This is a genomic window from Caulobacter radicis (assembly GCF_003094615.1).
GTDB classification, from domain to species: domain Bacteria; phylum Pseudomonadota; class Alphaproteobacteria; order Caulobacterales; family Caulobacteraceae; genus Caulobacter; species Caulobacter radicis.
Map to the genome: position 1 here is coordinate 1 of NZ_QDKO01000026.1, position 45,201 is coordinate 45,201.

A 45,201-nucleotide genomic window follows, 5' to 3' on the forward strand; every position below is an offset into this window, starting at 1 on the left:
CAACCTGGTCAGCATCGACGCCTGCACCACCCGCCTGCGCCTGATCGTCGCCGACCAGAAGGCCATCGACGAGCCGCGCCTCAAGGCCCTGGGCGCGCGCGGGATCGTCCGGCCGTCCGACAAGGCCCTGCAGGTGGTGCTGGGCCCGATCGCCGACACCGTCGCCGGCGAGATCCGCGCCGCCGTCGGGGCGGGAGGCGTCCAGGCGTCGGCCGCCGTGGTCGCGACGCCGGTGAAGACAGCTGATCCGAAGGCGGCCCCGAAAGCGGCCAAGGCCCTGCTGCCCGGCCTCGGCGGCAAGGCCAACATCCTGTCCGTCAGCGCCTGCTCCAGCCGCCTGCGCCTGGAACTGGCCGACCCCGCCAAGCTCGACGAAGCCGCCCTCAAGGCCGCCGGCGTGCGCGCCCTCGTCCGCCTCGACGGGCCCGTGGTTCACTTGGTGATCGGGCCGGAGGCCGAGGCGGTGGCCCTGGGGTTGTCGGAGATGGCGACCGCATAGGCGCCTCTCTTCCGTAAAATCCCCGCGAAAGCGGGGACCCAGGCTTTTGCTGCTATCCGCCGCGCTCGACGATAAAACACCTGGGCCCCCGCTTTCGCGGGGGTTTTACGGAAATGGAAGGGCGGAAGCCTTAAGCCGCCGCCAGGGCCCGCTCGCGGCGGTCGTCCCAGACGGCGATCGCCCAGATCACGAAGCCGCCCGCCGCCAGGGCGCAGCCGACCCAGCCGGTCGAGCGCCAGCCGAAGCCGGCTGAGACGGCCATGCCGGCCAGCCAGGGGCCCAGCGCGTTGGCGGTGTTGAAGGCCGAATGGTTCAGCGCCGCGGCCAGGGTCTGGGCCTCGCCGGCCACGTCCATCAGGCGGGTCTGCAGGGCCGCGCCCAGGCCGCCGCCGCAGCCGATCAGGAACACCACCGGGACCAGGGTCCACAGGCTGCCCACGGCCATGGGATAGAGCGCCAGCGACGCGACGCTCCACAAGAGGATGGCGCCGACGGCCGGCATCAGGGCGCGGTCGGCGGCCCAGGCGCAGACCAGGGTGCCGGCGGTCATGCCCAGGCCGAACACCATCAGCACCAGCGGGAGGGCGGCGGGCGAGGCGTGGGTGACCTCGACCAGGGTCGAAGCCAGGTAGGTGTAGACCGCGAACATGCCGCCAAAGCCGATGGCGCCGATGCCCAGCGTCAGCCAGACGCGGCGGCTGGCCAGGGCCGACAGCTCGCGCAGGGGGCTGGCGTCCTTGGGCGCGGGCTCGCGCGGGGCCAGCAGGAACACCGAGACGGCCGTCAGGGTCGCCAGCGCCGAGACGATGACGAAGCCCCAGCGCCAGCCGATCCACTGGCCCACGGCGTTGGCCAGGGGCACGCCGACGATGGTGGCCACGGTCAGGCCGATCATCACCCGCGCCACCGCCGAGGCCCGCTTGTCGGGCGCCGCCAGCGAGGCGGCGACCAGGGCCGCGACGCCGAAATAGGCCCCGTGCGGCAGGCCGCTGAGGAAGCGGAAGAGCACCATGGTCTCGAAGGTCGGCGACAGGGCCGACAGGCCGTTACCGATGGCGAACAGCACCATCAGGCCCACCAGCAGGGTGCGGCGGGCGATCTTGGCCGCCAGCACGGCGATCACCGGCGCGCCGACGACGACGCCCAGGGCATAGGCGCTGATGGCGTGGCCGGCCGTCGGCTCGTCCACGCCCAGGGCGCGGGCGAAGTCGGGCAGCAGGCTCATCGAGGCGAACTCGGTAGTGCCGATGGCGAAGCCGCCCAGGGCCAGGGCCAGTTGGACGAGCGCGGCGGAGGGGGCGCTGCGGGCGGGGACGCTCATTGGCGGACCTTGCTGGGGCGGAAAGCGGCGAGGCCGGTCGCGCACGCGCCTATCGCCCGCCCGGACGCGAAAGCCCGGCGGAGACGGCGCGCGGTTAGGAGCCGCGCTGCGGTTGGTCGAATGTGTGCATAGCTATTCACTCGCCATTCCGAAGGCAACCCTTTAAAGAGAGGTACGAGGGGAAAAAGGGTGCGAGGGATCGCCGCATGAGCGGAAACTGGCGGCCGCCGTCGTCGACCGACGTGGCCAGGGCGGCGGGGGTGTCGCAGTCGGCGGTGTCGCGCGCCTTCACGCCCGGCGCCCGGATCGCCGAAGCCACGCGCGCCAGGGTCATGGCCGCGGCCGAGGCTCTGGGCTATCGGCCCAACCTGCTGCCCAAGATCCTGCAGACCAACCGTTCGGGCATCGTCGCCGTCGTGGTCGGCGGCTTCTACAATCCCTATTTCGCGATGACGCTGGAGGCCTTCTCCAGGGCCCTGACGGCGGCCGGCCGGCAGATGATGCTGGTGCGGGTCGACAGCGACCGCATCCTCGACGGGGTGGTCGATCAGCTGGCCGGCTATCGCGTCGACGCCGTGGTCTCGGCCCTGGCCCTGACCTCGCAGGACGCCGCCGGCCAGCTGTCGAAGCTGCGCATCCCGATCGTCACCCTGAACTCGGACCTGGCGGGCGACTGGATCCGCTCGGTGTCGTCCGACAACTTCGCCGCCGGGGTCGCGGCCGCGCGGCTGCTGCGCGAGCGGGGCGGAACGCGCTTCGGCTTCGTTGCCGGTCCCGCCGACAGCCCGGCCCAGGTCGCCCGCGAGGCGGGCTTCGCCCATGGCCTGGCCGAGCTTGGCCTGCCGCCGGCGATGCGGGCCGGCGGCGGCTACGACTACGCCAGCGGCGCCCGGGCGGCGCGGGATCTGTTCTCGTCGTCCGACCGCCCCGACGCCCTCTTCTGCGCCAACGATCTGGCCGCCTTCGGCGTCATCGACGTGCTGCGCGAGGACTTCGGCCTGACCGCGCCGGGCGACGTGCAGGTGGTGGGCTTCGACAATCTCGACATGGCCGTCTGGGCCCCCTACCGCCTGACCTCGTTCGACCAGGATGTCGACGCTCACGTTGCGGTGGCGATGGAGCTGCTCGACCTCGAAGCCGGCGCGACCTGCGTGGCGCGGACCGTGCCGTCGCGGCTGGTGGAGCGCGAGAGCACGCGGAAAGGCCGGCGCTGAAGGCGCCTTGGTCGGTCTAGGTTTTCAGGGGGTAATGGCGGAGAGGGTGGGATTCGAACCCACGGTGCCCTTCCAGGCACGCCGCATTTCGAGTGCGGTACATTCGACCACTCTGCCACCTCTCCAGGGGGTCTTCGTGACCAGCTTTTGGCCGGTCTTGAGTGAGGGCGGGATACCTATCCGCGACGCCGGAAGAGCGCAAGAGGCCATGATGCGCTTTTTCGTCTTTTCTTGCGGCGCGCCGCGACCCTCCGTCGCGGCTCAGGCCTTCGGGTACAAAATCATCTGGGTGCAGCGGAAAAGAGCGATGGTTTTTCCCGTGCCTTCGGCGGTGACGACGGCGTCCCAGACCTGGGTGTTGCGGCCGCCGTGGATGAGCTTGGCCTCGCAGGCCACGCCGCCGTCACGGGCCGTGCCCAGGAAGTTCGACTTCAGCTCGATGGTGGTGAAGCCGGTCGCGCCCTCGGGCAGGGAGACAACGCAGCCATAGCCGCTGGCCGAGTCGGCCAGCGCGATCACGGCGGCGGCGTGCAGGAAGCCGTTGGGGGCCATGTGGTGGCGCGCGACGTCGAAGCGGCCGCGCACGAGACCGGGCTTGGCCTCCTGCCATTGCAGGCCCAGGTGGTCGGGCAGGCTGCCGGCCTGGACAGCGGTGAGGTTGGCGCTCTGGTCGTCGGCCATGGGGACGGCTCCTGATACTTCACGTGCGAAGTATTAGGCGCGTCGGCGACCCTCGTGGCAAGTGCGTTTTTAAAGAGAACGAATGTTCCGCGGCGGAAAGCGCACGCCGTTCTCGTCGACCGGCGGCAGCTTGCCCGACCGCACCGCCACGTCGAGGGCCGCGATGGTCAGGGCCGAGGGCTCGGCGCTCTCGCCGGCGCGGCGGGCCGTGAACTGCGCCGCCGTCACGCCGTCGCCGGCGTCAGGATTGGCGGCTTTCTGGGCGGCGACGGTGGTGTCGGCGGCGGCCGGGTCGGCGCCCGCCCAGCTGGACAGCACCCGCACGTCGTCAGGCAGGGCCAAGAGCTTGCGGGCGTCGGCGAACATGCCGGCGGGGTCGGCGCCGGGCGCGTCGCTGGCCGGCAGGCCGGTCGGCAGCAGGGCGTCGCCGACGAAGACCACGTCGCCGGCCTTGTAGGCCACGGCGCCGGGCAGGCGGCCCGAGAGGGCGATGGGGTGGAACTCGATCCCGCCCATGATCAGCGGCTCGTCGTCCTCGCGGGCCAGCTTGTCGAAGTCCCAGCCTTCGAGGTCGACGCCCTCGGCGCCGAGAACGGGCACGAGACGCTGGAGGCTTTCCAGGACCTGGGCGCCGATGGCGACCGAGGCCCCGGTCTCGTACTTCAGGTGGCCGGCGGCCGACAGGTGGCCGGTGTGGACGGCGGTCTCGAGGATCCAGGTCGGCCCCAGGTCCTTCTCGCGAATGTCGGCGATGATGGCGTCGACGAAGGCGGTCGAGGTCTCGCCGGTGGCCGGATCGAAGTCCAGCACCGGATCGACGATGGCGCAGAGCAGGGTCGCCGGATCAGAGACGAGATAGGTCACGCGCCCGCTGGCGGCGTGGTGGTACGCTGTGATTTCCGGCTGCATGCTTACGCCTGAAGGTCCCCGTTTGCGGGCACCATGACGGCAAGCCGTTAAGCTTCGGCGAACGCCGGAATCGTCTGGTCAGCGACGGTCGTCGATGTCGCAGGGGCGCTGGGAGCCGCGCATCTGGGTGGCCCACAGCGGTTCGACATAGCGGCCGTCGTCGGCGCGCAGGCCGTCGACGCAACGCTCGGCCGACGCGCCGCGGCCCGACATGTCCAGCGATACGGCGACCGACTGGCTCTTGCCGCCGCGGGCGTAGGGGCCGTAGCCATAGCCGCCGTATCCGAGCCCGCCATATCCCAGGCCGCCGTAGCCCGGACCGCCGTAGCCGAAGTCGTCGTAGCCGTAGCCCCAGCGGCCGTTCTTGCCGAACTCGGTCTGCGAGACGGCGACGCCCAGCGTGCCGGTCTCGCCGACCGGGAACAGGGCGGTGGCCGACATGTGGCGATAGCCGCCGGTGCCGACGCCGACCTCGACGCTGCCGTGGACCTTGCGCTTTATGGGGCCGGCGTCGTCGTCGCGCGACAGGTTCAGCGGGCCGTCCTGGGCCGTCGTCTTGACCGGCGAGGCCTTCAGCCAGGCGTCGATCTGTTCCTGGGTGGTCAGGGGGCGGGTGGCCTCGGGCGCGGCCGGCGCGGGGGCGGTCGCGGCCTGGGCCGGGCTCGACGTCGTCTTGGCCGTGGCCACCACCTCGTCGTCGGCGCCGGCGGCGAGGGCCAGCACGGGCGCGGCGAGCAGGGCCAGACCGAGTGAAAGGGGCATAGCGAGACGGGCGGCGAACAGCATGTGACGGATCTCCAGCCCTCAACCGATACGCGGGCGGCGAAGCTGAATTAGGGCGCGAATGTTTCGCGGGCGCAAGTTCACAGCGCCTCCAGCCCCGTCTGGACCGCGGCCATGTCGGGCGGCAGGGGGGTCTCGAAGCGCAGGGTCTCGCCGGTCACCGGGTGGACGAAGCCCAGCAGGGCGGCATGCAGGGCCTGGCGGGAAAAACCGGTCTCGACCAGGATCGCCTTGACCGGGGCGGCGGGGGCGCCGGCGCCGTAGACCGGGTCGCCAAGGCAGGGCGAGCCCTTGCTGGCCATGTGGACGCGGATCTGGTGAGTGCGGCCGGTCTCCAGCCGGCACGACACCCGGGCGGCCAGCGGCTTTGCGCCGTCGCCGCCGAACACGCGCTCGACCTTGTAGTGGGTGACCGCCTCGCGGCCGCCGCTCTTCAGCACCGCCATCTTCTTGCGATCGTGCGGCGAGCGGCCCAGGCGCGTCTCGATCGTGCCCGACGACGGATGCGGCGCACCGCGCACCAGGGCCACGTACATGCGGTCGATGTCGTGGGTGGCGAACAGGGCCGACAGGCCGCGATGGGCCGCGTCGCTCTTGGCCGCGACCATGACGCCGGAGGTTTCCTTGTCGAGCCGGTGGACGATGCCCGGCCGGGCCACGCCGCCGACGCCCGACAGGCTGTCGCCGCAGTGGTGCAGCAGGGCGTTGACCAGGGTGCCGGTCTCGCTGCCGGGGGCGGGGTGCACGGCCATGCCGGCCGGCTTGTCGACCACGATCAGGTGGGCGTCCTCATAGAGCACGCTGAGCGGTATGGCCTCGGGCTCGGGAATGGCCGGTGCCGGCGGCGGTTCGACGACCAGGTAGTCGCCGGCCTGGGCCTTGGCCGAGCCGTTGGTCACCGCTTGCGGCTGGTCGCTCCCGTCGAGGCGGAAGACGCGGCCTTCCGCCATCAGGGCCTGGAGGCGGGCGCGGGAGAGTTCGTCGAACAGCACGGCCAGCGCCTTGTCGAGCCGCTGGCCGACGAGGTCGCCGTCGAGACGGCCTTGCACGCGGCGCTCGCCCGCCGTGCCGGCGGCCCCTGCGTCGTCGGGGGCGTCCAGCAGGTCCTCCATCTCGTCGTCGGCGTCGGCCAAGGGTTTCACGGCTCCTTCACAACCCCGTCGCGTGGGCGACACGGCCGCTCCCTAGGGGCGAGGCCTCGTACAGTTGTTGGAGGGGAATAGTCCATGCGCGCCATCCGCACCACCTCGCTCGCCGGAGCCAGCCTGCTGGCCCTGAGCCTCGCCGGCCAGGCGATCGCCGCCGACGCCCCGCCCTCGACCGAAGTGCAGGAAGTGGTCGTCACCGCCCAGAAGCGCGAGCAGAGCGTGCTGGACGTTCCGATCGCGCTGACCGCCTATTCGGGCGAGACGCTGGAAGCCCTTGGCCTGCAGGAGTTCGAGGAGCTGGGCCAGTTCGTGCCCGGCTTCGACGTGCAGAACCAGTCGCCCAACAACCCCGGCTTCGTGATGCGCGGCATCACGTCGGACAGCGGCGAGGCCACCACCGAGCCGCGCGTGTCGGTCTATCAGGACGGCGTCTCGATCTCGAAGTCGCGCGGCTCCTATGTCGAGCTGTTCGACCTGGAGCGCGTCGAGATCGCCAAGGGCCCGCAGTCGACCCTCTACGGTCGCGGCGCCCTGATCGGCGCGGTCAACATCATCCAGGCCAAGGCCAGGCACGAGGCCGCCGCCAACCTGAAGGTCGAGGGCGGCGACAACGGCTACGCCCTGATCGAGGGCATGGTGAACGTGCCGATCGGCGACTCGCTGGCGGTGCGCGTGGCCGCCCGCTCCAAGAAGCGCGACGGCTATGTCGAGAACCTGCTGGGCGGCGAGGACTTCAACTCCACCGACACCCAGGCCGTGCGCGTGGCCATCGCCTACGACCCGGGCGACCGCTTCAAGCTGGACGTGCTCTACAACTACCAGCAGGACAATCCGTCGGGCACCTCGTTCAAGTCGCTGACCTACGCCCCGACCAACCCGCAGACCGGCGCGGTGCTCGGCGACCGCGGCCGCAACTCCGGCGCGGCCCTGTCCACTGTCGAGGGCTTCGAGAACAACCAGGAACTGGGCCTGAACCGTCGCCTGTGGAGCCTGACGGCCCTGGCCAGCTACAGGCTCAACGACAAGTTCACGCTGAACTCGACCTCGGCCTATCGCTACTTCACCGGCGAGGAAGTGTTCGATCCGGACGGCTTCTCGCTGCCGATGCTGACCTTCGCCGAGGACGCCCAAGGCAAGTCGGCCAGCCAGGAATTCCGCCTCAACTACGACGCCGGCGGCCGCATCACCGCCTTCGGCGGCGCCAGCTGGTTCTGGGAGGACGGCAGCCAGCGCGTGCCGATGCTGATCAACGAGAAGGTCGCCGGCCTCTTCCTGACCGGCCAGCTGCCGATCCCCAACGCCCTGCCGATGTCGGTGATCAACGTCCTGCCGGCGCTGGCGGCCCTGCCGTCGAGCCGCCGCGAGGAATACACCAACTACGGCGAGACCAACTCGTACGACGTGTTCGGCGACGTCACCTTCAAGGCCACCGACCGCCTCGAGCTGACCGCCGGCGCGCGCTACACCTACGACGACAAGACCAGCGGCTACGGCGCCTCGATGAGCGGTCCGTCGATCATCATGCTGGCCCAGACCGGAACCCAGCGCGGCCTGATCGTTCAGCCCACCCTGAACGGCAAGGCGCAGTACCAGGACTTCACCGACAACGGCGTCACCTATCGCCTGGTGGCCCGCTACAAGGCGGCCGACAACACCAGCCTCTACGGCTCGGTCTCGACCGGCCGCCGGCCCAAGGTGCTGGCCGGCAGCAACGGCACGCCGGGCGCGGCGGCGACCTTCCGCGAGGTGGCCGCCGAGGAGGTCACCTCCTACGAGGCCGGCGCCAAGACCGCCCTGCTGGACCGTCGCCTGACCCTGGAAGGCGCGATCTACCGCTACGACTACGAGAACTTCCAGACCAGCCAGCGCAACGCCAACGGCCAGACCATCCCGCTGAACGCCGGCGAGGCCAAGGCCACCGGCTTCGAGGGCCAGGTGAACTTCCAGGCGACGAAGGACTTCCTGGTCTTCGCCACCTACGGCTACAGCCACGCCCGCTTCGGCAACGGCCTGTTCGACGGCAACCACTTCCGCCTGTCGCCCGACCACCAGGCCTCGATCGGCGTGAAGGCCGGCTTCGACACGGGCGTGGGCCGCTTCACCCTGATCCCGACCTACACCTGGCAGTCGGAGATGTTCTTCGACAACAACAACGACATCGCCGCCCTGCAGACCACCACCGGCGTGATCAAGGACACCGTCCAGGACGAGAAGCAGAAGGCCTACGGCCTCTTGAACCTGCGCCTGACCTATCAGCCCAAGGACAGCGCGCTGACCTTCGGCGCCTTCGTCACCAACGTGCTGGAGCAGGACTACATCAAGGACGCCGGCAACACCGGCGACGCCTTCGGCATCCCCACATTCATCGCCGGCGAACCGCGCTTCATGGGCGTGTCGGTGTCGATCAAGCGGTAGGCCGCTTGCGGCGACCCCCTCCGGCCCTCCGGGCCACCTCCCCCGAGGGGGAGGATCTAGCGCCGTGGATGCTCCCCCGCTGGGGGAGCTGTCGCGGGCGACCGGAGGGGCGTCGGCGCGGCCCTCCGGTAGAGGGATTCAAGCAAACAGCCCCGGCGTTGGCGCGACGGCCTTCAGGGCCGCGCCGAAATAGTCCTGAACCTCCTGGAACAGGTCGGGACGGTAGATGGCCCGCGGGTCGTTGGCCTTGTCGTCGTCGAAGGCGTGGGTGGCGTCGGCATAGAGCTTGAGATCCACCTTCACGCCGTCGGCGGCCAGGCGGTCGAGCGCCTTCTTGGGAAAGCGCCAGCCGACCACGCCGTCCTTCTGGCCCAGCACCGACCACACCGGCGGGGCGCCGGGGCCCCAGCCGCGCCGGCTGGTCATCGAGGGATAGGCCGCATACGGATAGACCAGCAGCGCGCCCTTGACCTGCCGGCGCAGGGCGACCGCGTCGGCGTCGGCCAGGCCGGTGGCGCTGGGCGCCGAGGTCCCGGCGGCGTAGGCGTCCATGATCGTCCAGGCGCCGTGGCTCCAGCCGGCCAGGAACACCTGGTCGGCTCGCGCCCAGGATTGGGTCTTCAGCCAGGCCAGGGTTCCGAAGATGTCGGCCGCCCGCTTGGCGCCATGCAGGGTCATCAGGGTGCAGACGAAGAGCTTGCCGTCCAGCGTGCTCATGCCGCGCGGCTTGAAGGAGTCGAGCACGACGGCGGCGTAGCCGGCCTTCACGGCGACTTCCGCATAGGTCTCCAGGAACGGGGTCTTGCCGCCGCAGCCGTGCAGGATCAGCGCTACCGGGAAGGGGCCCAGGCCCGCGGGCTTGAACACCCGCGAGCGCGCGACGACCTTGGCTCCCCAGGCTGTGCTGTCCATGCGCGTCCGTCCTTACTGTTCCGCCCGTCCTCGAAAGGACGGGCGGGAGTAGTCGGATTTGGGGAGCGCCGGAAGCGCCCGCAATCCTTAGTGGCGGAACACTCGCACGCCGGTGAAGGCCATAGTGAGGCCAAGCTTGTCGGCGGCCTCGATGACCTCGGCGTCGCGCATGGAGCCGCCCGGCTGGATGATCGCCGTGGCGCCGGCTTCGGCCGCCTGGATCAGGCCGTCGGCGAACGGGAAGAAGGCTTCCGAGGCGCAGGCGCAGCCCGCCAGGTCCAGGCCGAAGTCGGCGGCGCGCAGGGCGGCGATGCGGGCGCTGTCCTTGCGGTTCATCTGGCCGGCGCCGACGCCCAGGGTCTGGCCGGCGCGGGCGTAGACGATGGCGTTGGACTTGACGTGCTTGCCGATCTGGAAGGCGAACAGCATGTCGCGGATCTCTTCCTCGGTGGGCTGGCGCTTGGTGACGATCTTCAGGTCGCTGGCCTTGATCCGCGCGTCGTCGCGCGACTGCACCAGGAAGCCGCCGGCCACGCTCTTGAAGGTGTCGCCGGTCGACAGCGGGTCGGGCAGGCCGCCCGTCACGAGCAGGCGCAGGTTCTTCTTGGCGGCGAAGACGGCGACGGCGTCGTCGTCGGCTTCGGGGGCGATCACCACCTCGGTGAAGATCTCGACCATGGCCTCGGCGGCCTCGCGGGTCAGGCGGGTGTTGGTGGCGACGATGCCGCCGAAGGCCGAGGTGGGGTCGCAGGCCAGAGCCCGCTCATAGGCCTCGCGCTGGGTGGCGCCCAGGGCCACGCCGCAGGGGTTGGCGTGCTTGATGATGGCGACGGCCGGGCCGGCCGCCGGATCGAACTCGGCGATCAGCTCGAAGGCCGCGTCGGTGTCGTTGATGTTGTTGTAGCTGAGTTCCTTGCCCTGCAGCTGCCTGGCCGTGGCCACGCCGACGCGGGGGTTGGGGAAGGTGTAGAAGGCCGCCTTCTGGTGCGGGTTCTCGCCATAGCGCATGGTTTGGCGCAAGGCCCCGGCGATCGACTTGCGGGCCGGGAAGTCCTGGCCGAGCTGGGCCGCGAACCAGGTCGAGATCGCGGCGTCATAGGCCGCCGTGCGGGCGTAGGCGCGGGCCGCCAGGGTCTTGCGCAGGGCCAGCGACGTGCCGCCGTCGGCCTTCAGGGCTTCGAGCACTTCGGCCAGGTCGGCCGGGTCGGTGCAGACCGACACGTAGCCGTGGTTCTTGGCCGCCGAGCGGATCATGGCCGGGCCGCCGATGTCGATGTTCTCGACACACTCTTCGTACGAGCCGCCCTTCGCGACGGTGGCCTCGAACGGATAGAGGTTCACGTACAGGATATCGATGCCGCCGATGCCGTGGTCGGCCATGGCTTTCGCATGTTCGGGAGCATCCCGAACGCCGAGGAGCCCGCCGTGGACGATGGGGTGCAGGGTCTTGACCCGGCCGTCCATCATCTCGGGGAAGCCCGTCAGGTCCGACACGTCCTTCACCGGCAGGCCGGCCGCGGCGATGGCCGCCTTGGTGCCGCCGGTCGAGACCAGCTCGACGCCCGCCTCGTGCAGGACCTTGGCCGCCTCGACCAGGCCGGTCTTGTCGGAGACCGACAGCAGGGCGCGCGCAGGCGCGACGAGATCGGGGGCGGACGGATAGTCGGGGGCGGCGGGCACGGCGGGACTCCGGGTCTGGTTGCAATCAGAAAGGAGCCCAGGCGCGCGGCATATGCGTCTCGAGCTCCCCGGTGGTCACCCACCTTCAACGCCAGTCACTCGAACGGCGCGGAACATACGGAGGGGGGACGGGGAGTCAATGCGGCGTGGTGGTTGAGGAACCTCCCCCCGTGGGGGAGGCGATCGCGAAGCGATCGGCGGGGGGAGTTGGTGGGCAATCGGCCCTGGTCGGCGGCAGCTGAAAACGTCCCCCCTCCGGCCCTCTGGGCCACCTCCCCCAGAGGGGGAGGATCTCTGAAGCGCGGCCTCAGATGCTCCCCCTCTGGGGGAGCTGTCGCGGAGCGACTGAGGGGGACGCCGTCAGGCGCTCGGCGCCGCCAGCAGTACTTCCACCGCCACGCCCGCCGCCGCCAGCGCCTGGATGTCCGTCGCCTCGACCGGGGCGGCGACCAGCCGCACGACCTGGCGGCCGCTGCGGGCCAGTTCGATCAGGTGTTCGGGCGAGGCTTCGGCCGGTGACAGGCGGCGGGCGTCGCGGCGGGCCATGGTGACCACTTCCGGGTCGGCGGCTTCGTCGATGACCAGCACGTCGGCGGCCGACAGGGCTCGCACGGCGCGCAGGGTCAAAAGATCGGCGGGGCCCTTGCCGGCCACGAAGCGGACCTTGCCTTCCTTCCTGACGCTCCTGGCCAGGGCCTCGCGGAACAGGGCGCCGGCCTTTTCCATGTCGCCGGTCATGGCCGCCTGGGCGGCTTCGCCGGAGAGGGCTTCGCGCAGGAAGGCCCGGCGTTCATGCAGGGTGGGCAAGGCGCCGCGCACCTCGCTCTGGAAATTGCGCATCAGGGCGGCCACGCGGCCGGCGCCCTCGGGCACCTGGGCCTCGATGTCGGAGCGCAGCATCGTCGCCAGGACAGGCGCGGCGCCGCCGGTGCCGACGGCGGCCACCACCTCGCCGCGGTCGATGACGGCGGGGGTGTTGAAGTCGCACATGTCGGGCTTGTCGACGACATTGACCAGCACGCCGGCGGCGCGCGCGGCGCGGGCGGCGGCCTGGGCGAACACCTCGTCGGCGCTGGAGATGAAGGCCAGCACCGCGCCGCTGTAAGAGCCGGGCAGGAAGGCGGCATGGCCGTCCAGCCGCACCAGCGTGGCGGGCGAGCCGTCGAACAGCCGGGCCTTGGCCTCGGCGCCCTCGCCGGTTCCGGCGATCACCACCTTGCGGCCGGCGAGGGGGAAATAGGCGGGGAAGGAGTCCAAGGCGAGGTCCTCTGGCGTGGGGCGCGCGGGTCGAGGCCCCGCAGGTCGAGGTTCAAGGCTAGGGCGCGTCGGCCGCGAACGTGAGCCCTTTCGCGCAACAGGCGTCGAGGATCTGGAGCCGAGGCCATCCTGACGGCGTTAAATTTCACTGGCGGAGCTCTCGGGGAACGGTGTTAGCTCTGGTTTGAAGGGCAGGAGACGACGCATGGCGGCGAGCTTGGACGTCAACGGCAAGACGGTGTCGGTGCAGGCCGAGCCGGACACGCCGCTCTTGTGGGTGCTGCGCGACGAGCTGGGCCTGACGGGCACGAAGTTCGGCTGCGGCCTGGCCCAGTGCGGGGCCTGCACGGTGCATGTGAACGGCGACCCGGTGCGCTCCTGCGTCACCCCGATCGCCGCTCTGTCGGGCGCCAAGATCACCACCATCGAAGGCCTGGGCGGCGCCCATCCGCTGCAACAGGCCTGGGTCAGGCTGGACGTGCCGCAGTGCGGCTACTGCCAGTCGGGCCAGATCATGTCGGCCGCCGCGCTGCTGGCCGCGACCAAGGCGCCCAGCGACGAGGACATCGACGCGGCCATGGGCGGCAACATCTGTCGCTGCGGCGCCTATCAGCGGATCCGGGCGGCGATCAAGGAGGCCGCGACCAGCACGGCCGCCCCGGTGGTGGCCGCGCCGCCGGCGGCGAAACAGGCGCAGGTCGAGGCCGACGTCGACGAGGCCATCTCGGCCGCCTCCGGCGCGACCTCGCGGGTGCAGCGCGGAGAGGTGCGATGAACGCGCCCGTCAAGCCCGAAGGCTTCAGCCGCCGCGAGCTGATGGTCGGCGCGGCGGTGGTCGGCGGCGCGCTGGTTGTGGGCTGCTCGCCGGCCGACCTGATGAGCGCCGGCTCCAAGGTCGAGGTCGGGGCGTTCGGCCCGTTCATCCGCTTCGAGCCCGACGGCTTCGTCACGGTGATCTCCAAGCACATCGAGTTCGGCCAGGGCAACCACGCCGGCCTGGCGGCCATTGTCGCCGAGGAGCTGGACGCCGACTGGACCAAGGTGCGCGTCGAGCAGTCGCCGGCCAACGCCAAGCTCTATGGCAACGGCGCCCTGGGCGCGCAGCTGACCGGCGGCAGCTCGGCGATCTCCAACAGCTGGGAGCAACTGCGCAAGGCGGGCGCCGGCGCGCGGGCGATGTTCGTCGAGGCCGCCGCCAACCGCTGGGGCGTCCCGGCCGGCGAGATCGTGGTCAAGGACGGGGTGCTGACCCACGCCTCGGGCAAGAGCGCCGCCTTCGCCGACCTGATGGCCGACGCCGCCAAGGTGACGCCGCCGGCCAGTCCCGTGCTGAAGGATCCCAAGACCTTCACCCTGATCGGCACGGACCGGGTGCGCCGCAAGGACGCGCAAGGCAAGAGCGACGGGACCGCCCGCTACACCCAGGACGTCCACCTGCCCGAGATGCTGACGGCCATGGTCGCCCATGCGCCCAGGTTCGGGGCCAAGGTCGAGAGCTTCGACGCCGATGCGGCCAGGAAGGTCGCCGGCGTGGTCGACGTGTTCGAGATTCCGACCGGGGTGGCGGTGGTGGCGAAATCCACCTGGGCCGCGCGCCTGGGCCGCGAGGCGCTGGAGGTGCGCTGGGACGAGGCCAAGGCCGAAAAGCGCGGCTCGGTCGAGATCGCCGCGGCCTTCCGCGACCTGGCGACCGGCAAGGGCCCGGCTGACCAGAAATGGGAGTCGTTCGGATCCAAGGGCGACGCGGCCCAGGCGGCGGGAGGTCCCGATGGTGGGAAGGACGCCTTCGAGGGCGTCTACGAATTCCCCTATCTGGCCCATGCGACGATGGAGCCGATGAACTGCGTGGCGGTCGTCGACGGCAATCACGTGCGGCTGGTGCACGGCTCGCAGGGCCAGACCCTGGACCAGCTGAACGCGGCCAAGATCGTCGGGACCCTGCCGGGCTCGGTCGAGATCGAGACCCTGTTCGCCGGCGGCTCGTTCGGGCGGCGGGCGACCTTCACCTCCGACTACGTGGCCGAGTGCGTGCACGTGGCCAAGAAGGTTGGGGACGGCAAGCCGGTGAAGCTGGTCTGGACCCGCGAGGACGACATGCGGGCCGGCCACTACCGGCCGCTGGTGGCCCATGCCGTGCGGGTTACGCTGGACAAGGACGGCCTGCCCGCGACCTGGCGCCATCGCATCGTCAGCCAGTCGATCATGAAGGACTCGCCGATGCCCTCGAAGGGCGTCGACCAGACCGCCGTCGAGGGGGCGTCGGATTCGCCCTACCTGAAGGCCACGCCCGTCGTCGACGCCCAGGTCGCCTTTCCGGAGGTCGGCGTGCCGGTGCTGTGGTGGCGCTCGGTGGGAGCCACCCACACCGCCTTCGTCATGGAGCACACCATCGACCAGCTGGCACGCAAGGCCGGCAAGGATCCGGTCGAGTACCGCCGCGCGCTCTACGCCAAGGCCGGCGCCAACCGGCATCTGGCGGCGCTGGACCTGGCGGTCGAGAAGGCCGGGCCGACCGCTTCCGCCGGCTGGACGCGCGGCGTGGCGGTGCACGAAAGCTTCGGCTCGGTCGTCGCCCAGGTCGCCGAGGTCAAGCTTGTGGACGGCGCGCCCAGGGTCGGCCGGGTGGTCACCGCCATCGACTGCGGCACGGCCGTCTCGCCCGACCAGATCGCCGCCCAGATGGAGGGCGGGACCTGCTATGGCCTGTCGGCGGCGCTCTACGGCGAGATCACCCTCACCGACGGAGCGGTCGACCAGAGCAATTTCGACACCTACCGCGTGCTGCGGATCGGCGAGGCGCCCTTGGTGGAGACCCACATCGTCCCGTCCGTCGCGCCGCCCACCGGCGTGGGCGAACCGGGCACGCCGGTGATCGCGCCTGCGGTCGCCAACGCCCTGCTGGCGCTGTCGGGCCAGGCCACCGCGCGGCTGCCGCTGGTCCGGTCTGTCTGAACGTTAACCTTGGCGCGACCGGAATTGACGTCGGACCGCTGGACGAGAGGCTGTGCTAGGACCATCTTAGCGCCATGGTCGAGCCTGCCGACAGCCTTGGTTTCGAGAAACTCACGCCCCGTGAGCGCGAGATCCTGCGCCTGATCGCCCAGCATCAGCGCTCGAAGGAAATCGCGCGCCTGCTCAGCCTGTCGCCCAAGACCGTCGAGATGCACGTGCTCAGCGCCCGCCGCCGGCTGGCCGGCATGCCGCGCCGCGACGCCGCCCTGGCCTTCGTGGCCTGGGAGCAGGCCCCCGGTAATTGGGACCCCGGTAATGACTACCGTAGGCAATCGCCAGACCTAGCCGTCGAGCCCGAGCCGGTCTCTCCTGACTTCAACAGCGGGAGCGGCCATGGCCATGAACGACAACTCACCCAAGACGAGGCCTTCGGGCGCTCCCGGTTCGGCCTTCTTCATCGCGAGCTGGAAATCGCTGGAAGAGGGCCTGACCCTGATGGCGGGCACCCCCGAGCGGGAGCGCCTGGTGCCGGAAACGGTCTCGGCGCTGCGCAAGGCGCAGGCGGCTGGCGATCCTCCTTCGAAGCTGCTGCTGCGGGTTCTCGCGGCGACGGCCTTCCTGTCGGACGACAGTCCGATCCGGTCCGAACGCGGGGAGGTTGGCGCCATGACCTGACCCCCGCCCAATGGATGGGCCTGATCCTGGTTTCAGCCCTGGCGGCCGGCGTGCTGCTCAGCGTGGTGACCATGGGTGCCCATGAATTCCTCTTCGCCCTTCAGCGGTTCCGCGAGGGCTGGAGCACACCGCCGGCGCACTGACCGGCGACCAGCTTCCAAACAATCCAATTGCCTTGAACGTGCGGGGGGCTCCCGCGCGAGTGGGAGAGTCTTGCATGAAACGCAGCGACGCGGCCCGTGCTGGGGCCGAGAAACTGAAGCGCGCCGAAGCCGCCATCGATGCGGCCCTGCGTGAAACCGCCGAGCTGGTGGGCCTGCTGCCCTCCCTGCGGCTCGATGCGCAGCTGTCGGCCGTGATCGGCCAGGAAGCGATCGAGACCCTCGGCGACACCCTGACCCACATTCTTTCCGCCCGCCGGACGATCGTGAAGGCGCATGGCGATCTCGCCGAGGTCCGCGCCCAGATCGGCTGCGGCGCCCTGGCCATCGGCGACATGGGCAAGTCCGAGGACGGCGATACGCCGCGCACCGTCGGCCTGCGCGCCCTCGATGGCGGCCGCGCCGCGTAGTCCGCGCGGCGCCCCTCTCAATTCCGGAGCCAATCCATGACCGCCGTTCTCGCCGCGCTTCAGCCGGCGATCGATGAAGCCGCCGAATTCGGCCGCTGCCTGCGCGACCTCTGCCCGATCCAGAAGCGGGTGCTGACAGCACTCATGCATCGGCTGATCGCCATGGAGGAGGCCAACGACGCCGAAGGCGCCCTGGTCGTGATCGACGAGGTGCGTCGGATCCTCGGCGAAGGCCGGCTGACGCACCACTAAGGCGCCTCGCCCCTGAAGTGAGCACGGGCTCGGATCGCGCTTGATCCGGGCCCGACTTGCGTCATGTTGCCCCCGCGAGTCGGGGGGCCTCCTTTGATACAAGCCTTGATTTCCTTCGGCGTGGCGATCGTCGTCTGCGGTCTGGCCATACGGTTCGGGGACAAGCCCGCGCGGCGCGTTGGCATGATCACGCTGGGCGGATGGGTCGTCTCGCTGATCGTCTTTCGCAACAGCGCGCGTTTCGCCGACATCGGCCTGATGGCGGTCGACGGGGTGATCGCCGCACTGTTCGTCTGGGTCTCGCTGTCGTCCCGCCGGCTGTGGACGGTGGTGGTTGCGGCGTTCCAGATGCTGGGCGTGGCCTCGCACCTGGCCACGGTCATCGACCATCGCGTGACCATCAACACCTACAAGCTGAGCCTGGCGGTCTGGAGCTACGGCATCCTGGTCATGCTGGCGGTGGCCGTCTGGCGGCATTGGCGCGAGCAGCGCCGGGTCGCGGACGAGCGCGTCTAGCCCGCCAGGTCCTCGCGCCGGTCGACGTCGAACAGCACGCCGGCCGCGTTGGTCGGGACCATGACCTGGGTGTCGCCCGCCGCCGCCATCAGCCCCTGGGCGCCGCGATCGCCCGAAAGGGCGAGGAGGTCGGGGAAGCAGGCCTTCGAAAACAGCACCGGGTGGCCGCGCCTGCCGGCATGGACCGGGGCGACGATCCGGGTCGATCCGTCCAGCCATGTGGCCAGTTCGCCCGCCAGGCCGTGCGGAACGTCCGGCATGTCGCCCAGGAACACGAAGACGCCCTTCGTCGCCGGATCGAGCGCCGCGACCCCGGTTCGCAGCGAAGCGCCCAGGCCCTCGGCGGCGTCGGAGGCGAGCAGGGGGCGCAGGCGCAGGTCGGGACGGGCGGCGACCAGGGCCGCGACCGACGCGTCGCCGGGCCGGATCACCACCGTCACCCGTTCGACCGGGGCCGCCAGGGCCGCGTCCAGGGCGTGGTCCAGCAGCGGCCGACCGCGATAATCGGCGAGCAGCTTGCCGCCGCCGAAGCGCGTTCCCGCGCCAGCCGCCAGGACGATGGCCTCCAGTCGCATGCGATCCCTTTCCGCGACGCCTTCGGAAGCCTATCCTATGGAGGATATGACGTCCCCTGACGACAGCCCCCGACTGATCGACGGCTTCGGCCGCGCGGTGACCTATCTGCGCGTTTCGGTGACCGACCGCTGCGACCTGCGCTGCGTCTACTGCATGGCCGAGCACATGACCTTCCTGCCGAAGGCGCAGGTGCTGACGCTGGAGGAGCTGGACCGCCTGGCCTCGACCTTCGTGGGCCTTGGTGTGCGCAAGCTGCGCCTGACGGGCGGCGAGCCGCTGGTGCGCAAGGGGATCATGGAGCTGGTCGAGGCCCTCTCGCGCCACCTGAAGTCGGGCGCGCTGGACGAGCTGACCTTGACCACCAACGGCACCCAGCTGGCCCAGCACGCCGATCGCCTGGCGAGCCTGGGCGTGAGGCGGATCAACGTTTCGCTCGACACCCTCAAGCCCGACCTCTTCCGGCGGCTGACCCGCGGCGGCGACGTGGCCAAGGTGGTCGGCGGGATCGACGCGGCGCTGGCGGCCGGCATCCAGGTCAAGATCAACGCCGTGGCGCTCAAGCGCGACAACGCCGCCGAGCTGCCGGGCCTGATCCAGTGGGCCCATGCGCGCGGCTGCGACATGACCCTGATCGAGACCATGCCGCTGGGCGAGATCGACGAGGACCGCACCGACCAGTTCCTGTCGCTGCGCGACGTGCGGCGCGAGCTGTCCTCCTACTGGACCCTGACGGATCTCGCCTACGCCACCGGCGGCCCGGCCCGCTACGCCAAGGTCGAGGAGACCGGCGGGCGGCTGGGCTTCATCACGCCGCTCAGCCACAATTTCTGCGAGGCCTGCAACCGCGTGCGGCTGACCTGCACCGGCACCCTGCACACCTGCCTTGGCCGCGACGACGCCAGCGACCTGCGGGCCGTGCTGCGCGGCGGGGCGACCGACAGCGAGCTGGTGGCGGCGATCCACGCGGCGATCGGGTCCAAGCCCAAGGGCCACGACTTCCAGGTCGACGCGCCGCGCCCGGCGGTGGCCCGCCACATGTCGACGACCGGAGGCTAGGCGATGGCCCGCGTGCTGCTGTTCGGGCGCCTGGCCGACCAGGCCGGCTGGCGCGAGCGCGAGGTCGAGGCGGCCAGCCTGGCCGCCCTGCGCGCCTCCATCGCCAATGACGACGCGGCTCTCGCGCAGGCCCTGGAAGGCCCCGGCGTGCAGGTGGCCGTCGACAAGGCGCTGGTCCGGGGCGAGGCCGTGCTGGCCGCCGCGACCGAGGTCGCCTTCCTGCCGCCGATGAGCGGCGGATGATCACCCTGACCGAGGCGCCGTTCGAGCCCGGCGCGCTGCTGACGGCCTTCTGCGCCGGCCGCGACGAGACCGGGGCGGTGGCCAGCTTCGTGGGCCTGGCCCGCGCCGAGGGCGGGCAGGCCTCGATCCTGGAACTGGAGGCCTATCCCGGCTTCACCGAAAGCGCGATCGAGGCCTTTGCGAAGGGCGCGGCCGAGCGGTTCGGCTTGCAGGACTGGCGCATTGTTCATCGCGTGGGGAAGATCGCGCCGGGCGAGGCGGTGGTGTTCGTGGCCACGGCCTCGAAACATCGCCGGGCCGCCTTCGAGGCGTGCGACTTCCTGATGGACTGGCTCAAGAGCCGGGCGCCGTTCTGGAAGAAGGAGCATGGCCAAGGCGGCGCCCGCTGGATCGAGCCGACGGCTCAGGATAGGACCGACGCCCAGCGTTGGGATTAGGCCGTGGAAGCGGTTCCTCGTCCTTCGACAGGCTCAGGATGAGGAACCGCGGCAGTCGTCCTCACCCTGAGCCTGTTGAAGGGCGAGGGCGTCGCGCAGGCGTTCGAAGGCAAGGAGAGAGATCGCATGTCAGGCCTCACCCCGGGCGGCGGGATCAAGCCGGAGCTGCCGTTCAAGCCGGTGCGGGTGGCGATCCTGACCGTCTCCGACACTCGCGACGAGAGCACCGACACCTCCGGCCAGATCCTGATCGAGCGTGTGCAGGCCGCCGGCCATGAGTTCGCCGGCCGGGCGGTGGTGCGCGACGACATCGAGAAGATTCGCGCCACCGTGCGCGGCTGGATCGACAGCGGGCAGGTCGATGCGGTGGTCAGCACCGGCGGCACCGGCCTGACCGGCCGAGACGTCACCGTCGAGGCGCTGCAGCCGCTGTTCGACAAGGTGATCGACGGCTTCGCGGTGGTGTTCCACCTCGTCTCCTACGCCACGGTGGGCCTCTCGACCCTGCAGTCGCGGGCCACGGCCGGGATCATCGACGGGGTGTTCGTGTTCTGCCTGCCGGGCTCGAACGGCGCGGTGAAGGACGGCTGGGACAAGGTCATCGCCGCCCAGCTCGACAGCCGCCACAAGCCCTGCAACATGGTCGAGCTGATGCCGAGGCTTCTGGAAAAGTGAGCAGGCTGACCCACATCGACGACCAGGGCCGCGCCCGCATGGTCGACGTCTCCGACAAGCCCGCCACGGCCCGCGAGGCGGTGGCGACGGGCTTCGTTCGCATGGCGCCCGAGACCCTGACGCTGGCCGTCTCCGGAACCGGCCGCAAGGGCGACGTGCGCGCCGTGGCCGAGCTGGCCGGGGTGATGGCCGCCAAGAAAACCTCCGACCTGATCCCGCTGTGCCATCCGCTGGCCCTGTCGAAGGTGGTGGTCGAGGTCGAGCCGGCCGAGGGCGGGCTGTCGGTGACCGCGCGGGTCAAGACCACCGGCCCGACCGGCGTCGAGATGGAGGCCCTGACCGCCGTCTCGGTGGCCTGCCTGACCATCTACGACATGCTGAAGGCCGCCGAGAAGGGCATGGTCATCGAGGCCGTGCGGCTTCTGGAGAAGACCGGCGGCAAGTCGGGGGACTGGAGCGCCTGAGGGCTTTCTGCAGCCCCTTCGGTCGTCATCCCGGAAAGCGCGTAGCGCTTATCCGGGACCCAGGGGACTGGGCGCGGTGTTTGGGTTCGCGCCGTTGGCAGCTGTCGACGCCTTGCCGCTCGTCCCTGGGTCCCGGCTCTCCGCTTCGCTCCGGCCGGGATGACGTGGGTTAGTACGCCAGGCTCTCCGCCCTTCTCTCCAGCGCCGGCTGCCCATTCCGCGTGGCGATGATCTCGCCGATCACGGCCACGGCCACCTCGAACGGGGCCTTGCCGCCGAGATCCAGGCCAATGGGCGCGCGCAGCTTGGCGAGATCCCGCTCGGTCAGGCCACCGGCCTTCAGCGCCGCCAGCCGTTCCGACAGTCGTCGACGGGCGCCCAGCAACCCGACGTAGGGCGCAGGCGAGGGCAGGGCGGCCAGCAGGGCCTCGTGGTCCAGCGCCATGTCGTGGCTGCACACCGCCACGGCGGTCCAGGCGTCGAGGCCTGCGTCGAGGAGGGCGACCTTCGGCGCCTCGCGGCTGTAGCGCACGCCCGGCAAGGGCGGAGCGGCCATCGGGCCCTTGGGGCGCGCCAGCGTGGTCTCGAAACCGGCCTGCACGCCGAGGCTCGCCAGGGCCAGGGCGGTCGGATCGCCGCCCATCACCACCAGGCGCGGGACCGGATCGAAGCGGCGCACGAACACGCCAGGCCATGGAACCGGCGTCGCGCCGACCGGCGCGCAGACCCGTCGCACGCCGTCGGTGAACCACAGCGCCGGGCGTCTTTTTCGGGCGTGAGTCAAAAGGTCGCGCACGGCGGCCTCGTCGACGTTAAGGCGTTCGACCAGGATCTCGATGCGGGCGCCGCACAGCAGGCGGATGTCGGGCCAGGGGCTGCCTTCGCCATAGACGAGACGCTTTGGATGACCCGTCTGCAGCACCTCACGGGCATGCAGCTCGACGTCGCCCTCGATGCAGCCGCCCGACAGGAAGCCGGCGACAAAGCCTTGCGCGAACACCATCTGCGTGCCGACCGGGCGCGGGCCGCCGCCCTCCAGGGCGATGATGGTGGCCAGGGCCGCGGGGCCCTGCGCGAGGGCTTGTTCGAGGGCCGGCCGCATGTCGTCGGCCAGGCCGTGCATCGGCCATTCGGGGCCGGAAAGGGCGGCGGGATCGGTAAGGTCCATCGGGCCGATCTTAACCCCTCGGCAAGGTTCCAGAAACGCCTTCTTCAAACCTTGGCGCGTAGGCTCCTCGACATTGGTGCTTCATCCGACGCGGAAGTTCATGTCGCTCACCGTCTCCAAGCTCGGTCTTGCCGCCGCCCAGTTCGGACTGGACGGCATGAACGCGTCGCCGCGTTCGCGCTCCCCCGAGATCGAGGCGCGTGACATCCTCAGCATCGCCGCCCGCGCCCGCCTGTCGGTGCTGGACGTCTCGGGCGTCTATGGCCGCTCGGAATCCGTGCTGGGCGACCTGATCCCGCGTCCGGTCTCGTGCCGGGTGACCCTGGCGGCCGCCCGCGCCGACCGCGGACCCGACTTCGTCGAGGCCGAGGCCCGCGCCTCGCTGCGTCGCCTGGGCCTGGAGCGCGCCGACACCATCGTCGTTCAATCGCCGTCGGAACTGTTCGGCGCCCATGGCCCGGCCATGTGGGACCGTCTGCACCGCCTGCGCGAGCAGGGCCTGTTCCGCAACATCGGCATCTCGGCCCACGCCACCGACGATCCGGTCGGCGTGGCCCGCCGCTTCAAGCCCGACATCATCCAGGCGCCCGCCAGCCTGCTCGACCAGCGTCTGCTGGCCGACGGCTCGCTGCAGCGCATCGCCGGCATGGGCGTCGAGGTGCAACTGCGCTCGATCTTCCTCAACGGCCTGCTGTTCCTGCCGCCCGACCGCGTGCCGGCCCAGCTGAAGGGCGCCTCGGGCCGCCTGTCGCGCGTGCGCCGCATGATCGCCGAAGGTCGTTCCGACCCGTTGCAGGCCGCGCTCGGCTTCGCCCTGTCGCGCCCGGAGGCTTCGGCCGTGATCGTCGGGGTGACCTCGGCCGCCGAGCTTTCCGCCGTCGTGGCGGCTGCTTCCAGCCCGCCGCCCGATCTCGACTGGGACGAGATGGCCATCGACGACCCGGTGGCCCTCGACCCGCGACGTTGGGTCGCCTAGCGGCGGACCCGACTCGAAGCTCAAGGTTCAGAAAAGAACCTGATGAACGCCTCGAAGGGAGGCAACGCCATGATCCTCGCCGTCCTGCAGGCCCGCATGGGCTCCAGTCGTCTGCCCGGCAAGGCGATGGCCACCCTCCAGGGGCAGCCGATGATCCTGCGCCAGCTGGAGCGCATCCGGCAGGCCGCCACCCTTTCCAAGATCATCGTCGCCACCAGCGACCAGCCGGCCGACGACGCGCTGGCCGGGTTCCTGGTCTCGCGCGGCGTCACCGTCCATCGCGGGGCGGGCGCCGACATCCTCGACCGCATCGCCCGCTGCGCCGAAGCCGCCGGCCCCGTCAGCCACATCGTGCGCCTGAAGGGCGACGCGCCGTTCGTCGACCCGGGCCTGATCGACCAGACCGTCAAGCTGGCGCTGAGCACCGGCGCCGACTACGCCTCCAACCGCGTCTACCGCACCTATCCGGCCGGCCTGGAGGTCGAGGTGATCTCGGCCGCCGCCCTGCGCACCGCCGCCGCCGAGGAGCGCGACCCGCTGGCCCGCATCTCGCCCACCGCCGCCATCCGCAGCCAGCCGAACCGCTTCCGCCACGCCCACCTGCGGGCCGTGCGCGACTGGAGCGCGCTGGACTGGCGCGTGAAGACCCCGGCGGACCTCGCCTTCGCCCGCTCGATCTACGACGCGCTCTACCCCGCCGATCCCGGCTTCCGCATGGGCGACGTGCTGGACCTGGTCGAGAGCAAGCAGGACCTGGGAAGGTTCGCGGCGTAGTTCTTACTCTCTCCCCACGGGAGAGGTTTATTTCGGGGGAAACCCGCCGGCCCGCGCCAGCGACGACGCCGGGGGCTTGCCCAGGCGCTGGCTGATGTCGCGGCCGATGGCGATCAGCGCATCCAGGTCGTAGCCGGTTTCGAAACCCGCCCGCTCCAGCATATAGACCAGATCTTCCGTCCCGATGTTGCCCGTCGCCGCCGGGGCGAAGGGGCAGCCGCCCAGGCCGCCGACCGAGGCGTCGAGCACGTCGATCCCCGCCTCGACGCTGGCGAAGGCGTTGGCCAGGCCCGTGTTGCGGGTGTCGTGGAAGTGCATGCGCAGGCGCGCGTCGGGAGCTGCGGCGCGGACGGCCTCGATGCGCTTGGCGACGGTCCAGGGATCGGCGACCCCGATGGTGTCGGCGATGGCGATCTCGGGCACGTTCATGGCGGCGGCCTCGCGGGCGATGGCCACGACCTGGTCCTCCGACACCTCGCCGTCGAACGGGCAGCCGAAGGCCACCGAGATGGTCGCGGTGATCGGCGGGCCGCCGTCGATGGCCTGGCGCTCGACGATGGCGGCCAGGGTGTCGAGCTGCTGGTTGACCGTCGCGCCCTGGTTCTTCACGCCAAAGCCGTCCGAGGCGCAGACCACGACATTGGCCTCGTCGCAGCCGGTCGACACGCAGCGCTCCCAGCCGCGCATGTTGAGCACCAGGCCGATGCGCGAACGCTTGGGATCGGGGCCGCCCAGGGCGTCCATGATCTCTTCGGCCCCGGCCATCTGCGGCACGCGGCTCGGATTGACGAACGACACCACCTCGGTGCGGCGGGCGCCGGCGGCCTCCAGGCGGCGGATCAGGTCGAGCTTTTCCTCGACCGTCAGAATGGACTTTTCGTTCTGCAGGCCGTCGCGCGGACCGACCTCGACGATCTCGATGAAGCGGCTCATCGCGGGGCCTCCTCGGCGACGGGAGCAGGGGCCTCGGCGCCGGTGACGGCGTCGGGCTGGTCGGTCGTTTCGACGGCCTCGTGGCGGCGGGGCTCGCCGCGATAGATGCGCAGCACCTCGTCGTCGCCGTCGGAATAGTTCAGGCCCTTGATCTCGCCGGCCTGGCGCGGGGCGTGGCCCAGAGCGGCCAGGGCGGCGCGGAACTTCTCGTCCTCGCGGCCCTCGACTACGGCGGGACGGCCCTCGTCCACCGCGTCGGCCGCGCCCTGCGCGTCGGTCAGCTGGGTGGTGGTGCCCAGCTGGAAGACCATGCTGGGCTCGGAATAGCCGGTCACCGCCACCGGGCCGGGAGCGCCGGCGCGGGGGGCGAGATCCGTGGCCTCGAGCGCGCGGGCCAGGCGCTTGGACAGCCACAGCGAGTCCAGGCGCGGAGCCAGCAGGCCGGCCATGGTCCCGTGCGCCAGGATGCCCAGCACGCCGGCGGTGACCAGGGCCTTGGCGGCCTGCCTGCGCAGGATCAGCCAGCCGCCGGCGACGGCTGCGGCCACGAACAGCAGGGCCGGCAGGAGGGCCAGCGGCAGGGCCTGGGGCGCGGCGTAGGTCTTCCAGGCGACGATGCAGACTGTCGCGAAGGCGACGCCCGCCAGGGCCAGCAGGGCCGTGCCGATGATGCGCGGGACAAGGCCCAGGGGCGCGCGCAGGGCGGCGGCCATCAGCATGGCCAGCGCCCCGAACGCGGGCAGGGTGTAGTGGGCCAGCTTGGTCGGCAGGATCTCGAACATCAGCCAGGTCGGGATCAGCCAGCACAACGCAAAGCGCACGCCCGGCTCCTTGCGGCCGGTCCAGGCCAGGACGAGGGCGGCCGGCAGCAGCAGGGTGACCGGGAACAGCAGCAGCGGCGAAAGCAGGGCGTAGTAGCCGAACGGGCCGCTGTGGCTCTCGTGGCCGCCGGCCAGCTTGGGGGCCAGGTCCCCGCCCACCGCCGCGCCCCAGAAGGCGCCGTCGGTGGCGATGGTGATCATGGTCGCCCAGGGCAGGACGATGGCGGCAAACAGGATCAGGCCCCAGCTCCAGCCCAGCTGTTTCAGCCAGCCGATCCTGCGGTCCCAGGCCCACAGGGCCAGGACGGCCAGGATGGCGACCAGCAGGCCGACCGGGCCCTTGATCAGGGCGGCCATGGCCATGCCGATCCAGAAGGCCAGCTTGGGTCCCTTGCCGGCCTTCTCGCCGGCCAGGCCCGCCGCGTAGATCCGCGCCAGGCCGGCCATGGCCAAGGTCGTAAAGCCGCACAGCGCCGCGTCGGTCTTGGCGATGAAGGCCTCGGTCGACAGCAGGAAGGTCGCGCCCAGGATCGCGCCCGACAGCAGGCTCTCACGCGGGCCGAAGAAGGCCGCCGCGCCCCAGGCGCAGGCGGCGGCGGCCAGCATGGCGCCCAGCAGCGAGGGGATGCGGTAGGCCCAGATGCCCCGGTCTTCCGGCGCCGAGACGGCCTCGACCGCCACGGCCTGCAGCCAGTGGATGCCCACCGGCTTCTTGTTGCGCGGCTGGTCCTGCAGCTTGATGTTCACATAGTCGCCCGTCTCCAGCATCTGGGCCGTGGCCTGGGCGAAGCGGGACTCGTCGCGGTCGAGCGGCGGCATGGCGAACAGGCCGGGCAGGCCGGCGATCAGGGCCACCAGGGCCGCGAACACCGGCGCGCGCCAGCCGCGCGACCAGGCGTCGAGACGGGATTCAAGAGTAGGGGCGGGGCTGGTGTTCGCGCTCATGCGTGCTGGAATAGCACGATCCTTTCATGGCGCGAGATTTGCGGTAAAAGCGGCCATGACATCCGATAATTCCGCCGCGACCCCCGATTTCTCCGTCGTCGTGCCCGTGTTCGACGAGGGCGGGGCCGCGCCGGCCCTGGCGCGCGAGATCGCCGCCGCCTTCGCCGGCGAGTCCTACGAGATGATCTTCGTGGACGACGCCAGCCGCGACGACACCAAGGCCCTGCTGACGGCCCTCAAGGCCGAGATCCCGCAACTGCGCGTGCTGGGCCACCGCAAGAACTCGGGCCAGAGCCGGTCGATCCGCAGCGGCATCCTGGCCGCCCGCGCCCCGATCGTGGTGACCATGGACGGCGACGGCCAGAACGACCCGGCCGACGCCCCGCGCCTGGCCAAGGCGCTGCAGGTCGCTCCGCCCGAGCTGGCCCTGGTCGGCGGCGAGCGGGTCAAGCGCCAGGACAGCAACGCCAAGCGCTTCGCCAGCAAGTTCGGCAACGGCGTGCGCAAGCGCCTGCTGAAGGACACCGCCAACGACACCGGCTGCGGCCTGAAGGCCTTCCGCCGCGAGGCGTTCCTGCGGCTGCCCTACTTCGATCACATCCACCGCTACATCCCGGCGCTGATGCTGCGCGAGGGCTACGAGATCGCCTTCCAGCCGGTGAACCACCGTCACCGCGAGACCGGCGTGTCGAAATACACCAACTTCGGCCGCCTGAAGGCCTCGGTCAGCGACCTCTTCGGCGTGATGTGGCTGCAGTCGCGGGCCCGCAACCCGCAGGGCGTCGACGAGGCTTAGTTTTCCTGCCCCCCTCTCTCATCGAGAGAGGGAGGGGCCCGCGCCGAAGGCGTGGGAGGGTGAGAGGTTACAGCCTCGCCGACTGAGACGCGGCATTCGGAATCTGCCAGGGCGTGGGGATTTACCGGCCAGCGGTGAAACCCCTCACCCTCCCACCGCTTCGCGGCGGGCCCCTCCCTCTCCCTATGGAAGAGGGGAAGTAGGGCGGCCCCCGCTTCACCGGCGTCGCAAAACCGGTTAACCCTGAAAGCCGACTTCGGGGGAATTCACCGCAATGTTCGCCGCCTTTCCGCTGCTGGCCCTGCCGGTGCTGATCTACAACCTGCTGGCCCTGACGGTGGGCGGCGGCTTTTCGTCGGACGCGGCCAGCTATCGGTTCAGCGAGCAGTTGTTTCGCATCCACATGGCTTCGCGCGTCGACTGGATCGTCAGCTGGGGCGACCTGCTGCTCGGCGCCTCGCTGGTGGTGCTGTTCGTCGAACTCCTGAAGTCGACGACCAGCCGCAAGGTGGCGATCATCAACCACTCGCTGTCGATGGTGCTGTTCATCGTCTGCCTGGTGGAGCTCCTGCTGCTGCCGGCGTTCGCGACCTCGGTGTTCTTCCTGATCACCCTGATGGTGCTGCTGGACGTGCTGGCCGGCTTCATCGTCACCATCGTGGCGGCCCGCCGCGACGTCGACTTCGGCGAGATGCGCTAGGGGCGGCCGCCCTCGTCCTTCGACAAGCTCAGGATGAGGGCTATTGCCGACGCTTCACTCGAAATCCTCACCCTGAGCCCGTCGAAGGGCGAGGATTTCGCGATGCGGCGTTTCTACAAGCGCCTTGGAGCCGTCGCGCGTTAGCCTCCCGCGTAAGGAGGCCCCGATGGACGACGACCAGCCGCCGCAAGACAGCAAGCTGACCCGCAGCAAGGAAGCCTGGGCGCGCTCGGGCAAGTTCCTGACCGGCGAGACGAGCCGTCCGGAGAGCGAGCGCCTGCCGCCCGGCCAGCACCTGACCCGCGACTGGCCGGTGCTGGACCTGGGCCTCAAGCCCGACGTCTCGCGCGAGGACTGGCGGCTGCGCATCGACGGCCTGGTGTCGCGGCCGGCGACCTGGAGCTTTTCGGCCCTGCTGGCCCAGCCGCAGAGCACGCCCGTTTCCGACATCCACTGCGTCACCACCTGGTCGCGCTACGACAACCACTGGGACGGGGTGCTGACGCGCGACGTGGTGCTGGCCGTGGCGCCCAGGGACGAGGCGCGGTTCGTGGTGCTGCATTCCTACGACGGCTACACCACCAACCTCGCGATCGACGACTTCGCCCACGAGGGCGCGCTGCTGGCCCACGGCTGGGAAGGCGCGCCGATCACGGCCGAGCACGGCGGGCCGGTGCGGCTGGTCGTGCCGCATCTCTATTTCTGGAAGAGCGCCAAGTGGCTGAAGCGGATCGAGTTCGTGGCGGTCGACCAGCCCGGCTTCTGGGAGGAGCGCGGCTATCACAACCGCGGCGATCCGTGGGGCGAGGAGCGCTATTCGTGAGCGCGGCCGATTTCGACAAGCGCGAGCGTGTCGGCCCTCCTATCTATCGGTAACAGACCCTCTTACGGACGCCGTTCATGACCGCTTCCAATCTCTGGCTCGCCGCCGGCCTGCGCTCGCCCTTCGCCAAGGTCGACGGGGCGCTGGCCGCCCATGACGCCATCGACCTTTCCGTCCCCGTGGTGAAGGCGATGCTGGAGAAAGGGGCGCGGCCCGACTTCGCGGTCTGGGGCACGGTGATCCCCAACCTGACCTGGAGCAACATCGCCCGCGAGGTGCTGTTGGACGCCGGGGCCGATCCGACCATCCCGGCCTTTTCCACCGTCATGGCCTGCTCGACCAGCATGACCGGCGTGCTCGAGGCCGCCGGCATGATCGACGGGCGCGGCCGCGACCTGGCTTTGGTCGGCGGCGTCGAGGCCATGAGCCGGGTGCAGATCGGCCTGTCGGTGCGGCTGTCGGACTGGATCCGCCGCTTCCAGCAGGCGCGTGACCTGAAGGGGCGGCTGGCGGTGCTGTCCGCCTTCAAGGCCGCCGACGCCAGGCTGTTCATCCCCAAGGTGGCCAACCGCACCACGGGCCTGTCGATGGGCGAGCATACCGAGATCACCGCCAAGGAATGGGGCCTGGCCCGCGCCGACCAGGACGCCATCGCTTTCTCCAGCCACCAGAACGCCGTACGCGCCTGGGAGAACGGCTTCTTCGACGATCTGGTGATCCCCGTGGGCGAGGCGCGCCGCGACACGATCCCGCGCAAGGACAGCACGCTGGAGAAGCTGGCCAAGCTGAAGCCGGCCTTCGACAAGACCAGCGGCCAGGGCACGCTGACGGCCGGCAATTCCTCGCCCCTCACCGACGGCGCGGCCAGCGTCTGGGTGGCGTCGGAGGCGGGACTGGCCCGGCTGCCCGAGCGGACGCCGCGCGTGAAGATCCTCGACTACGAGGTCACCGCCATCGACCTGCGGAGCGAGGGCCTGCTGATGGCGCCGGCCTACGGCGTGCCGCGCATGCTGGCCCGCAACGGCCTGACACTTGGCGACATCGGCCTTTGGGAGATCCACGAGGCCTTCGCGGCCCAGGTGCTGTCGCACATCGCCGCCTGGGAGAGCAAAAAGTTCCTGGCCGAGCGGGCCGGGGTCACGGCCGATCTTGGCGCCTTCCCGCGCGAGCGGATGAACCCCACCGGCGGGAGCCTGGCGCTGGGCCATCCGTTCGGCGCCACCGGCGCGCGGATCCTGTCGCAGGCGACCAAGGAACTGGCCGCGCGCGGCAAGGGCGAGAAGGCGATCGTCAGCATCTGCGCCGACGGCGGCCAAGGCACGATGATGCTGCTGGAAGCGGCGTAGGGCTCCTTGCGTCCTTCGAGGCCCGCTGCGCGGGCGCCTCAGGATGAGGAAGTCGGTGCAATAGCGTCCTCATCCTGAGGTGCGAGCCGAAAGGCGAGCCTCGAAGGACGCAGGGAGCATCAGCGATGTTCTTGGGACACCCCAGACGTAGAACCGGCCCGAGGACTAGGGGCAACCTCGGGCCGGCGGTACGCATGTCGCGTTGTGGGGGGTGGACGCGACACGGTTAAATTGGACCCGGCAGTCCCCGCGATCAAGCGAATGGATGTCGCTCGGCGCTTTTGTCGCAGGGAAGCGTTGTCAGGAAAACGGTGTCAGGTCAGGACCGAGAAGATCAGGGTGACGACGGCCACGTCGAAGGCTCGGATCAGGATGGACAGCATAGGTCGAGACGCTTTCCGAAAAGACTCGCGGCTCGACCTAGCAAGACTGGCGCCAAGTCGGCGCGAGGCGCTAGAAATCCCGGATGGCGCTGTTCTTCGATCACGACTGGTACGACGCGCGGCTGGCGCAGCGGGGCCTGGACCGCCCGGCCCTGGCCGCGGCGGCCGGCCTGAGCCCGGTCGATCTGGAGCTCGTCTTCAAGGACCAGCGCGAGATCAGCCCGGCCGAACTGGCGGTTTTTGCCGAGATGGTCGGGGTTTCCCGGGAAGAAGCCGCACGGCGGGCCGGGGTGGGCGCGCATGCGGCGCCGGTCGATCCGGCCGCGGCGCGGATTGCGCAGCTCGAGGCAAGGGTGGCGGCGCTGGAGGCTGAGGTCGCCGGCCTGCTGGCGGCTAGATCTCGGTCTTCTTGATCAGGCCCGCCTTGGGACGGCGGTCGGCCGGGCCGGAATATTCCGTGCCGAGATAGGTCGAACGCGCCGCGTCGAGCACTTCCTGCCCACCGCGCAGGCCGCGCTTCTGGCCAGGCTGGCCCATGACCTGGGCGGCGAAGGCGGCGAACGGGCCGCGCGGGCGCGGCTGCGGCGGCGGATCGGCCGGGGCCTCTTCCTCGTCGCGGACGAACACGACCTCTTCGCCGTCCGCCTCGTGGCGGTCGGAGTCCTTGGGCGCGGCCAGCGCTCGGCGCGCGTTCGCCGCGCGTCGGATGGGGTCGATCGGACCGGTCATGGTCGGCACGCTAGCGGCGCCTCCGTTAAGAACGAATGCGCCGTCATGGTTGACGGGAATTAGGACTTGGTCGCCAGCTTGGCGATCTGTTCCTGCATGGCCTCGAGTTGGCGCTTGAGGTCGGCCAGGCTGTCCTCGCTGGGGGCGGACGGCGCGGGGGCCGGCGGCGGCGTCGCGGCGGGCGTCTCGGCGGCGTCTTCCGGACGGCTGTAGGCGAAGGGCGAGAACATCTTCATGGCCCGGTCGAACAGCGCCATGTTCTGGCGGATCTGCTCTTCGTAGATGGCCATGCCCGGCGCGGCGGCCTTGCCGGCCAGACCCGGGGCGCCGGTGAACTGCTGGCGCATGCGCTCCTGCTGCTTGGAGAAGCTTTCCAGCGACATCTCCAGGTAGCTGGGCAGGAAGGCCTGCATCGAGTTGCCGTAGAAGCCGATCAGCTGGCGCAGGAACTGGATGGGCAGCAGGTTCTGGCCGCCGCCGCGGTTTTCCTCTTCGAAGATGATCTGGGTCAGGACCGAGCGGGTGATGTCGTCGTTGGTCTTGGCGTCATAGACCACGAAGTCGACGCCCTCCTTCACCATGTCCGACAGGTGCTCGAGGGTGACATAGGAACTGGACGCGGTGTTGTAGAGCCGGCGGTTGGCGTACTTCTTGATGACGACGCGCTGACCCGAACCTTTTTCAGTACCGGCGGCTTCGCCTTTTTCGGGGTTCTCGGACATTTCGTTCCCTGGGACAGCGGTGTCGCCCGCCTTTTCGCATCGCACTATCGCTAATGCAAAGCCAGGGCGCCAGTCCCGCGAGGACTTGGACGCCAGATGATGACACGAAAATGTATTCGTGACGAACGCCGTTCGTTTGGGCATGGTGCTGTTGCACTGCAAAAGTGTGGGCGCCGCACCTGCGAAGGCGTCACGGAACAGTCACGGGAAAATCAAAGCCAATGACCGACATCGTCATCGTCTCCGCCGCCCGCACGCCGGTGGGTTCCTTCCTCGGCGCGCTTTCGAGCCTGCCGGCCGCGGAGCTGGGCAAGACCGCGATCGCCGCCGCCGTCGAGCGGGCCGGGATCACGCCGGCCGACGTCGACGAGGTGATCCTGGGCCAGGTTCTGCAGGCGGGCGCCGGCCAGGGTCCGGCCCGCCAGGCCTCGGTCAAGGCCGGCATTCCGGTCGAGAGCCCGGCCTGGAGCCTCAACCAGCTGTGCGGCTCGGGCCTGCGCGCGGTGGCCCTGGGCGCCCAGCAGATTCTGTCGGGCGACGCCAGCATCGTGGTGGTCGGCGGCCAGGAGAGCATGAGCCAGGCCCCGCACGCCCAGGCCCTGCGCACCGGCCAGAAGATGGGCGACCTGGGCTTCGTCGACACCATGATCAAGGACGGCCTGTGGGACGCCTTCCACGGCTACCACATGGGCCAGACGGCCGAGAACATCGCCAACCGCTGGCAGATCACCCGCGAGGACCAGGACAAGTTCGCCGTCGCCAGCCAGAACAAGGCCGAGGCCGCCCAGAAGGCCGGCAAGTTCGCCGACGAGATCGTCGGGGTGACCATCAAGGGCCGCAAGGGCGACATCGTCGTCGACCAGGACGAATACATCCGTCACGGCGTGACGCTGGAAAGCATCTCGGGCCTGAAGCCGGCCTTCGCCAAGGACGGTTCGGTCACCGCCGCCAACGCCTCGGGTCTCAATGACGGCGCCGCCGCCCTGGTGCTGATGAGCGCCGAGGAAGCCGACAAGCGCGGCCTCAAGCCGCTGGCCCGCATCGTGTCGTGGGCCAATGCCGGCGTCGAGCCCGAGATCATGGGCACCGGCCCGATCCCGGCCACCAAGAAGGCGCTGGAAAAGGCCGGCTGGACCGTTTCGGACCTCGACCTGATCGAAAGCAACGAGGCCTTCGCCGCCCAGTCGATCTCGGTGGTGCGGGAGCTCGGTCTCGACCCGGCCAAGGTCAATGTCAACGGCGGCGCCATCGCCATCGGCCACCCGATCGGCGCCTCGGGCGCGCGGATCCTGACCACCCTGGTGCACGAGCTGAAGCGCTCTGGCGGCAAGAAGGGCCTGGCCACGCTGTGCGTCGGCGGCGGCATGGGCGTGGCCCTCTGCGTCGAGGCCGTCTGAGCCAGGAAGTCTGGGCCCGGAAGAAGTCTTCGTGACAAACTGCGTCCGGGGCTTGCGCTCCGGACGCGACCACGTGCAACCATGACGTAACGGCAGCGGGAGACTACTGGATGGCTAGAGTTGCGTTCGTGACCGGCGGTACGCGCGGTATCGGTCGGGCGATCTGTGAGCGGCTGGTGGCCGACGGCCTCAAGGTCGCGGCTGGCTATTCCGGCAATGAGGCGGCCGCCGAGGCCTGCGCCAAGGAGCTTGGCGTGACGGTGGTGAAGGGCAATGTCGGCTCGTTCGACGATTGCCAGGCCGCGGTGGCCAAGGTGACGGCCGAGCTGGGTCCGATCGACGTGCTGGTCAACAACGCCGGCATCACCCGCGACGGCTTTCTGCACAAGATGACCTACGATCAGTGGTCGGAAGTGATCCGGGTCAACATGGACTCGGCCTTCAACATGACCCGTCCGGTGATCGAGGGCATGCGCGAGCGCGGCTGGGGCCGGATCATCAACATCAGCTCGATCAACGGCCAGAAAGGCCAGGTCGGCCAGACCAACTATTCGGCCGCCAAGGCCGGCCTGATCGGCTTCACCAAGGCCCTGGCCCTGGAGAACGCCAAGAAGGGCGTCACCGTCAACGTGATCTGCCCCGGCTACATCGACACCGAGATGGTGGCCGCCGTCCCCGAGACGGTGCTGGCCGGCATCATCGGCGGCATCCCCGTCGGCCGCCTGGGCAAGGGCGAGGAGATCGCCGACATGGTCTCGTTCCTGGCCGGCGAGCGGGCCGGCTTCGTCACCGGCGCCACCCTGTCGCTGAACGGCGGCCAGTACCTCGCCTGAGGCTGGCCTCGAACCTTCCGTCTTGACCTGACGGTCCCGGTTGGCGTCAATCGCGCCAACCGGGAGCACGCGGCGGACCGCCGCGCTCTTTCTGTTTGGGACGAGCCTGCTTGTCCGTTGCGGGCGACCGAAGCGGGCAGGCTCTATGGGGAGCGAGTGGCGGGGGCCGCGCGCCAAGGGAAGCGTTGCAGAAAAGTCGCACGGCGACGCTTGCCAGGAAGCGCCGCCTCCACGTCCAAGATTCGCCCCAGTCGGGGACCATCACCGTTCGCATGATACGACCGACGGTGGAAAGGATGGGGCCGGGAGGCTGCGCGGCAACGCTGATGCTCGCCCTGGCAGGCCTGACCATCGCCACGCCCGTCGCGGCCCAGTCCAAGCACAGCCTTCGCGACGCCCTGTTCGGCGACCGCGCCGCCGCCGAGGCCCGCAAGGCGCCGCCGCCGCCGGTGGCCCGCTACGTGTCCGACGGGGGCGGGGCCTTCGTGCTCGACCGCGCCACCTCGACCACCCTGCTGAAGTTCGAGAACAGCAGCGAGGTGTGGGTGCTGTCGCCCCACGCCGGTCCGCGCGGCGACGTCATCTACAAGAACGAACTGGGCGAGCCGGTGCTGCGCGCCACCAAGCTGGGCGGCATGACCCTATTCACCGCCGACCGTCCGGCCGGCGCCGCCGCGGCGCTGATGGGCCGGGCCCCGACCATCCAGCCGCCGGCCTTCATCACCCCCAACGCCCTGTTCCAGCGCATGCTGCAGGCGGCCGACCGCGCCAGCCGCGCCGCCCGCCACCGGGTCAGCTTCGAGACCGTGCAGGACGCCCGGCCCGAGACCTCGGTGCTGGTCGCCGAATGCGCTAACGTCACCGCCGAGGCTTTCGAGCGCATGGCCCGCAACGGCGACCGCAGCCTGCTGAACCGGATCGGCCGCGTGCTGCTGGCCGAGGGCCGCAAGCCCGGCGCGGCGATCAAGGACGACGCCCTGATCGTCACCTACGCCGCCGGCAAGGGCCTGGCCGGCCGCCCGTCGTCGGACCGCATCATCAAGGTGGTCGACAAGTAGGGACGCGGAACCGGGGCGTCTCGTCCACGTTCAAGTGGCTTCATGCATACGGCCAAGCTCCTTGAGGCGCTTTTCCCGTTTCGGAGCCTGCCTTGCCGACCGACACCGTCCCCGTCGACCTCACCAACTGCGATCGTGAGCCGATCCATATCCTGGGGGCCATCCAGCCCATCGGCTTCCTGATCGCCCTGACCGCCGACTGGCTGGTGGCGCGGACCTCGGCCAACATCGCCGACTTCATCGGCTTCCAGCCGGACGAGCTGTTCGGCAAGCCGCTGTTCGAGCTGTTCCAGCCCAAGGCGGTGCACGACCTTCGCAACCGCTCGACCCTGCTGCGCGGCCCCGACGCGGTGGAGCGCATCTTCGACCTGGAGCTGGTGGCGGGGCGCCCGAACTTCGACGTCGCCCTGCATTTCTCCGGCGGCCAGATCGTCATCGAGGCCGAGCCGGCCTCGGGCGAGCACGGCGACGCCACCGGCATGGTGCGCTCGATGATCGCCCGCCTGGACGGCGCGCCCGACTTCGCCGCCTTCTATCGCGAGGGTGCGCGCCAGGTGCGGGCCCTGATCGAGTTCGACCGGGTGATGGTCTACCGTTTCGCCGCCGACGGCTCTGGCGAGGTGGTCGCCGAGGCCGTGCGCTCGGGCATCGGCGCGTTCATGGGCCTGCGCTATCCGGCCTCGGACATCCCGGTCCAGGCCCGCGAGCTCTATCGCCGCAACCTCCTGCGGGTGATCACCGACGTCAACGCCGCGCCCGTGCCGATCGTCCCGCAGCGCGACCAGAACGGCCGGCCGCTGGACCTGTCGCTGTCGGTGCTGCGCTCGGTCTCGCCGATCCACATCGAGTATCTGAAGAACATGGGCGTGCAGGCGTCGCTGTCGATCTCGATCATCGTCGAGGGCAAGCTCTGGGGCCTGTTCGCCTGCCACCACTATTCGCCCCGCTGCCCGACCTTCGAGCGCCGCTCGGTCAGCGAGCTGTTCGCCCAGATGTTCTCGATGCGGCTGGAGAGCCGCGAGCGGCAGGAGACGGTGGAGTACGAGCGCCGGGCGCGCGACATCTCCGACCAGCTGCTGGGCGCGGTGGCCTCGGACGAGACCCTGCTGAAGGACCCCGACTGGCTGGGCGACATCCTGACCAACGCCATCCCGGCCGACGGCGTGGGCGTGTGGCTGGGCGGTAACCACGCCTTCTCGGGCACGGTCCCGCCGCTGGACGACTTCCGCCGGATCGTCCGGGCGCTGAACGGCACGGCCGCCGGCAAGGTCTTCGCCACCGACTGCATCGGCTCGCTGGTCGACGACGCCCACGGCTTCGCCTCGGACGCGGCCGGCCTGCTGGCGATCCCGATCTCGCGCTCGCCCCGCGACTATGTGGTGCTGTTCCGCAAGGAGCTGATCCATTCGGTGCGGTGGGCCGGCGATCCGCACAAGCCGATGGAGTACGGCCCCAACGGTCCGCGCCTGACCCCGCGCGCCAGCTTCGCCGAGTGGAAGGAGCTGGTCGAGGGTAAGTCCCAGCCGTTCTCGGGCTCGGAAATCCGGGTGGCCGAGACCCTGCGCGCGACCCTGATCGAGGTGGTTCTGCGGCTGGCCGACGAGGCCTCGGCCGAGCGCCAGCAGGCCAGCGCCCGCCAGGAACTGCTGATCGCCGAGCTGAACCACCGGGTGCGCAACATCCTCGGTTTGATCCGCGGCCTGATCCGCCAGTCGCTGCCGGCCGGCGGCGACATCGCCGAGTTCGTCAAGGTCGTCGACGGGCGCATCCACGCCCTGGCCCGCGCCCACAACCAGATCACCGACGACCACTGGGGCCCCGCGCCGCTGCAGGCGCTGATCGACGCCGAGGCGGCCGCCTTCGTCGACGAGCGCGACCGCATCGTCGTGCAGGGCGAGCCGGTGTCGCTGAACCCCCAGGCCTATTCGACCCTGGCGCTGGTGTTCCACGAGCTGGTCACCAACTCCAACAAGTACGGCGCGCTGTCGGCCGAGGGCGGGCGGGTGACGATCGGCTGGCATCACAAGGCGGGCGGCGACCTGGCCGTGGAATGGCGCGAGGCCGGCGGCCCGCCGGTGACGCCGCCCACCCGCAAGGGCTTCGGTACGACGATCATCGAGCGCTCGGTGCCCTACGATCTCGGCGGCAAGGTAAAGGTCGACTACGACCCGCGCGGCTTCCACGCGGTGTTCAGCATCCCGGCGCGGCATCTTTCGCAGCCGCGCCCGGGCGGCGCTCCGCGGCCGGTCAGATTCCAGCGCCCCGCCCCGGGGCACGCCCATCCCCCGCCGTCGAGGATCCTCGAAGGCCAGGACGTGCTGCTGGTCGAGGACAGCCTGATCATCGCGCTGGACGCCGAGGACATCGCCAACCGCCTGGGCGCGCGCAGCGTGACGACGGCGGCGACGGTGCAGGGGGCGCTCGACAGCATCGAGGCCCATCGCCCGACCGTGGCGGTGCTGGACATCAACCTGGGCGACCGCAACAGCTATCCCATCGCCGACCGGCTGGCCGAGCTGAAGACGCCCTTCCTGTTCGCCACCGGCTATGGCGAGCAGGCCAACCTGCCGCAGGACCATCGCGGCCGGCTGGTGGTGCAGAAGCCCTACACCCTGGAGAACCTGGCCCGGGCGATGGACGCGCTGGGCGTGGGGCCGGGCGAGGGCTGACGGAGCACAAAGAAAAAAGGACCCCGGCGCGAGCCGGGGTCCTTTCGCAGTGGCCGCTTCTGTCCGCTGGGGTTGGGGACCGAGAGGCGCGGGCGGCGGCCTTGTTGTGGTGGTGTCCGGCTCAGCCCCAGGTCTGGCGCAGGCGGAAATAGATGAACGGGTCGAAGTCGACCCGGCGGTCGTCGAGATAGGCGAAGTCGCCCGGCGCGCGGACGCGGCCCTCGAACACCTCGCGCTGGCGGTTGAGGCCGCGGCCGGTGAGGTTCTGGGCCTCGACCCGCAGCGACAGCCCCTGGCGCGGCTTGACCTCGGCATAGGCCAGCAGCCAGGGCTCGATCTCGAAGCGGCTGACCTCGTTGAAGGCGTAGGACGTCTCGGTCTCGCCCGAGAACAGCTCCAGGCCCCATTGCAGCTTGCGCTTGGGCAGGTCCTGCGAGAACCGCAGCTCGCCCTCGAAGGGCTCCTGGTCGCTGATCCGGCGCTTGCGGCCGGTGATCGGGTCGACGACCTCCGACCGGGTCCAGGTTCCCTTGCCGCGCAGCAGGCCGCCGGGCACGAAGCGCTCCAGCGGCAGGTTCACCGACAGCTCCAGCTCGTCGCCCGCAGCGTCGCCGATGTTGCCGGGGGCGTCGTAGAGATTGCCGGCCTTGTCGACCACCAGGATGCGGTCGGCGACGTCGCTGATCTCCTTGTGGCGGGCCGTCAGCACCACGGCGCCGTCCTTGCCGAACTTGCGCTCCCAGGCCGCCTCGAACACCCAGGTCCGTTCGGGCACCAGCTCGGCGCCGCCGGCGGTGTCGCGGCCGGTCGAGAAGGTGGTCGAGGAGACGAAGTCGCTGAAGTCCAGCTGGCCGACCTCGCGCTCGACGCGGCCGCGCAGCTGGTCGTGGGCGCTGGGCGACCAGGTGACCGACAGGCGGGGCTTGGGATAGGTGAACGACTTTTCGAGGTTGGTGTCGCCGGTCTGCGAGATGGTCGAGCGCTCAAGCCGCAGGGCGCCTTCCAGGGTCAGGGCCGAGTGGGCGCGCCAGGTGGCGACGCCGAAGGCCTCGCCGCGCTTTTCCTCGACCCGCACGTTGGCGGCCGGCAGCACCTGGGGCGTTCCGTTGACCAGGTAGCCGATCTGGCTCTCCAGGAAGTTCACCGCGATCTCGCCGCCGCCCTCGAACGACAGGGTCGGGCTCAGGGTGTGGCGCAGCACGCCGCGGGCGATGCTTTCGCCGCTGTCGCGGGCCGAGGTGAAGCGACCGGCTTCGCCTGCTTCGGTGAAGGTGCTGGCGTAGTCGACGTGCTTGCGGCGCAGCAGGCCGGTCAGCTCGACGCGCGACCTGGCGGTCAGGGGGCGTTCCCAGCCCAGGCCGATTTCGCCTTCCTCGCGGTCGTCGGCGTCGATGACCTTCAGGCGGTCGCCGCCGGTCGGGGGAATGTCCTCCAGGCTCCAGTCGTAGACCTCGCGCTCGTAGACGGTGTTGACCGACAGCCGGCCGCCCAGCAGCGGGCGCTTGAGGTTGGCCTTGGCGGTCAGGCCGTCGCCGCCGCCGGTTTCGTCCAGCCACGAGGGGCTGACCGTCCCGTTGGCCCGGCGCACGATCTTGGGGCCCTCGCCGGCGCCGTCGTCGACATAGCGGAAGGTCAGGATCGACCAGTCGAAGGCGTTGACGCCGTACTGGCGCGAGCCTTCGAAGCGCATGGCCGGGGTGGTGCGGCCGTCCTGCTGGAACGAGCTGGCCACGGCCAGCAGGGTCGAACCCTTGGCGTCGGCGCGCAGGATGACGTTGGCGACGACGTTCTTGCCCTGCATGTCGATGCCCGGGGCGCCGCCGACGATGATCTCGACGCGGTCGACCTGGCTGGCCTGGATGCGGCGCAGGGCGTCTTCCAGGGACTCGCTCTTGGTGGCCGGCCGCTGGCCGCCGATCAGCACGTTGCCGGCCGCGCCGCCGAAGCCGCGCACGCTGTCGCCGCCGTCGAAGGTGAAGCCGGGCACGCGCACGACCATGTCGTAGGCCGACAGCGGCTGGCGCTCGGCGAAGAAGGCGGCGGGATAGCGGGTGACGCCTTCCGTCGCCGCGACGACGACGGGGGCCTGGGCCGAGGCCTCGGGCGTGGCGGCCGCCAGGGCCGCGAAAAGCGATCCGAACTGCATGTCTTTCCGTCCCCTGGCCCCCGCCAGTTGCGTGGCTGGCAAACTGGGCCTTTGGCTGTCGGGAGGGAAAGTTACAAGCTTGAAATGTGGATTAAATAATGGACATCAATGGACGTAGGCGTCCAGTTTTCGTCCCAGGGGACCTCCCCCTGTGGGGGAGGCGATCGCGTAGCGATCGGTGGGGGGAGCTTGTCGAAACCCGGCCCGGTTCAGCGGAAGCTGAAAACGGCCCCCCTCCGTCGCCTTCGGCGACACCTCCCCCAGAGGGGGGGATCTATTGGCTAGATATTCGTCCCGCCGACCGTCAGGCCGGTGATCTTCAGGCTGGGCTGGCCCACGCCCACGGGCACGCCCTGGCCGGCCTTGCCGCAGACGCCGATGCCGGGATCGAAGTCGAAGTCGTTGCCGATCATGGTCACGCGGGTGAGGGCCGAGGGGCCGTCGCCGATCAGGGTGGCGCCCTTGACCGGGGCGGTGATCTTGCCGTCCTCGACGAGGTAGGCCTCGGTGCACTGGAAGACGAACTTGCCGTTGGTGATGTCGACCTGGCCGCCGCCGAAGTTGGCGCAGTAGAGGCCCTTCTTCATCGAGGCGATCATCTCGGCCGGATCGTGGTCGCCGGCCAGCATGCCGGTGTTGGTCATGCGCGGCATGGGCATGTGGGCGTAGGACTGGCGGCGGCCGTTGCCGGTCGCCTGCATGCCCATCAGGCGGGCCGACATGCGGTCGTGCATGTAGCCGACGAGAATGCCGTCCTCGATCAGGATGGTGCGCTCGGTCGGCGTGCCTTCGTCGTCGATGGTCAGAGAGCCGCGGCGGCCGGGGATCGAGCCGTCGTCGAAGACGGTGACGCCCTTGGCGGCCACCCGCTCGCCGATGCGGCCGGAGAAGGCGCTGATGCCCTTGCGGTTGAAGTCGCCTTCCAGGCCGTGGCCGACGGCCTCGTGCAGCAGCACGCCGTTCCAGCCCGGGCCAAGCACCACGTCCATCTCGCCGGCCGGGCAGGCGACGGCGTCGAGGTTCACGAGCGCCATGCGCAGGGCCTCGTCCACCTGGCCCTGCCACTTGTCGGGGCTGATCCAGGCCGAGAAGCCGGCGCGGCCGCCGGCGCCGGACGAGCCGGCCTCGCGCTTGCCGTCCTTCTCGACGGTGACCTGGACGTTGAGGCGCACCAGCGGCCGCACGTCGCGGATCAGCTTGCCGTCGGCGCGCAGGATCTCGACCACGCGGCGCTCGCCGGCCAGGCTGGCCAGCACCTGCACCACGCGCGGGTCGCGCTGGCGGGCGAAGGCGTCGATCTCCTGGAGCAGGGAGACCTTGTCGGAGAAGGCGGGCGAGGAGACCGGGTCATCCTCGCCGTAGAGCTTTTCGTTGGTCGAGCGCGGGCCCTCGGCCGAGATCCCGGCATAGCCGCGCTTGGCCAGGCTGGCGGAAGAGGCGGCCCGGCCGATGGCGGCCTCGGAGATTTCCGAGGCGTGGGCGTAGCCGGCCGTCTCGCCGGCCACCACGCGCAGGCCGAAGCCCTCGCCGCTGTCGTAGGAGGCGGTCTTCAGCCGGCCGTCGTCGAAGACGAAGGCCTCGCTCTCGGACCGCTCGAGGAACAGTTCGCCGTCGTCGGCCCCGGCCAGGGCCTCGCCCAGGATGGCGCGGGCGCGTTGCGGGTCGACGCCGGCGGCGTCCAGCAGGGAAGGGGCGGAGAGGGGAGCGGTCATTCCTGTAAGGTAGGCGCTTGCAGGCTCCGCGTCATCTCCCTCCGCCCCCGGATCGCTCACCAGCTTTCGTTGATGTCGCCCGAACCGGCGATCGACTTGGACAGGCTGGCCGGACGCTCGGTCAGGGTGACGTCGCCGCTGCCGGCGATGTGCACGTCCGCCTCGCCCGTGGGGCCCAGCTTGGCCTCGCCGCTGCCGGCGATCGCGACCTTGGCGTCGGTGACCGTCAGGGCGGTCAGTTCGGCCTCGCCGGAGCCGGCGATCCTGAGGTCGACCTTGCCGGTCTTGCCCGAGGCGTAGGCCTCGCCGCTGCCGTTGAGGGTCAGCGCAAGGTCCGGCTGGTCGTAGGACTGGATGTCCAGGTCGCCAGAGCCGTTGAGGGTAAACTTGCGCACGGCCGGGGCGGTGATGCGGATCACCAGGTCGTCGCGGTCGGCGAAGGTCTGCATGCCGTGGCGGTCGAAGCGGAAGCCGCGGCCCTGGCCGTCGCCGTCGAAGTGCAGGCGGTCGTCGGTCAGCACCACGCGGCGGGCCAGGCCTTCAGGTCCCTCGACGGTGATCCCGGCCTTGTCGCCCTGGGTGAAGATCACCCGGGCCGGCAGGTCGATGCGCAGGGCCTCGCCGCCGGTCCAGGCGAGCTGGCGGCTGGTGTTGGGGCCGTGGTCCTCGATCGTCACGTCGCCGTTGCGGCGGATGGTGACGCGGCCGTCGTCGTCCTCGATGTGGATGTTGGCCGGGAAGCTCCAGCCGCCCTGCTTGACCAGGTCGCGGCCGCCGATGGCGAAGGCGGTTCCGAGGCACGCCACGGCCAGGACGAAGCTGGCGACGGCGATGATGGTGAGGTTGCGGATCATGGCCAGGCCTCAGGCTTGCGGTTCGATGGCCGGCTTCAGCAGCCGGTAGTGGAGCCGGCCGTACCAGACCAGCAGATTGACCAGGCCCACGGTGACCAGGCCGGTGACGGCGCTGAGCGCGGTGGCCGCGGCCATCAGGCCGATGCCGCCCAGGATGGCGAAGGCGGGGCCGCCCGGCGGGTCCATGAACGGTCCGGCCGAGAACACGAAGCCGCCGGCGACGAAGATGCCGATCCCGGCCATGAAGAAGCCGAACAGCGCCCCGATCACGCCCATCAGGATGGGCAGCAGGATCAGGATGTCGATCGCGCCCAGGCCCAGCACCGCGAACACGGCGCCGGCGGCGGCCGACGGGTTCTTGGTCTCTTCCCAGCGCTTCAAACCCGCTTCGGCGCGCAGCTCGCGGGCCAGGCGGTCCGGGTCGCCGAGGGCGGCGGCCGTCTCGGCCTCGGTGCGGCCGGCGGCGATGGCGTCGTCGAAGTGGGCCTCGTAGTCGGCCGCGGCGTCGGCGATGGTGGTGGCCGGCAGGCCGGCCAGGCCGCGCTTCAGGCGGGTGACGAATTCGGCGCGGGTCATGCGGCGGCTCCCAGGATGTCGTTCACGGCCTTGGCGAAGGCTTCCCATTCGCTCTTCTGGGCGGCGAAGCTGTCGCGGCCGGCGGCGGTGAGGCGGTAGTATTTGCGCGGCGGGCCGCTGGTCGACTCGACCAGATAGGTCTCGACCAGGCCGTCGGACTGCAATCGCCGCATCAGCGGGTAGATGGTCCCCTCTCCCATGTCGATGTCCTTGGCCAGCTGGCTGGCGATCTCGTAGGCGTAGCTGTCGGCCTTCGACAGCAGGGCCAGCACGCACAGCGCCAGCACGCCTTTCTTCAATTGGGTTTCGATGGCTTCAGGCACGGCTCTCGTTTCCTGTTGGTGAGAACCTTGTACGGCCAGGTAGTGTGTGATGCAAGGTAGCTGTTATTACAAGTTATCAATGTTCGAGGATCGGCGTGATTCGCCTGTCGGTCGTGTGGATGAAATCGGCGAAGTTATTGAGAATGCTTCGCAACTGACGCGATTCCCCTGCCCAACGTGTGGTTTCGGGTGCTTGGCAACAGGGATTGAAGCGCGTAAGCACGCCTGCGACCGGCCGGCGCCGTGGGGGGAGTGCTTTCGACCGTTTCAAGTCGATTGCATAAGTCCGCGTAACCGGTCGTATTGTGCATGTCGGCGCGGAGACACGGCTGAGTAACAGCCGGTCGCCGCCGTAACGGGCCGAGAGGGAAATGAAGGCACAAGTTCAGGGGATGGGACGGAAGGGGTTTGGCTTTGCAGCCGCCGCCGTCATGACGACGCTCGCGGGGCATGCCTTCGCCGACGATCTATTGGGTCAGCCGACGCCGGGGGGCATCGCCCTCCAGCCGGCGGCGTCCGTGCTCAAGCACGACGCCATCTGGTTCCACGACTGGGTTCTGATGCCGATCATCACGGCGATCACCCTGCTGGTCCTGGGCCTGCTGGTCTGGATCGCGATCCGCTACAACAGAAAGGCGAACCCGGTTCCGGCCAAGTTCAGCCACAACACCACGATCGAGATCATCTGGACGATCGTGCCGGTGCTGATCCTGATGATCATCGCCATCTTCTCGTTCCGGCTGTTGTTCAAGTACAACGACATGCCCAAGCCCTACATGACCGTGAAGGCCACGGGCTATCAGTGGTACTGGGGCTACGAGTATCCGGACCAGAAGGTGCCGGAGATCATCTCCAAGGTGCTGAGCGAGGAAGAAGTGGCGGCCAAGGGCCTGCCGCACAGCGTCTATCGCCTGGCCGCCGACAACGCGCTGGTGGTGCCGGTCAACCAGGTGGTGCGCGTGCAGGTCACCGCCGCCGACGTGATCCACGCCTTCGCCCTGCCGGCCTTCGGCCTGAAGACCGACGCCATTCCGGGCCGGCTGAACGAAACCTGGTTCAAGGCCGAGAAGGTGGGCACCTATTACGGCCAGTGCTCGGAGCTCTGCGGCATCGACCACGCCTTCATGCCGATCGAGATCAAGGTCGTCACGCAGGCCGAGTTCGACGCGTGGGTGAAGTCCAAGGCTCCCGCCGAGGCGCCCGCCGCCCCGGCGACCGCCGAAGCCGCCCCGGCCGCGCCTGGCGCGGCTCCGGCCGCCACGCCCGCCGCCGCTCCGGCTG

General features: G+C 70.2%; 45 protein-coding genes, 1 tRNA gene, 1 pseudogene and 1 riboswitch. Of the genes and pseudogenes, 26 read left to right on the forward strand and 21 right to left on the reverse strand.

Annotated features, from left to right (window positions below; all coding sequences use genetic code 11):
- The coding region (locus DDF62_RS16735; protein WP_165832274.1) for a PTS sugar transporter subunit IIB at positions 1-499 on the forward strand (499 nt) is incomplete at its 5' end.
- A gap of 130 nt (positions 500-629) precedes the next feature.
- On the opposite strand, the gene DDF62_RS16740 is transcribed toward DDF62_RS16735, so the two are convergent.
- A complete protein-coding gene (locus tag DDF62_RS16740; RefSeq protein WP_116490155.1) occupies positions 630-1,820 on the reverse strand; it encodes an MFS transporter in 1,191 nt (396 codons plus the stop codon).
- Positions 1,821-2,026: 206 nt separating this feature from the next.
- On the opposite strand from DDF62_RS16740, the gene DDF62_RS16745 reads away from it, so the two are divergent.
- Positions 2,027-3,034 carry a LacI family DNA-binding transcriptional regulator gene (locus DDF62_RS16745; RefSeq protein WP_116490156.1) on the forward strand — a complete coding sequence of 336 codons (1,008 nt, stop codon included), beginning with the start codon at positions 2,027-2,029 and terminating at the stop codon, positions 3,032-3,034.
- A 35-nt stretch (positions 3,035-3,069) separates the two neighbouring features.
- Here the strand turns inward: DDF62_RS16745 and DDF62_RS16750 are convergent.
- From DDF62_RS16750 to DDF62_RS16770, 5 genes are all read right to left on the reverse strand, one after another.
- Positions 3,070-3,159 (reverse strand) — tRNA-Ser (locus tag DDF62_RS16750).
- 136 nt (positions 3,160-3,295) lie between these two features.
- Complete coding sequence (locus DDF62_RS16755; protein WP_116490157.1) at positions 3,296-3,715, reverse strand: PaaI family thioesterase; 420 nt, start codon at positions 3,713-3,715, stop codon at positions 3,296-3,298.
- A gap of 69 nt (positions 3,716-3,784) precedes the next feature.
- The gene (locus DDF62_RS16760; RefSeq protein WP_116490158.1) at positions 3,785-4,624 is read right to left on the reverse strand and encodes an MBL fold metallo-hydrolase; all 840 of its coding nucleotides are present in this window, start codon (positions 4,622-4,624) and stop codon (positions 3,785-3,787) included.
- Between the two features lie 78 nt (positions 4,625-4,702).
- Positions 4,703-5,410: a hypothetical protein gene (locus DDF62_RS16765; RefSeq protein ID WP_244286849.1), complete on the reverse strand. Its 708-nt coding sequence runs from the start codon at positions 5,408-5,410 to the stop codon at positions 4,703-4,705.
- Between the two features lie 77 nt (positions 5,411-5,487).
- Positions 5,488-6,540 carry an RluA family pseudouridine synthase gene (locus tag DDF62_RS16770; RefSeq protein ID WP_244286850.1) on the reverse strand — a complete coding sequence of 351 codons (1,053 nt, stop codon included), beginning with the start codon at positions 6,538-6,540 and terminating at the stop codon, positions 5,488-5,490.
- A gap of 93 nt (positions 6,541-6,633) precedes the next feature.
- Here DDF62_RS16770 and DDF62_RS16775 point away from each other — a divergent pair, with 93 nt between their 5' ends.
- Positions 6,634-8,970 (forward strand): TonB-dependent receptor, encoded by a 2,337-nt coding sequence (locus DDF62_RS16775; protein WP_116490159.1) that lies wholly within the window; start codon positions 6,634-6,636, stop codon positions 8,968-8,970.
- Between the two features lie 138 nt (positions 8,971-9,108).
- Here the strand turns inward: DDF62_RS16775 and DDF62_RS16780 are convergent, their stop codons facing one another.
- The 3 genes from DDF62_RS16780 to DDF62_RS16795 all read right to left on the reverse strand — a co-directional run bounded on the left by DDF62_RS16780 (position 9,109) and on the right by DDF62_RS16795 (position 12,819).
- Positions 9,109-9,882: a dienelactone hydrolase family protein gene (locus DDF62_RS16780; RefSeq protein WP_116490160.1), complete on the reverse strand. Its 774-nt coding sequence runs from the start codon at positions 9,880-9,882 to the stop codon at positions 9,109-9,111.
- 87 nt (positions 9,883-9,969) lie between these two features.
- On the reverse strand, positions 9,970-11,562 hold the full coding sequence (gene purH / locus DDF62_RS16785; protein ID WP_116490161.1) for a bifunctional phosphoribosylaminoimidazolecarboxamide formyltransferase/IMP cyclohydrolase: 1,593 nt from the start codon (positions 11,560-11,562) through the stop codon (positions 9,970-9,972).
- A 28-nt stretch (positions 11,563-11,590) separates the two neighbouring features.
- Positions 11,591-11,671: riboswitch (ZMP/ZTP riboswitch) on the reverse strand.
- 251 nt (positions 11,672-11,922) lie between these two features.
- A complete protein-coding gene (locus DDF62_RS16795; protein ID WP_116490162.1) occupies positions 11,923-12,819 on the reverse strand; it encodes an NAD(P)-dependent oxidoreductase in 897 nt (298 codons plus the stop codon).
- 205 nt (positions 12,820-13,024) lie between these two features.
- Here DDF62_RS16795 and DDF62_RS16800 point away from each other — a divergent pair, with 205 nt between their 5' ends.
- From DDF62_RS16800 to DDF62_RS16830, 6 genes are all read left to right on the forward strand, one after another.
- Complete coding sequence (locus DDF62_RS16800; RefSeq protein WP_116490163.1) at positions 13,025-13,594, forward strand: (2Fe-2S)-binding protein; 570 nt, start codon at positions 13,025-13,027, stop codon at positions 13,592-13,594.
- Positions 13,591-15,771, forward strand: coding sequence for a xanthine dehydrogenase family protein molybdopterin-binding subunit (locus DDF62_RS16805; protein WP_116490164.1), 2,181 nt, complete (start codon positions 13,591-13,593; stop codon positions 15,769-15,771). Before DDF62_RS16800 ends, DDF62_RS16805 begins: the two co-directional genes overlap by 4 nt.
- A 74-nt stretch (positions 15,772-15,845) precedes the next feature.
- Entirely contained in the window at positions 15,846-16,589 is a 744-nt protein-coding gene (locus DDF62_RS25890; RefSeq protein WP_208866890.1) for a response regulator transcription factor, read from the forward strand.
- 74 nt (positions 16,590-16,663) lie between these two features.
- Positions 16,664-17,017, forward strand: coding sequence for a hypothetical protein (locus DDF62_RS16820; RefSeq protein WP_116490165.1), 354 nt, complete (start codon positions 16,664-16,666; stop codon positions 17,015-17,017).
- A 36-nt stretch (positions 17,018-17,053) separates the two neighbouring features.
- Positions 17,054-17,269: a hypothetical protein gene (locus DDF62_RS16825; protein WP_101716100.1), complete on the forward strand. Its 216-nt coding sequence runs from the start codon at positions 17,054-17,056 to the stop codon at positions 17,267-17,269.
- Positions 17,270-17,374: 105 nt separating this feature from the next.
- On the forward strand, positions 17,375-17,785 hold the full coding sequence (locus DDF62_RS16830; protein ID WP_116490166.1) for a hypothetical protein: 411 nt from the start codon (positions 17,375-17,377) through the stop codon (positions 17,783-17,785).
- Here the strand turns inward: DDF62_RS16830 and DDF62_RS16835 are convergent.
- Entirely contained in the window at positions 17,782-18,360 is a 579-nt protein-coding gene (locus DDF62_RS16835) for a nucleotidyltransferase family protein (protein WP_116490167.1), read from the reverse strand. The two genes, DDF62_RS16830 and DDF62_RS16835, sit on opposite strands and share 4 nt — an antisense overlap.
- A gap of 37 nt (positions 18,361-18,397) precedes the next feature.
- Between DDF62_RS16835 and moaA the strand changes: the two genes are divergently transcribed.
- The 3 genes from moaA to DDF62_RS16850 are packed head-to-tail and all read left to right on the forward strand — an operon-like array spanning position 18,398 to position 20,097.
- Complete coding sequence (moaA, locus tag DDF62_RS16840) at positions 18,398-19,417, forward strand: GTP 3',8-cyclase MoaA (RefSeq protein WP_425267062.1); 1,020 nt, start codon at positions 18,398-18,400, stop codon at positions 19,415-19,417.
- A 3-nt stretch (positions 19,418-19,420) separates the two neighbouring features.
- On the forward strand, positions 19,421-19,660 hold the full coding sequence (locus DDF62_RS16845; protein ID WP_116490169.1) for a MoaD/ThiS family protein: 240 nt from the start codon (positions 19,421-19,423) through the stop codon (positions 19,658-19,660).
- A complete protein-coding gene (locus DDF62_RS16850) occupies positions 19,657-20,097 on the forward strand; it encodes a molybdenum cofactor biosynthesis protein MoaE (RefSeq protein ID WP_116490170.1) in 441 nt (146 codons plus the stop codon). The genes DDF62_RS16845 and DDF62_RS16850 overlap by 4 nt, the downstream gene beginning before the upstream one ends.
- Positions 20,098-20,111: 14 nt before the next feature.
- On the opposite strand, the pseudogene DDF62_RS26715 reads toward DDF62_RS16850, so the two are convergent.
- Positions 20,112-20,220, reverse strand: a pseudogene (locus tag DDF62_RS26715) (hypothetical protein); the annotation flags it as partial.
- Between the two features lie 3 nt (positions 20,221-20,223).
- On the opposite strand from DDF62_RS26715, the gene moaB reads away from it, so the two are divergent.
- Both moaB and moaC read left to right on the forward strand, forming a co-directional pair.
- A complete protein-coding gene (moaB, locus tag DDF62_RS16855) occupies positions 20,224-20,772 on the forward strand; it encodes a molybdenum cofactor biosynthesis protein B (RefSeq protein WP_116490193.1) in 549 nt (182 codons plus the stop codon).
- Positions 20,769-21,236 (forward strand): cyclic pyranopterin monophosphate synthase MoaC, encoded by a 468-nt coding sequence (gene moaC / locus DDF62_RS16860; protein ID WP_116490171.1) that lies wholly within the window; start codon positions 20,769-20,771, stop codon positions 21,234-21,236. The genes moaB and moaC overlap by 4 nt, the downstream gene beginning before the upstream one ends.
- 169 nt (positions 21,237-21,405) lie before the next feature.
- Here the strand turns inward: moaC and DDF62_RS16865 are convergent, their stop codons facing one another.
- The gene (locus DDF62_RS16865) at positions 21,406-22,404 is read right to left on the reverse strand and encodes an XdhC family protein (protein ID WP_116490172.1); all 999 of its coding nucleotides are present in this window, start codon (positions 22,402-22,404) and stop codon (positions 21,406-21,408) included.
- A gap of 100 nt (positions 22,405-22,504) precedes the next feature.
- Here DDF62_RS16865 and DDF62_RS16870 point away from each other — a divergent pair, with 100 nt between their 5' ends.
- Entirely contained in the window at positions 22,505-23,380 is an 876-nt protein-coding gene (locus DDF62_RS16870; protein WP_116490173.1) for a bifunctional regulator KidO, read from the forward strand.
- 69 nt (positions 23,381-23,449) lie between these two features.
- Positions 23,450-24,154, forward strand: a complete 705-nt coding sequence (locus tag DDF62_RS16875) for a glycosyltransferase family protein (RefSeq protein WP_116490194.1) — start codon at positions 23,450-23,452, stop codon at positions 24,152-24,154.
- A 27-nt stretch (positions 24,155-24,181) separates the two neighbouring features.
- Here DDF62_RS16875 and DDF62_RS16880 read toward each other — a convergent pair whose 3' ends face one another.
- Together DDF62_RS16880 and DDF62_RS16885 are read right to left on the reverse strand one after the other, a co-directional pair.
- Positions 24,182-25,087, reverse strand: coding sequence for a hydroxymethylglutaryl-CoA lyase (locus DDF62_RS16880; RefSeq protein WP_116490174.1), 906 nt, complete (start codon positions 25,085-25,087; stop codon positions 24,182-24,184).
- Positions 25,084-26,853: an ArnT family glycosyltransferase gene (locus DDF62_RS16885; RefSeq protein WP_116490175.1), complete on the reverse strand. Its 1,770-nt coding sequence runs from the start codon at positions 26,851-26,853 to the stop codon at positions 25,084-25,086. Before DDF62_RS16885 ends, DDF62_RS16880 begins: the two co-directional genes overlap by 4 nt.
- A gap of 55 nt (positions 26,854-26,908) precedes the next feature.
- Between DDF62_RS16885 and DDF62_RS16890 the strand changes: the two genes are divergently transcribed.
- The 5 genes from DDF62_RS16890 to DDF62_RS16915 all read left to right on the forward strand — a co-directional run bounded on the left by DDF62_RS16890 (position 26,909) and on the right by DDF62_RS16915 (position 31,314).
- Positions 26,909-27,649 carry a glycosyltransferase family 2 protein gene (locus DDF62_RS16890; protein ID WP_116490176.1) on the forward strand — a complete coding sequence of 247 codons (741 nt, stop codon included), beginning with the start codon at positions 26,909-26,911 and terminating at the stop codon, positions 27,647-27,649.
- 274 nt (positions 27,650-27,923) lie between these two features.
- Positions 27,924-28,349, forward strand: a complete 426-nt coding sequence (locus DDF62_RS16900; protein WP_116490177.1) for a hypothetical protein — start codon at positions 27,924-27,926, stop codon at positions 28,347-28,349.
- A 166-nt stretch (positions 28,350-28,515) separates the two neighbouring features.
- A complete protein-coding gene (locus DDF62_RS16905; protein WP_116490178.1) occupies positions 28,516-29,172 on the forward strand; it encodes a sulfite oxidase-like oxidoreductase in 657 nt (218 codons plus the stop codon).
- A gap of 77 nt (positions 29,173-29,249) precedes the next feature.
- Complete coding sequence (locus DDF62_RS16910; RefSeq protein WP_116490179.1) at positions 29,250-30,518, forward strand: acetyl-CoA C-acyltransferase; 1,269 nt, start codon at positions 29,250-29,252, stop codon at positions 30,516-30,518.
- A gap of 466 nt (positions 30,519-30,984) precedes the next feature.
- Positions 30,985-31,314, forward strand: a complete 330-nt coding sequence (locus tag DDF62_RS16915) for a DNA-binding protein (RefSeq protein ID WP_116490180.1) — start codon at positions 30,985-30,987, stop codon at positions 31,312-31,314.
- On the opposite strand, the gene DDF62_RS16920 is transcribed toward DDF62_RS16915, so the two are convergent.
- Complete coding sequence (locus DDF62_RS16920) at positions 31,295-31,630, reverse strand: hypothetical protein (protein ID WP_101716084.1); 336 nt, start codon at positions 31,628-31,630, stop codon at positions 31,295-31,297. The genes DDF62_RS16915 and DDF62_RS16920 overlap by 20 nt on opposite strands.
- Positions 31,631-31,689: 59 nt before the next feature.
- Positions 31,690-32,352 (reverse strand): polyhydroxyalkanoate synthesis repressor PhaR, encoded by a 663-nt coding sequence (gene phaR, locus DDF62_RS16925; protein ID WP_116490181.1) that lies wholly within the window; start codon positions 32,350-32,352, stop codon positions 31,690-31,692.
- Positions 32,353-32,573: 221 nt separating this feature from the next.
- Between phaR and DDF62_RS16930 the strand changes: the two genes are divergently transcribed.
- The 4 genes from DDF62_RS16930 to DDF62_RS16945 all read left to right on the forward strand — a co-directional run bounded on the left by DDF62_RS16930 (position 32,574) and on the right by DDF62_RS16945 (position 38,309).
- Complete coding sequence (locus DDF62_RS16930) at positions 32,574-33,749, forward strand: acetyl-CoA C-acetyltransferase (RefSeq protein WP_116490182.1); 1,176 nt, start codon at positions 32,574-32,576, stop codon at positions 33,747-33,749.
- Positions 33,750-33,859: 110 nt separating this feature from the next.
- Positions 33,860-34,582 (forward strand): beta-ketoacyl-ACP reductase, encoded by a 723-nt coding sequence (gene phbB / locus DDF62_RS16935; RefSeq protein WP_116490183.1) that lies wholly within the window; start codon positions 33,860-33,862, stop codon positions 34,580-34,582.
- Positions 34,583-34,908: 326 nt separating this feature from the next.
- On the forward strand, positions 34,909-35,640 hold the full coding sequence (locus DDF62_RS16940; protein ID WP_244286851.1) for a DUF4908 domain-containing protein: 732 nt from the start codon (positions 34,909-34,911) through the stop codon (positions 35,638-35,640).
- Between the two features lie 92 nt (positions 35,641-35,732).
- Positions 35,733-38,309 carry an HWE histidine kinase domain-containing protein gene (locus tag DDF62_RS16945; RefSeq protein WP_116490185.1) on the forward strand — a complete coding sequence of 859 codons (2,577 nt, stop codon included), beginning with the start codon at positions 35,733-35,735 and terminating at the stop codon, positions 38,307-38,309.
- Between the two features lie 121 nt (positions 38,310-38,430).
- Here DDF62_RS16945 and DDF62_RS16950 read toward each other — a convergent pair whose 3' ends face one another.
- The 5 genes from DDF62_RS16950 to DDF62_RS16970 form a co-directional block, all read right to left on the reverse strand.
- A complete protein-coding gene (locus DDF62_RS16950) occupies positions 38,431-40,455 on the reverse strand; it encodes a TonB-dependent receptor plug domain-containing protein (RefSeq protein WP_116490186.1) in 2,025 nt (674 codons plus the stop codon).
- 281 nt (positions 40,456-40,736) lie between these two features.
- On the reverse strand, positions 40,737-42,167 hold the full coding sequence (tldD, locus tag DDF62_RS16955) for a metalloprotease TldD (RefSeq protein WP_116490187.1): 1,431 nt from the start codon (positions 42,165-42,167) through the stop codon (positions 40,737-40,739).
- 56 nt (positions 42,168-42,223) lie between these two features.
- Positions 42,224-43,021 (reverse strand): GIN domain-containing protein, encoded by a 798-nt coding sequence (locus tag DDF62_RS16960; RefSeq protein WP_116490188.1) that lies wholly within the window; start codon positions 43,019-43,021, stop codon positions 42,224-42,226.
- A gap of 9 nt (positions 43,022-43,030) precedes the next feature.
- A complete protein-coding gene (locus tag DDF62_RS16965) occupies positions 43,031-43,597 on the reverse strand; it encodes a DUF1700 domain-containing protein (protein ID WP_116490189.1) in 567 nt (188 codons plus the stop codon).
- Positions 43,594-43,920 (reverse strand): PadR family transcriptional regulator, encoded by a 327-nt coding sequence (locus DDF62_RS16970; RefSeq protein ID WP_116490190.1) that lies wholly within the window; start codon positions 43,918-43,920, stop codon positions 43,594-43,596. The genes DDF62_RS16965 and DDF62_RS16970 overlap by 4 nt, the downstream gene beginning before the upstream one ends.
- A gap of 371 nt (positions 43,921-44,291) precedes the next feature.
- On the opposite strand from DDF62_RS16970, the gene coxB reads away from it, so the two are divergent.
- The coding region (gene coxB, locus DDF62_RS16975) for a cytochrome c oxidase subunit II (protein WP_116490195.1) at positions 44,292-45,201 on the forward strand (910 nt) is incomplete at its 3' end.

Excerpts from the sequence above, each read along its gene's own strand:
- DDF62_RS16800 (WP_116490163.1), top strand. The coding sequence starts at position 13,025 with ATGGCGGCGAGCTTGGACGTCAACGGCAAGACGGTGTCGGTGCAGGCC.
- phaR (WP_116490181.1), bottom strand. The coding sequence starts at position 32,352 with ATGTCCGAGAACCCCGAAAAAGGCGAAGCCGCCGGTACTGAAAAAGGT.
- DDF62_RS16880 (WP_116490174.1), bottom strand. The coding sequence starts at position 25,087 with ATGAGCCGCTTCATCGAGATCGTCGAGGTCGGTCCGCGCGACGGCCTG.
- DDF62_RS16825 (WP_101716100.1), top strand. The coding sequence starts at position 17,054 with ATGACCGCCGTTCTCGCCGCGCTTCAGCCGGCGATCGATGAAGCCGCC.
- phbB (WP_116490183.1), top strand. The coding sequence starts at position 33,860 with ATGGCTAGAGTTGCGTTCGTGACCGGCGGTACGCGCGGTATCGGTCGG.
- DDF62_RS16870 (WP_116490173.1), top strand. The coding sequence starts at position 22,505 with ATGTCGCTCACCGTCTCCAAGCTCGGTCTTGCCGCCGCCCAGTTCGGA.
- DDF62_RS16960 (WP_116490188.1), bottom strand. The coding sequence starts at position 43,021 with ATGATCCGCAACCTCACCATCATCGCCGTCGCCAGCTTCGTCCTGGCC.
- DDF62_RS16745 (WP_116490156.1), top strand. The coding sequence starts at position 2,027 with ATGAGCGGAAACTGGCGGCCGCCGTCGTCGACCGACGTGGCCAGGGCG.
- DDF62_RS16950 (WP_116490186.1), bottom strand. The coding sequence starts at position 40,455 with ATGCAGTTCGGATCGCTTTTCGCGGCCCTGGCGGCCGCCACGCCCGAG.
- DDF62_RS16765 (WP_244286849.1), bottom strand. The coding sequence starts at position 5,410 with ATGCTGTTCGCCGCCCGTCTCGCTATGCCCCTTTCACTCGGTCTGGCC.
- DDF62_RS16875 (WP_116490194.1), top strand. The coding sequence starts at position 23,450 with ATGATCCTCGCCGTCCTGCAGGCCCGCATGGGCTCCAGTCGTCTGCCC.
- DDF62_RS16755 (WP_116490157.1), bottom strand. The coding sequence starts at position 3,715 with ATGGCCGACGACCAGAGCGCCAACCTCACCGCTGTCCAGGCCGGCAGC.
- DDF62_RS16940 (WP_244286851.1), top strand. The coding sequence starts at position 34,909 with ATGCTCGCCCTGGCAGGCCTGACCATCGCCACGCCCGTCGCGGCCCAG.
- DDF62_RS16905 (WP_116490178.1), top strand. The coding sequence starts at position 28,516 with ATGGACGACGACCAGCCGCCGCAAGACAGCAAGCTGACCCGCAGCAAG.
- tldD (WP_116490187.1), bottom strand. The coding sequence starts at position 42,167 with ATGACCGCTCCCCTCTCCGCCCCTTCCCTGCTGGACGCCGCCGGCGTC.
- DDF62_RS16740 (WP_116490155.1), bottom strand. The coding sequence starts at position 1,820 with ATGAGCGTCCCCGCCCGCAGCGCCCCCTCCGCCGCGCTCGTCCAACTG.
- DDF62_RS16885 (WP_116490175.1), bottom strand. The coding sequence starts at position 26,853 with ATGAGCGCGAACACCAGCCCCGCCCCTACTCTTGAATCCCGTCTCGAC.
- DDF62_RS16835 (WP_116490167.1), bottom strand. The coding sequence starts at position 18,360 with ATGCGACTGGAGGCCATCGTCCTGGCGGCTGGCGCGGGAACGCGCTTC.
- DDF62_RS16865 (WP_116490172.1), bottom strand. The coding sequence starts at position 22,404 with ATGGACCTTACCGATCCCGCCGCCCTTTCCGGCCCCGAATGGCCGATG.
- DDF62_RS16845 (WP_116490169.1), top strand. The coding sequence starts at position 19,421 with ATGGCCCGCGTGCTGCTGTTCGGGCGCCTGGCCGACCAGGCCGGCTGG.
- DDF62_RS16775 (WP_116490159.1), top strand. The coding sequence starts at position 6,634 with ATGCGCGCCATCCGCACCACCTCGCTCGCCGGAGCCAGCCTGCTGGCC.
- DDF62_RS16890 (WP_116490176.1), top strand. The coding sequence starts at position 26,909 with ATGACATCCGATAATTCCGCCGCGACCCCCGATTTCTCCGTCGTCGTG.
- DDF62_RS16920 (WP_101716084.1), bottom strand. The coding sequence starts at position 31,630 with ATGACCGGTCCGATCGACCCCATCCGACGCGCGGCGAACGCGCGCCGA.
- DDF62_RS25890 (WP_208866890.1), top strand. The coding sequence starts at position 15,846 with ATGGTCGAGCCTGCCGACAGCCTTGGTTTCGAGAAACTCACGCCCCGT.
- DDF62_RS16915 (WP_116490180.1), top strand. The coding sequence starts at position 30,985 with ATGGCGCTGTTCTTCGATCACGACTGGTACGACGCGCGGCTGGCGCAG.
- moaA (WP_425267062.1), top strand. The coding sequence starts at position 18,398 with ATGGAGGATATGACGTCCCCTGACGACAGCCCCCGACTGATCGACGGC.
- DDF62_RS16900 (WP_116490177.1), top strand. The coding sequence starts at position 27,924 with ATGTTCGCCGCCTTTCCGCTGCTGGCCCTGCCGGTGCTGATCTACAAC.
- DDF62_RS16965 (WP_116490189.1), bottom strand. The coding sequence starts at position 43,597 with ATGACCCGCGCCGAATTCGTCACCCGCCTGAAGCGCGGCCTGGCCGGC.
- DDF62_RS16760 (WP_116490158.1), bottom strand. The coding sequence starts at position 4,624 with ATGCAGCCGGAAATCACAGCGTACCACCACGCCGCCAGCGGGCGCGTG.
- DDF62_RS16930 (WP_116490182.1), top strand. The coding sequence starts at position 32,574 with ATGACCGACATCGTCATCGTCTCCGCCGCCCGCACGCCGGTGGGTTCC.
- DDF62_RS16850 (WP_116490170.1), top strand. The coding sequence starts at position 19,657 with ATGATCACCCTGACCGAGGCGCCGTTCGAGCCCGGCGCGCTGCTGACG.
- DDF62_RS16820 (WP_116490165.1), top strand. The coding sequence starts at position 16,664 with ATGAAACGCAGCGACGCGGCCCGTGCTGGGGCCGAGAAACTGAAGCGC.
- DDF62_RS16780 (WP_116490160.1), bottom strand. The coding sequence starts at position 9,882 with ATGGACAGCACAGCCTGGGGAGCCAAGGTCGTCGCGCGCTCGCGGGTG.
- DDF62_RS16805 (WP_116490164.1), top strand. The coding sequence starts at position 13,591 with ATGAACGCGCCCGTCAAGCCCGAAGGCTTCAGCCGCCGCGAGCTGATG.
- DDF62_RS16910 (WP_116490179.1), top strand. The coding sequence starts at position 29,250 with ATGACCGCTTCCAATCTCTGGCTCGCCGCCGGCCTGCGCTCGCCCTTC.
- moaB (WP_116490193.1), top strand. The coding sequence starts at position 20,224 with ATGTCAGGCCTCACCCCGGGCGGCGGGATCAAGCCGGAGCTGCCGTTC.